General features: G+C 56.5%; 50 protein-coding genes and 1 pseudogene (1 of these 51 only partly in view). 27 read left to right on the top strand and 24 right to left on the bottom strand.

Features of this window, described 5'->3' with window-relative positions; genetic code table 11:
- The first annotated feature begins 758 nt into the window (after positions 1 to 758).
- Positions 759 to 1760, top strand: a complete 1002-nt coding sequence (gene trpS, locus ABJM03_RS11420; RefSeq protein WP_348417570.1) for a tryptophan--tRNA ligase — start codon at positions 759 to 761, stop codon at positions 1758 to 1760.
- Between the two features lie 244 nt (positions 1761 to 2004).
- Here trpS and ABJM03_RS11415 read toward each other — a convergent pair whose 3' ends face one another.
- From ABJM03_RS11415 to ABJM03_RS11405, 3 genes are all read right to left on the bottom strand, one after another.
- Positions 2005 to 2991 (bottom strand): formylglycine-generating enzyme family protein, encoded by a 987-nt coding sequence (locus tag ABJM03_RS11415; RefSeq protein WP_348417568.1) that lies wholly within the window; start codon positions 2989 to 2991, stop codon positions 2005 to 2007.
- 1252 nt (positions 2992 to 4243) lie between these two features.
- On the bottom strand, positions 4244 to 4975 hold the full coding sequence (locus tag ABJM03_RS11410) for an SDR family oxidoreductase (protein WP_348417567.1): 732 nt from the start codon (positions 4973 to 4975) through the stop codon (positions 4244 to 4246).
- A 727-nt stretch (positions 4976 to 5702) separates the two neighbouring features.
- Positions 5703 to 6626 carry a DMT family transporter gene (locus ABJM03_RS11405; protein WP_348417565.1) on the bottom strand — a complete coding sequence of 308 codons (924 nt, stop codon included), beginning with the start codon at positions 6624 to 6626 and terminating at the stop codon, positions 5703 to 5705.
- Positions 6627 to 7264: 638 nt separating this feature from the next.
- Between ABJM03_RS11405 and ABJM03_RS11400 the strand changes: the two are divergent.
- The 5 genes and pseudogenes from ABJM03_RS11400 to ABJM03_RS11380 form a co-directional block, all read left to right on the top strand.
- Positions 7265 to 7960: pseudogene (locus tag ABJM03_RS11400) on the top strand (phosphatidylserine decarboxylase); the annotation flags it as partial.
- On the top strand, positions 7957 to 8712 hold the full coding sequence (locus tag ABJM03_RS11395; RefSeq protein WP_348417563.1) for a phosphatidylcholine/phosphatidylserine synthase: 756 nt from the start codon (positions 7957 to 7959) through the stop codon (positions 8710 to 8712). The pseudogene ABJM03_RS11400 and the gene ABJM03_RS11395, both read left to right, overlap by 4 nt.
- A gap of 107 nt (positions 8713 to 8819) precedes the next feature.
- A complete protein-coding gene (locus tag ABJM03_RS11390) occupies positions 8820 to 10208 on the top strand; it encodes a DUF1800 domain-containing protein (RefSeq protein ID WP_348417561.1) in 1389 nt (462 codons plus the stop codon).
- 4 nt (positions 10209 to 10212) lie between these two features.
- A complete protein-coding gene (locus ABJM03_RS11385; protein ID WP_348417559.1) occupies positions 10213 to 11448 on the top strand; it encodes a DUF1501 domain-containing protein in 1236 nt (411 codons plus the stop codon).
- A 307-nt stretch (positions 11449 to 11755) separates the two neighbouring features.
- Positions 11756 to 12394 (top strand): glutathione S-transferase family protein, encoded by a 639-nt coding sequence (locus tag ABJM03_RS11380; RefSeq protein WP_348417557.1) that lies wholly within the window; start codon positions 11756 to 11758, stop codon positions 12392 to 12394.
- Between the two features lie 234 nt (positions 12395 to 12628).
- On the opposite strand, the gene ndk is transcribed toward ABJM03_RS11380, so the two are convergent.
- A complete protein-coding gene (gene ndk / locus ABJM03_RS11375) occupies positions 12629 to 13051 on the bottom strand; it encodes a nucleoside-diphosphate kinase (RefSeq protein ID WP_348417555.1) in 423 nt (140 codons plus the stop codon).
- A gap of 104 nt (positions 13052 to 13155) precedes the next feature.
- Here ndk and ABJM03_RS11370 point away from each other — a divergent pair, with 104 nt between their 5' ends.
- The 3 genes from ABJM03_RS11370 to ABJM03_RS11360 are packed head-to-tail and all read left to right on the top strand — an operon-like array spanning position 13156 to position 16283.
- Positions 13156 to 15018 carry an ABC-F family ATP-binding cassette domain-containing protein gene (locus tag ABJM03_RS11370; protein ID WP_348417553.1) on the top strand — a complete coding sequence of 621 codons (1863 nt, stop codon included), beginning with the start codon at positions 13156 to 13158 and terminating at the stop codon, positions 15016 to 15018.
- Entirely contained in the window at positions 15018 to 15656 is a 639-nt protein-coding gene (locus tag ABJM03_RS11365) for a MarC family protein (protein ID WP_348417599.1), read from the top strand. Before ABJM03_RS11370 ends, ABJM03_RS11365 begins: the two co-directional genes overlap by 1 nt.
- Before the next feature lie 45 nt (positions 15657 to 15701).
- Positions 15702 to 16283 (top strand): TIGR02281 family clan AA aspartic protease, encoded by a 582-nt coding sequence (locus tag ABJM03_RS11360; protein ID WP_348417551.1) that lies wholly within the window; start codon positions 15702 to 15704, stop codon positions 16281 to 16283.
- A gap of 2 nt (positions 16284 to 16285) precedes the next feature.
- Here the strand turns inward: ABJM03_RS11360 and ABJM03_RS11355 are convergent, their stop codons facing one another.
- The 7 genes from ABJM03_RS11355 to ABJM03_RS11325 all read right to left on the bottom strand — a co-directional run bounded on the left by ABJM03_RS11355 (position 16286) and on the right by ABJM03_RS11325 (position 22944).
- Entirely contained in the window at positions 16286 to 16636 is a 351-nt protein-coding gene (locus ABJM03_RS11355) for a DUF6614 family protein (RefSeq protein WP_348417549.1), read from the bottom strand.
- A gap of 71 nt (positions 16637 to 16707) precedes the next feature.
- Entirely contained in the window at positions 16708 to 17550 is an 843-nt protein-coding gene (locus tag ABJM03_RS11350; protein ID WP_348417547.1) for a glycosyltransferase, read from the bottom strand.
- 111 nt (positions 17551 to 17661) lie between these two features.
- Positions 17662 to 19902, bottom strand: coding sequence for a phosphoenolpyruvate--protein phosphotransferase (ptsP, locus tag ABJM03_RS11345; protein WP_348417546.1), 2241 nt, complete (start codon positions 19900 to 19902; stop codon positions 17662 to 17664).
- A gap of 107 nt (positions 19903 to 20009) precedes the next feature.
- The gene (locus ABJM03_RS11340; protein WP_348417545.1) at positions 20010 to 21248 is read right to left on the bottom strand and encodes an aspartate kinase; all 1239 of its coding nucleotides are present in this window, start codon (positions 21246 to 21248) and stop codon (positions 20010 to 20012) included.
- 100 nt (positions 21249 to 21348) lie between these two features.
- Entirely contained in the window at positions 21349 to 21993 is a 645-nt protein-coding gene (locus ABJM03_RS11335; RefSeq protein WP_348417543.1) for an SDR family oxidoreductase, read from the bottom strand.
- A 20-nt stretch (positions 21994 to 22013) separates the two neighbouring features.
- Positions 22014 to 22418 (bottom strand): DUF1178 family protein, encoded by a 405-nt coding sequence (locus tag ABJM03_RS11330; RefSeq protein WP_348417541.1) that lies wholly within the window; start codon positions 22416 to 22418, stop codon positions 22014 to 22016.
- 55 nt (positions 22419 to 22473) lie between these two features.
- Positions 22474 to 22944, bottom strand: a complete 471-nt coding sequence (locus ABJM03_RS11325; protein WP_348417540.1) for an NUDIX hydrolase — start codon at positions 22942 to 22944, stop codon at positions 22474 to 22476.
- Between the two features lie 209 nt (positions 22945 to 23153).
- Here ABJM03_RS11325 and modA point away from each other — a divergent pair, with 209 nt between their 5' ends.
- The 3 genes from modA to modC are packed head-to-tail and all read left to right on the top strand — an operon-like array spanning position 23154 to position 25590.
- On the top strand, positions 23154 to 23810 hold the full coding sequence (modA, locus tag ABJM03_RS11320; protein WP_348417539.1) for a molybdate ABC transporter substrate-binding protein: 657 nt from the start codon (positions 23154 to 23156) through the stop codon (positions 23808 to 23810).
- On the top strand, positions 23807 to 24514 hold the full coding sequence (modB, locus tag ABJM03_RS11315; RefSeq protein ID WP_348417537.1) for a molybdate ABC transporter permease subunit: 708 nt from the start codon (positions 23807 to 23809) through the stop codon (positions 24512 to 24514). The genes modA and modB overlap by 4 nt, the downstream gene beginning before the upstream one ends.
- The gene (modC, locus tag ABJM03_RS11310) at positions 24511 to 25590 is read left to right on the top strand and encodes a molybdenum ABC transporter ATP-binding protein (RefSeq protein ID WP_348417535.1); all 1080 of its coding nucleotides are present in this window, start codon (positions 24511 to 24513) and stop codon (positions 25588 to 25590) included. The genes modB and modC overlap by 4 nt, the downstream gene beginning before the upstream one ends.
- A gap of 6 nt (positions 25591 to 25596) precedes the next feature.
- On the opposite strand, the gene ABJM03_RS11305 is transcribed toward modC, so the two are convergent.
- Together ABJM03_RS11305 and ABJM03_RS11300 are read right to left on the bottom strand one after the other, a co-directional pair.
- Positions 25597 to 26358, bottom strand: coding sequence for an EcsC family protein (locus tag ABJM03_RS11305; RefSeq protein WP_348417534.1), 762 nt, complete (start codon positions 26356 to 26358; stop codon positions 25597 to 25599).
- Between the two features lie 44 nt (positions 26359 to 26402).
- Positions 26403 to 26888, bottom strand: coding sequence for an N-acetyltransferase (locus ABJM03_RS11300; RefSeq protein WP_348417532.1), 486 nt, complete (start codon positions 26886 to 26888; stop codon positions 26403 to 26405).
- Between the two features lie 87 nt (positions 26889 to 26975).
- On the opposite strand from ABJM03_RS11300, the gene ABJM03_RS11295 reads away from it, so the two are divergent.
- The gene (locus ABJM03_RS11295) at positions 26976 to 27581 is read left to right on the top strand and encodes a flavin reductase family protein (RefSeq protein WP_348417530.1); all 606 of its coding nucleotides are present in this window, start codon (positions 26976 to 26978) and stop codon (positions 27579 to 27581) included.
- A 21-nt stretch (positions 27582 to 27602) separates the two neighbouring features.
- Here ABJM03_RS11295 and ABJM03_RS11290 read toward each other — a convergent pair whose 3' ends face one another.
- Together ABJM03_RS11290 and ABJM03_RS11285 are read right to left on the bottom strand one after the other, a co-directional pair.
- Positions 27603 to 28061 carry a DNA polymerase III subunit chi gene (locus ABJM03_RS11290; protein ID WP_348417529.1) on the bottom strand — a complete coding sequence of 153 codons (459 nt, stop codon included), beginning with the start codon at positions 28059 to 28061 and terminating at the stop codon, positions 27603 to 27605.
- Positions 28062 to 28066: 5 nt separating this feature from the next.
- Positions 28067 to 29542 carry a leucyl aminopeptidase gene (locus ABJM03_RS11285; RefSeq protein ID WP_348417527.1) on the bottom strand — a complete coding sequence of 492 codons (1476 nt, stop codon included), beginning with the start codon at positions 29540 to 29542 and terminating at the stop codon, positions 28067 to 28069.
- 139 nt (positions 29543 to 29681) lie between these two features.
- Here ABJM03_RS11285 and lptF point away from each other — a divergent pair, with 139 nt between their 5' ends.
- The 6 genes from lptF to rsmA are packed head-to-tail and all read left to right on the top strand — an operon-like array spanning position 29682 to position 37060.
- Entirely contained in the window at positions 29682 to 30824 is a 1143-nt protein-coding gene (lptF, locus tag ABJM03_RS11280; protein ID WP_348417525.1) for an LPS export ABC transporter permease LptF, read from the top strand.
- On the top strand, positions 30821 to 31918 hold the full coding sequence (lptG, locus tag ABJM03_RS11275; RefSeq protein ID WP_348417523.1) for an LPS export ABC transporter permease LptG: 1098 nt from the start codon (positions 30821 to 30823) through the stop codon (positions 31916 to 31918). Before lptF ends, lptG begins: the two co-directional genes overlap by 4 nt.
- Positions 31919 to 34060 carry an LPS assembly protein LptD gene (gene lptD, locus ABJM03_RS11270; RefSeq protein WP_348417521.1) on the top strand — a complete coding sequence of 714 codons (2142 nt, stop codon included), beginning with the start codon at positions 31919 to 31921 and terminating at the stop codon, positions 34058 to 34060. It abuts the gene before it with no gap.
- Positions 34048 to 35265, top strand: coding sequence for a peptidylprolyl isomerase (locus ABJM03_RS11265; protein WP_348417519.1), 1218 nt, complete (start codon positions 34048 to 34050; stop codon positions 35263 to 35265). The genes lptD and ABJM03_RS11265 overlap by 13 nt, the downstream gene beginning before the upstream one ends.
- Entirely contained in the window at positions 35262 to 36221 is a 960-nt protein-coding gene (gene pdxA, locus ABJM03_RS11260) for a 4-hydroxythreonine-4-phosphate dehydrogenase PdxA (RefSeq protein ID WP_348417518.1), read from the top strand. The genes ABJM03_RS11265 and pdxA overlap by 4 nt, the downstream gene beginning before the upstream one ends.
- Positions 36218 to 37060: a 16S rRNA (adenine(1518)-N(6)/adenine(1519)-N(6))-dimethyltransferase RsmA gene (gene rsmA, locus ABJM03_RS11255; protein ID WP_348417516.1), complete on the top strand. Its 843-nt coding sequence runs from the start codon at positions 36218 to 36220 to the stop codon at positions 37058 to 37060. Before pdxA ends, rsmA begins: the two co-directional genes overlap by 4 nt.
- Positions 37061 to 37190: 130 nt before the next feature.
- Here the strand turns inward: rsmA and ABJM03_RS11250 are convergent, their stop codons facing one another.
- The 3 genes from ABJM03_RS11250 to prfA form a co-directional block, all read right to left on the bottom strand.
- The gene (locus ABJM03_RS11250) at positions 37191 to 37754 is read right to left on the bottom strand and encodes a DUF4167 domain-containing protein (protein ID WP_348417515.1); all 564 of its coding nucleotides are present in this window, start codon (positions 37752 to 37754) and stop codon (positions 37191 to 37193) included.
- Between the two features lie 191 nt (positions 37755 to 37945).
- Positions 37946 to 38782: a peptide chain release factor N(5)-glutamine methyltransferase gene (gene prmC / locus ABJM03_RS11245; protein WP_348417513.1), complete on the bottom strand. Its 837-nt coding sequence runs from the start codon at positions 38780 to 38782 to the stop codon at positions 37946 to 37948.
- On the bottom strand, positions 38779 to 39828 hold the full coding sequence (gene prfA, locus ABJM03_RS11240; protein WP_348417511.1) for a peptide chain release factor 1: 1050 nt from the start codon (positions 39826 to 39828) through the stop codon (positions 38779 to 38781). The genes prmC and prfA overlap by 4 nt, the downstream gene beginning before the upstream one ends.
- Before the next feature lie 62 nt (positions 39829 to 39890).
- Here prfA and ABJM03_RS11235 point away from each other — a divergent pair, with 62 nt between their 5' ends.
- Entirely contained in the window at positions 39891 to 40205 is a 315-nt protein-coding gene (locus ABJM03_RS11235) for a hypothetical protein (RefSeq protein ID WP_348417509.1), read from the top strand.
- Here the strand turns inward: ABJM03_RS11235 and ABJM03_RS11230 are convergent.
- From ABJM03_RS11230 to ABJM03_RS11215, 4 genes are read right to left on the bottom strand one after another with little or no spacing between them, the layout of a single operon-like run.
- On the bottom strand, positions 40119 to 40541 hold the full coding sequence (locus tag ABJM03_RS11230; protein ID WP_348417507.1) for a DUF1499 domain-containing protein: 423 nt from the start codon (positions 40539 to 40541) through the stop codon (positions 40119 to 40121). The two genes, ABJM03_RS11235 and ABJM03_RS11230, sit on opposite strands and share 87 nt — an antisense overlap.
- Before the next feature lie 44 nt (positions 40542 to 40585).
- Positions 40586 to 41533, bottom strand: a complete 948-nt coding sequence (gene speB / locus ABJM03_RS11225) for an agmatinase (RefSeq protein ID WP_348417506.1) — start codon at positions 41531 to 41533, stop codon at positions 40586 to 40588.
- Complete coding sequence (gene speB, locus ABJM03_RS11220; RefSeq protein WP_348417504.1) at positions 41530 to 42498, bottom strand: agmatinase; 969 nt, start codon at positions 42496 to 42498, stop codon at positions 41530 to 41532. The genes speB (ABJM03_RS11225) and speB (ABJM03_RS11220) overlap by 4 nt, the downstream gene beginning before the upstream one ends.
- A complete protein-coding gene (locus ABJM03_RS11215; protein WP_348417502.1) occupies positions 42498 to 43670 on the bottom strand; it encodes a M20 aminoacylase family protein in 1173 nt (390 codons plus the stop codon). The genes speB (ABJM03_RS11220) and ABJM03_RS11215 overlap by 1 nt, the downstream gene beginning before the upstream one ends.
- A 56-nt stretch (positions 43671 to 43726) precedes the next feature.
- On the opposite strand from ABJM03_RS11215, the gene mazG reads away from it, so the two are divergent.
- Positions 43727 to 44548, top strand: a complete 822-nt coding sequence (mazG, locus tag ABJM03_RS11210; RefSeq protein ID WP_348417500.1) for a nucleoside triphosphate pyrophosphohydrolase — start codon at positions 43727 to 43729, stop codon at positions 44546 to 44548.
- Here the strand turns inward: mazG and ABJM03_RS11205 are convergent.
- The gene (locus ABJM03_RS11205; protein WP_348417498.1) at positions 44545 to 45432 is read right to left on the bottom strand and encodes a hypothetical protein; all 888 of its coding nucleotides are present in this window, start codon (positions 45430 to 45432) and stop codon (positions 44545 to 44547) included. The genes mazG and ABJM03_RS11205 overlap by 4 nt on opposite strands.
- A 110-nt stretch (positions 45433 to 45542) precedes the next feature.
- Between ABJM03_RS11205 and ABJM03_RS11200 the strand changes: the two genes are divergently transcribed.
- The 4 genes from ABJM03_RS11200 to ABJM03_RS11185 all read left to right on the top strand — a co-directional run bounded on the left by ABJM03_RS11200 (position 45543) and on the right by ABJM03_RS11185 (position 49336).
- Positions 45543 to 46484 (top strand): nucleoside hydrolase, encoded by a 942-nt coding sequence (locus ABJM03_RS11200; protein ID WP_348417496.1) that lies wholly within the window; start codon positions 45543 to 45545, stop codon positions 46482 to 46484.
- A complete protein-coding gene (locus tag ABJM03_RS11195; protein WP_348417495.1) occupies positions 46481 to 46930 on the top strand; it encodes a GNAT family N-acetyltransferase in 450 nt (149 codons plus the stop codon). The genes ABJM03_RS11200 and ABJM03_RS11195 overlap by 4 nt, the downstream gene beginning before the upstream one ends.
- Positions 46931 to 46941: 11 nt before the next feature.
- Positions 46942 to 48351, top strand: a complete 1410-nt coding sequence (locus ABJM03_RS11190) for a protein adenylyltransferase SelO (RefSeq protein ID WP_348417493.1) — start codon at positions 46942 to 46944, stop codon at positions 48349 to 48351.
- A 130-nt stretch (positions 48352 to 48481) separates the two neighbouring features.
- On the top strand, positions 48482 to 49336 hold the full coding sequence (locus ABJM03_RS11185) for a tellurite resistance TerB family protein (protein ID WP_348417491.1): 855 nt from the start codon (positions 48482 to 48484) through the stop codon (positions 49334 to 49336).
- A gap of 78 nt (positions 49337 to 49414) precedes the next feature.
- Here the strand turns inward: ABJM03_RS11185 and ABJM03_RS11180 are convergent, their stop codons facing one another.
- Positions 49415 to 50731 (bottom strand): DEAD/DEAH box helicase, encoded by a 1317-nt coding sequence (locus ABJM03_RS11180; RefSeq protein ID WP_348417489.1) that lies wholly within the window; start codon positions 50729 to 50731, stop codon positions 49415 to 49417.
- Between the two features lie 344 nt (positions 50732 to 51075).
- Between ABJM03_RS11180 and ABJM03_RS11175 the strand changes: the two genes are divergently transcribed.
- Together ABJM03_RS11175 and eno are read left to right on the top strand one after the other, a co-directional pair.
- Entirely contained in the window at positions 51076 to 51966 is an 891-nt protein-coding gene (locus tag ABJM03_RS11175; RefSeq protein ID WP_348417487.1) for a DMT family transporter, read from the top strand.
- 50 nt (positions 51967 to 52016) lie between these two features.
- A protein-coding gene (gene eno / locus ABJM03_RS11170) for a phosphopyruvate hydratase (protein WP_348417486.1) crosses the window boundary here: on the top strand, positions 52017 to 52887 show its 5' portion. 404 nt of this gene lie beyond the right edge of the window; the window shows 871 of its 1275 coding nt (coding positions 1-871); the start codon lies at positions 52017 to 52019; the stop codon falls past the right edge of the window.

The following is a 52887-nucleotide window of genomic DNA, read 5'->3' as shown; positions in this document are numbered from 1 at the left end:
CCGTTCTCAAACGTGAGAGGCGATCTGCGTACTCTTGCGGTGCGAAGGGAAGGGTTTTCTCACCCTGATGAAAACGGTAAAATTCTGGACGATCCATTTCTGGCTCCTTCATCATCATGCCAAAGCACAATCCGAAGAAGGTGACCTTCCCCGACTGCGCAGCAGCAAAGAAAAATCCCGGCGTTCAGGAAGGGGAATGGGCTCGCATGTATATGCTGGCGACGCCATCGCCTACCCATGCTTTTTTCATCGCTGAAACAACAGCCAAAAGCAAGCACTTTGGAAGAGCTAACATTTGCCCGCCGCGCAGCATGCGTCACGAAGGGCTCCTAGCGGCCATTCTCCGCATCGCGGCGTCAGATGTCTGGCCATTCCTAAGTAGCGTCACTCACGGCCCTTAGCCGACCTTGACCTAAAGAGCGGAACCCGCATCGCAGCGTCACCGAAGCTGACATTCATGGATGGCGCAGCATTTTGAGAGATCAGGCGTCCGCTATGCGGACTCTACTGCCGTTCGCTGCGATTGTACAAGTGTCCGCTTCAGGCGCATTAAACTATACGAGAGAGATGCGGGATTGACCAAGTTTAGTATGAGGATTACACGCCAACCCATGGAAAGCAAAATTATCATCTCTAATTTTTGGTGGCTGGTCTCCTCATAAGGCGACTGGACAGTAATATATTCCGAGGTCGCCGTTTGGGCGGCCTTTTTTGTTTCCATGCGTCCTGCGGCACCTCTTCTAAACGAGGACATGCTCATGACTAAACCAATCATTCTTACTGGAGATCGCACGACAGGACCGCTCCATATCGGCCACTACGCAGGCTCGCTTGCAAACCGTTTGAAGTACCAAGACAGTCATGAGCAATTTTTGCTTTTGGCAGACACCCAAGCCCTAACCGACAATGCTCATGATCCTGAAAAGGTGCGACGCAGCGTGATGGAAGTAGCTCTTGATTATCTTGCCGTCGGAATCGACCCAACACGCACCACGATCTGCCTGCAATCACATTTACCTGCGCTTGCCGAACTGTCGATGCTATATCTGAATTTTGTTACTGTTTCCCGCTTAGAGCGCAACCCAACGATCAAAGATGAAATCCGGACGCGTGGGTTTGGTCGCGACATACCTGCGGGTTTCCTATGCTATCCAGCGGCGCAAGCCGCTGATATCACAGCTTTTAAAGCAACTGTTGTGCCTGTTGGCGAAGACCAGGAGCCACTTATAGAACAAACCAATGAGATTGTGCGCCGGATCAACACAACCGCTAATCAAAAGGTGCTACCCGAAGCAGTCGCTGTCATTCCAAAAGCCGGACGACTCCCTGGCATTGATGGTAAAGCCAAGATGTCAAAATCTGGTGGCAACGGAATTCCACTTTCGGCATCACCGGATGCAATTAGTGCCGCCGTCAAAGCGATGTTTACCGATCCCAATCACTTACGTGTGGAAGACCCCGGACAGATCGAAGGCAACGTCGTCTTCGCATATCTCGACGCATTTGACCAAGACAAGACCGTCGTTGGGGAGATGAAGGTACAATACCAACAAGGTGGGCTTGGTGACGGTACAGTCAAAAAGCGCTTGGACGAAATACTGCAAGCGCTTCTCGCTCCTATTCGCACACGACGCGCACAGTTGTCGAAAGACCCCGCTTATGTCCTAGACGTAATTCGCAAAGGTACTGAGATCGCACGAGGTCGCACAGATACTACCAAACGAGAAGTTGTCGAAAGCCTCGGGTTGTTCAGGCTGTGATCTGAGGAATTTGGTACTGGAGCCGCCATTCATACATCTTGCAGCATTGGTGAGTCTGGGCTCACAGCAGCCGTTCTCCGCTTTGCAGCATCGCGTTGAGGCACCACACATTAGTTAGTCGCTCACGGCCCAAAGCCGTCATTCGTGAGCAAGTCCAACGCTGCGCTGCAGCTTCCCCGAAGCGGACGTTGATCGATCGCGCAGCATTTTGATGTGGCCGAGGTCTGCCTGTCACAATTCTCTTCTACATTTCCCTTAGAATTCGAAAGCCGGTTCTCGGTGAGCGCCGGTTCTCTCTACCGTGACCGCGATTAGCGGGGCGGGCGTAGTCAGCACCGCTACCTAGACTGCCGCCCTTCGCCACTCGACGGCAAGCAGCATGCTTCTGCGCATCGGCAAGATAAGATGAAGACGTTGCAAGCGCCAAATGTACATCCGTCCAACAGGACATCGTGCGTTCGAGGATGTTCCCAGCAATATGTCGAAAGCCCCAAGGATTGGCTGCGTCAAGTTCATCTACCGTGACCGGCATCTTTCGGTTGTTTGGATCGGCCACGCTTCTGTTTCCCTGCCGATGGAACACACCGATATTAGCCTGTTCCGGCGAAAGCGTGTCGCCTTGTGCAAACCGGGTTTGCGTTCCTGCGCGGGCGGCGTACTCCCACTCGGCTTCAGTCGGTAAGCGGTAGACATCCGCGCCAACTTTACCGTTCAGCCAATCGACATATTGGAGCATATCCAGATACGAGACATCCATCACTGGGTGTCGTGGATCATCTGCGTAATAATACCCACCCCCGAACTTCAAGATCCTTGGGTCTGGCGTATGAGAGCAGCCACCCTCAGACACGCACGCCACCCACTCTTCGCGAGTGATCTCGTTGCGCCCCATCGCTATCGGGATATCTATCTCAACCTCATGCACGGGTCCTTCATGCGGATATCCGGGTTCAACCCCCGGCTTTGGTTTAGCCCAGAGCGAATAGAGAAAAGCAGATTCTTCCAAAGGTGCGCCCATCATAAAGCTGCCAAGCGGTAGCATGATCATCTCGGGGCAGGCATCGCAGTCACGAAACGTTTCAAGAGGGGCAATGGATTGGCCGCCGGTGGTCAAATAGAGTTCATTTGCTGCAACAGCTACGGTTCCGGACAGCGAGAAAAATATGGCAAGATAAAGCAAAAAGGTGGAGTAAAAAGGTCGCGATTTTCTAGAGTGACTAAACGCTGCCATGTATTAGTGCTCGGAGAATAACCAAAGTTTGAAACGGAAAATATTGCCAGAACGGTGGCATGAAACCTGTAGCACTACAACTCGCTTATTGCGATAAATGCGTCGTCCTGTATTTTACGCTCATTCCAGCATGCAAAAGCACAATATTGCCAAAGCTTAACCGTTTCTGACACAGGTTAAAACGAACGTTTCCGCCGCTTGTGCTGACGAAGCGAACGGCCCAAACCGGCCATTTACCGTCTCTTCGAGATTCTGCAGCGCAGCTCGTCATTGTAGACATTCGTACATCGCGCAGTATTTGCTCTGCCAACATGGTCAGTCTGAGGGCGCAGCCGACGCTCAACGCTATCACGTAGACGGCAGCAGTACCTAAAACTGCAAGCTTGTTGTGAAAGCGATATGCCTCAGGCGGTCTCAAACCAACTTTCATGAGGCCGCCTCAGGTTGAGTGCTTAGGGCATCCGTCCTAAGCACTCAACTTTTCAACAAGCTGTATTGTGGCGGTGACGATGTCAGCTCAAACAATAGGGCGATCAACTTCCCAAACTTGGCCCAGCACGATAGGCTGGTCATACAGACGTCAACCGGTCGCAAACGAGAGTGATATCTATGAAAACAGCCATATGGATAGCTGCAGGCATCGTCGTTTTGGGTGGCGCGATGGCCTCTTGCTCCATTAGCGAACGACCCCCGTGCTTTAACCCAACCGGTTATTGTGGCGGAAGCAGCACGCCGGACCCAGATCGCATCGGGGGACCAGCTTGGTTCCTTTGGCGATCGAGCGCTGAGGAAAGACTGGCTTATTATAGTAGAGAGTGCTCCACTGGCAGCCTGCCGATGCCTTCCAATGATGTGACGACATGCGCGATTGAACGCATCAAGAGTCAGGCCCATTCGAATTGCGTTCAGTACTATCTGCCGCCGACCAGACCTAAGGACGCGGCAGAGGAAGCACAGCGAAATAAGTCTTTTGAAAGCTGCAAGCGTGATATTCTCGGGCATCATGGATTGTAAAAATCGGTCGGCAGCATAGCCATCCTGGTCTGGTCCGGCCACGCGGATTCACAAAACTGGCAAGACATTACACAAACAACTTTTTAAAAGGTTCTGGAGGTCAGCTGGGCGGACGAAGTTAGCTTTCGCTGCGATTGAACCAATGTCCCCCTTTTACCGGTTCACCTGAACGGTCCTAACCGCAACGACAAAACAAACATGCCTTCATTTCTAAAATTCGATAGAAGAACCGGTCGGTCTAAACATGTTGTCCGCCATTAATCTCGATCTCTGTACCGGTGACGTAAGAAGATGCATCCGAACATAAAAAGAATATCACGTCTGCAACTTCGTTGGTGTTTCCCAGCCGTTGCAAAGGCAATTTTTCTGCAATTTTTTCGGTGCCGGAGGACAAAATAGACGTTTCAATCTCACCGGGTGCAATTGCGTTAACACGGACACCAAATGGTCCGAAATCATGCGCCATTTCCCGTGTCAGGGCCGCAAGTGCTGCTTTTGATGTTGCATAGGCGGCACCGGCAAAAGGATGCACGCGTGACCCTGCAATCGAAGTCACATTTACGATGGACCCTTTAGCCTTGATAAGTTCTGTCTTTAACCCCCGGGACAGGACAACAGGCGCAAAGAAATTAACATGGAAAACCTTTCCCCAGTCCATGAGATCGGTATTCATTGTATTCAATCGCGTATTATCAGGACCCTTGGGCGACACACCCGCGTTGTTGATCAAGCCATGCAGCTCATCACCGTCCAGACGGTCTCGGATGATCTCGACTGCGTTAATGGTATCTGCGGGATCAGACAAATCAATCTGGATATGATTTTCTTGCCCACCCGGCCAAGGACAATTGTCATCGAATGCTTGACGCGAGCAGGTTAAGACGCGCCACCCTTCTTGCGTGAACTTCTTTACCGTTGCATGGCCGATGCCGCGGCTCGCACCGGTTAGCAGTATAGTTTTTGTCATCATGTTCCCCATTCGGAGTGGCGTACATTGCGAAAGCCGGTGGATCACACGGTCTAACTAAACTAATCAGCCCTGCTTCTTAGTGTTCGTCTAACTCATGATTTTTGCCATAGCTAACGTAAAATAACCCGAACCACCAAAGAAGATATCGGTACAGCGCTCAGTATTTAATACATCGTGCACATATCTGCTGTTCGCCGCTGTCTGCACGAAGGCCCTGTGTCGGGAAGCGACACAAACTTTGCAAAGGTCGCTATCTGCGCATAGCTGACCTTAATGGCTAGCGCAGCATGATTGGTAAGGCTTTCGGAGTTCCGAATGGCCGCTTTCACCGCTCTGCAAAAAATGTTTGCAGGTGCAGCTAAGGTCCGGTCTCCGCCAACTTTGCAAAATTTTACCCTACTCATACGGCAGGTCAAAGGTGAAAAAAGTAGAGCCGCGCTTTTGTAGTAAGGCGGTGATGAGGTTCAATATGTGGTACAGAATATAATTCTGTAATTTTAATACAATTTCTTCATATAGTTATTAAATTTGTTATACGGCCTGTCTCTCCGCCACTTACTTCCAAATCAATGACTTAAGACTCCAGATCGCAAGCGCAACACAAAGCGGAGCACATGCCCATGAAGAAATCGCGGCGATGGGTTAGAACCACAGGGACAAAGCTACCCGTGGTTTGCAATGCGCCTAGGTCCGCTTTCGTCAAAATGCCGGTCGCGCACGGGTTCGCCTAACGTCGCAAAACCAATAGCCCCGCCACGACGATCAAGATCATACCTGTGATCGACGCGAGGGTCGGGGCGATACCAAAAAACAAGATATCCCACACGGCAACAAAGACGAGATAGCTGTATTCAAATGTAGCAACGGTGGATGGGGGCGCTGCTTGATATGCTCCCGCCAGCATTATGCCAACAGCTATGGCAAATCCTGCCAGCAACAAAAGGACGAGCCAATCCTTTGCAGCAACGGCTGACCATTCCCCAAAGATATACGGATAGGTCGCAGCCATCTCGCCATGCGGCTTTAGAAAAATCAGAAGAAGACTGACCCCGATACCGGCCAGCAACATCATAGCATTCTGCGATAGCGAAAGGGCTGCGAGAGGAACGCCCTGACATCGTGTACGCGTCGTGATATGGGTCAGTGCATAGAAGGCCGCGCCCATGACCGGCAGCAGGGCCCAGGGTGAGAACGCATCCGAGCCGGGCTGCAACAAAATGACAACCCCCACAAAACCAAGCAACACGCCGATCCAACCCAAAGGTCCGATGGCCTCTTTGATGACATAGGCGGAAAGTAGTGTCACAAAGATCGGAGCGATGTAGTTTGCAGCGCCGACCGTGGACAGGCTTATGAACGGGATGGCCGCATAGAACGCCAGAAATGTTGTCGTGATAAACAGCGCGCGTAACAAAGGCCATTTTCCAAAGGCGGCGCGCAGGATGCCCTTATGTGCACCGCGCATCCAACTCACTGATAGAAGCAGCGGTACGGCCAGGACGCCACGCAACGCAAATATTTGCCAAAGTGTCAGATTGCTGCTGAACAGCTTGAAGATGACATCCTGAACCGAAATCGTAAGTGCTGCCAAGACAATCAGCACGACCCCACGGGTGATGTTTTGGGGCCGGTGTTCTACCGTAACGTTCAAGACTATATCTCCGTTAGCACCTGCGCAATTTGCATCGCAAAGGCAATTGATGATCGCGAAGTTGACGTCTGCTGCACGCTTATCATCTTAGTGACCTTGGTAAAGCGGACCTTCGTACCCCCTGCGGCATTTGTCAAAGTGGGCTTGGACCGGACTTTGGCTTCGCAACCCCCATGATACCCGCATCTCTTTTTTCCCGCAGGCCGCTTCCAGCAGAACACTCCAAAGCAAGCAAGCAAGGAAGTCTGCGTCGCGCTGGCCTGCCCCATTTGCAAACCAGCAAAACCCGCCATCACTATGAACGCAAGTTTAATGATGAAAAACTTCGGATTTCCAAGACGCCATGGACCAGAATTGCTTGAACGGAAGCTCAAGCTCGACAACATGTCGCCACCCACCCCTCGACCATTTACAAATCTGCTGACATCTATCTTTCCATACCTCGCCCTTGCAAATCCCGTCGAATACACCGGCTAATCATATCAGTGGCACATTTACCCAAGCAAAAGCAGCGTTGACCATTTGCAGCGCAAGTGACAGGACATTATGATAGCCGTTGATGCGGGTGAAACCCCGCACAGGGTCAGACCCTTGATGGACGGCTTTGCCTTTATTGCCCCGAACAGACTGAAAGATACGCCATGAATATGCTCAAAATCGTTGCGGTGCCCATGCATAAGGAAGGGCGCAAATTTGTCGCTACCTTTGCGGGCATCTCTATCCTGCTTGGCCTGCTGTGGATGCCACTGTTCTGGCTGGGTGCCGGATTGACCGTTTGGTGTTATTATTTCTTCCGCGATCCTGTGCGCATGATCCCGCAACAAGAGGGGCTTGTGATCTCGCCTGCCGATGGTGTGGTGTCACTGATTGAAAAAATTACGCCGCCTGAGGATATGGGGCTGGGGGGTGAGCCGCTAACGCGGGTATCGGTTTTCATGAACGTCTTTAACTGCCACGTGAACCGCGCGCCTGTGGCTGGCAAAGTGGTCGAGGTGGCCTATCACCACGGGAAATTCCTCAATGCCTCGCTGGACAAGGCAAGCATTCACAACGAGCGCAACAATGTCACGATCGAAACCGCCGAAGGTGTCCGCATCGGTGTGGTCCAGATCGCAGGCCTGGTCGCGCGCCGCATCGTTTGTTTTGTCAGCACCGGCAACACATTGGCAGCGGGTGGTCGTTTCGGGCTGATCCGCTTTGGCAGCCGCCTTGATATCTATCTGCCCGAAGGCATCGCACCGCTGGTGACAGTCGGCCAGACAGCCGTCGCAGGCGAGACAATCCTTGCTGACCTCAAAGGCCCCCAAACGGCCCGTACAGGCCTGCCCGAATGAGCAGCAACGGTCAGGTCAAGCTGCGCCATATCGTGCCCAGCGTTGTCACCGTTTTTGCCATCTGCGCCGGCATGACCGCCGTCAGGATGAGCCTTGATGGTCATATCGAAACGGCCTTGTATTTCATCCTGCTGGCTGTGTTTCTGGATGCAGCTGATGGCAAGCTGGCGCGTTTTCTGGATACTGCCAGCCCCTTTGGCGCAGAGCTGGATACTTTGGCAGATTTCTTTAACTTCGGCATTGTACCGGGCATGTTGCTGTATAACACGCTGTATATCGGCACCGAATATTCCAGCCTTGGCTGGCTCGCGACACTGGTGCTGGCTGTTTGCTGTGCGCTGCGGCTTGCGCGGTTCAACCTCAGCCTGCGCGGCGTTGATGCGCCAACGCCGCAACATGACTATTTCACAGGTGTGCCCGCCCCCGCGCTCGCATGTTTGGCGCTTATGCCCATATTCATGCATCTCAACGGCTGGGAGAACACCGATTGGCCCATTTTACGCGCGATCTATATCATCGGTGTAGGATTGCTCGCCGTGAGCACGATCCCCACATTCTCGATCAAACACGCAAGCATCAAGCGAAGCTATCTGCCAATCGCATTGATTAGCGCTGTTGTGCTGGTTGTTTGCCTTATGGTGTACCCTTGGGCCGCGCTGATTACGGTCAATGTGCTTTATCTGGCCTCCCTGCCATTGTCCTATCGCGCCGCACAAAAAGCGATCGCCAAGTCGGAAAAAAACCAAGCCTGACACCTTCCGGCGGTTTATTGCTACTGGAAGGTCCACCGCTATAACGCAGCTGTTCTTTTTCCGGCGGCAGCGGCTTATATATGAAGGGACGGTAAGGGGGCGCGATCATGCCATTTGATTCAAAAATTGCGGAGTTACGATTTGGCTGTGGCCTATCGCCTGTGGTCTCTGGCCCCACCGACACAAATCAGATGATCGCGGCGGCAACAGGCCCCGACACGGCGGCCACCCGATTCCCCATCGAGACATTTGACACCTTCACCCGGCGTGTATCCCACGTGGTCGAACAAGTTAAACTCAGGAAAAAAAATCGCGGCTCACCCGAGGCAATGGCCGCGAAAAAATCTATCCGCGTAACCAATAAAGAAGCCCGCATTGCACAGGCACAATGGCTGGGCCAGCATATCAATCGCTGGGTCTGGACGGACAGCCCCCTGCGGGAGCGGCTGACCCTTTTCTGGGCTGATCATTTCACGGCTACAGGAAAGGCCGGTGTGATCCGGCGCGCGGCCTCTCCCTATGTCGAAGAAGCCATCCGCCCCCGTATTCTGGGCCGTTTCGAAGACCTGCTTCTGGCCTCGGTCCTGCATCCCTTGATGATCCATTACCTTGATCAGGACCGCTCGGTCGGGGAGAATTCGGTTCAGGCAGCCAAGGGTGGACGCCTTAAAGGGCTTAACGAAAACCTTGCACGCGAGGTGTTGGAGCTACACACGCTCGGGGTCAGCGCAGCTTATGATCAGGTCGATGTGCGCGAATTGGCTGAGCTGTTTACCGGTCTGAGCCATTCGCGGGAAATGGAATTGAAATTCCGCAAACAATTCGCCGAGCCCGGATCAGAAACCGTTATGGGAACGGCGTATGGCGGCACCAAAAACCCGCATATCCGTGACGTAGAAACCGTGCTGCGTGATCTGGCCCGTCATCCGGCGACCGCGCGCCATATTGCATCAAAGCTGGCGGTGCATTTCATCTCTGACACGCCCGACCCCGATCTGGTAGCTGCGCTCGAAAATCGTTTTCTGGAAACAGACGGCGATCTGGCCGCGGTGACCCAAGCCCTGCTGGATCATCCTGCGGCATGGTCACCTGCACCGGCCAATGTAAAACCCGCCTTCAACTTCGTCGCATCCGCTCTGCGGGCACTTGCCCTGCCTCCCGACGCGCTTGGCGCGCTCGATGAACGTAAAATGCGCCGCCTGTTCGTTCAGCCCATGGTCCAGATGGGCCATGTGTGGGAAAAACCGAACGGCCCCGACGGCCTTCCCGAAGAGGATGCGGCATGGATCATCCCGCAAGGTATTGCCGCGCGGTTGCAGTGGGCCGTGACCATGCCACAACAGCTAATGGCCGTCCCCCCTGATCCGCGTGCTTTTGTGACCACAGCCCTCGGACCTTTCACCACACCAGCTACCGAATTTGCGGCCAAGGCTGCCGAAAGCCGCTGGGACGGGGTCGGGCTCGTACTTGCGTCTCCGGCCTTTCAGAGGACTTGATGATATGATCGAACAGCTCAACCGCCGTGCGTTTCTGGGTCGCTCAGCCCTTCTGGGCTGTTCATTGGCAGCAAGCCCCCTGCTCACACCGCTTAGTCTTGCGGCAACCCCGGGCGATAACCGTTTGGTGGTTATCCTGCTGCGCGGAGGCATGGATGGATTGGACGTGGTGCGGCCTTACGGTGATCCTGCTTACGCTGCCCTGCGCGGGGACGCAGGGTTAAAGGATGATGGCGGTGCCGTAGATCTTGACGGCTATTTTGCTTTGCATCCGGCCTTACGCCCCTTGCTGCCCCTTTGGGACCAGGGCCAGCTTGGCTTTGCCCATGCCGTATCCACCCCCTACCGCGATAAACGCAGCCATTTCGACGGTCAGGATCTGCTCGAGGCAGGGATTACAGACAGCGCAGGCGGGCTGCCCCGTGACGGTTGGCTCAACCGCGTTCTGCAACACCTGCCCAACAGCTCGGCCCAATCCGCCTATGGGATCGGACAGGAACAACTCGCGGTGCTGACCGGCCCTGCCCCTGTGCAGCGCTGGTCTCCTACCAGCGACCTTGTCCTCAGCCCGCAAGCCATCCGGTTGGCCGAGCTGATCATGAAAGAAGACCCCGCCTTTGACACCGCCTTCCGCCAAGCTCTGAGCATTGCAGACGGCGATGGTGATCCGGTTGCCGTGACCGCCAGTGACAAAAAGAAAGCCGCATTGGTGAATGCCAACAGGGCCACCAAAAAAGATGGCAACCTCGAACAGCAGATCGCCCGCTTTGCCGGTAAACGCCTGCGCGAGGACACACGCATCGCTTCTTTCTCGATCAACGGCTGGGACACACATCAACGCCAGGATGTCAGCCTCGCGAAAGCGCTTGAGCGTTTGGCACAGACGATCCTGACCCTTCAGGCGACAGTCGGCGGGCCGGTCTGGAACAAGACCACCGTCGTTGCGGTGACCGAATTTGGCCGCACAGCAAAAATCAACGGCACCAACGGGACCGACCACGGCACAGGCGGGCTGATGGTAATGGCAGGCGGCGGCCTGCGCGGGGGGCGTGTAATAGGCGATTGGCCCGGTCTGGAAGAGGCCCAACTCTATGATCGGCGCGATCTGATGCCCACCCGCGACGTGCGTAGCGTGTTGGGATGGTTGCTACACAGCCAATACGGCCTGCCCGCCTCAACGCTGGAAACATCAATCTTCCCCGGAATGGAAATGGGCAGCGATATGGGATTGTTGCGGTAGATCTGGCGGAACAGGTGCTTTGTTGATGCTTATGTCAGTTGTGCGGACTTTTCTGACATTCACCAGCCCCGCTCCGAAGGCCGCTTTTGGGCGTTACCACAAAAAACTCTGCCTTAAGAATTCTGCACAGAGCCCTTTGTTTTGAATACAAATTCTTGGCAATGAACTTGCGCTGAGGTAGGCAGATTTCGAAGGCCAGCGTTAATGTTTTACCGGCGCTCGTAAACTCGTTGATAAAGAAGGTTTTTCTTGTGGTATCTGCACGAACAACTAGACAAGTAGCCTAAATGCTTCGGGAAGACTTGTCGTGTATAAACTATTCTACTCTTCAAAAAGTGCCTCAATGGGCATACGAGTTTTGTTGGAAGAAATTGGTGTGCCCTATGAGCTTATTCAAACTTCAGTAGACAAGGTTACGTCGCGACCGCCAGAGCAGCTTGCAGTGAATCCCAATGGCTGGGTTCCGGTTCTGCTTTGGGAAAATGGTGCGATGTACGAAGCTGCAGCCATTACGATGTTTCTGGGCGATCGTCATCCCGAGGCACGGTTGGCACCCGCAATAGACGATCCAGCGCGCGCGGTATTTCTGCAAACGTTGGTCTACTTTTCCAACTCGGTGCAAAACGCCTTTCAGCTCACGTATTACCCTGATCGGTTTGTTGATGCACCCGAGGATGAACCAAGTGCGCAACAGCGCGGCAACCGAAGGCTGCGGGAGACTTGGGCAGTTATCGACACACAAATCGGCGACAAGGAATGGCTTCTTGGGGATCAGTTCAGTGCAGTCGATATCTACCTCTTCATGCTCACCACCTGGCTGCGTCCTGCAAAGGGACATCCAGCAATAGTCGAATTCCCAAATGTAAAACGGATCGCCGATAAAGTTTTGCAAAGGCCAAGCATACAGCAGGTCTATCGACTATGGATAGAGAACCCCGAAGATTAGAGGTGAGAGAAGGAATTATGCAAGTCGCAGCAAATAGAACATGCGGCAACGAAGAAACTGATCTACGTAGCCGTTCGAAGATCGGCTTAGCGACTATCCACACATAGTGCAGCATCGGTTAGCTTGGGTTTGTTGCGGACTTTAGTGCACCGACATCGCGACCCAACCACAGCCTCCCCATAAAAAAAGGCCGCCCAGAGGCGACCCTTAACTGTCTCTCAATTGTTGAGAAACTTAGCCAACCAGCTCGAGGCCGGAGAAGAAATATGCGATTTCTTCGGCTGCTGTTTCTGGTGCGTCGGAACCGTGTACCGAGTTTTCGCCAACTGATTCAGCGAATTCTGCGCGGATGGTGCCGGCTTCTGCGTCTGCAGGGTTGGTTGCGCCCATAACTTCGCGGTTTTTCGCGATGGCGTTTTCGCCTTCCAGAACCTGTGCAACGATTGGCGCGGAGGCCATGAATTCGCACAGTTCGTCATAGAATGGACGCTCGGCGTGTACTTTGTAGAACTCGCCCGCCTGCGCTTTGGACAGGTGGATGCGCTTGGATGCGACAACGCGCAGGCCTGCGTCTTCGAATTTCTTAACAATCGCACCGGTCAGGTTGCGTTTTGTTGCGTCTGGTTTGATGATCGAGAATGTGCGCTCAAGAGCCATGGGTCGTCTCCAATATGGTGTTAATTTGGGCGCTCCCTAGCATGGGTCCATGCACATGAAAAGCGGCGATTGACGCGCAGCCCTACATCAGTCACACCCCGCCTATGCTACGTATATCAGAGATCAACTATTCCGTCGAAGGCCGCCCCTTGTTTGTAGAGGCCAGCGCCGTCATTCCCGAAGGTCATAAAGTGGGCGTTGTCGGCCACAACGGGGCGGGCAAAACCACCCTGTTCCGCATCATCCGCGGAGAATTGGGGCTCGACGGTGGTGAGATCATCCTGCCTTCGCGCGCCAAAATCGGCGGCATCGCCCAAGAGGTCCCCTCGAACGAGACCTCTTTGATCGACACCGTGCTTGAGGCCGATGTCGAACGCCACGCTCTGATGCAGGAAGCGGAGACCGCCAAAGATCCGGGCCGGATTGCAGAAATCCAGTCGCGACTGGCCGATATTGACGCATGGTCAGCCGAGGGCCGCGCCGCGAGCATCCTCAAAGGTCTCGGGTTTGACGATCACGACCAACAACAGCCCTGTTCGGCCTATTCTGGTGGCTGGCGTATGCGTGTGGCTTTGGCGGGCGTGCTCTTCGCACAGCCTGACGTCTTGCTGCTCGATGAGCCGACCAACTATCTGGACCTTGAAGGCGCGCTGTGGCTGGAAAACTATCTGGCCAAATATCCGCATACCGTCATCATCATCAGCCACGATCGCGGCCTGCTGAACCGCGCTGTGGGCGGCATCCTGCATCTTGAGGATAAAAAACTCACCTATTACCAAGGCAACTATGATCAGTTTGCCAAAATGCGCGCGGAAAAACGCGCGCAACTGACTGCGGCCTCGAAAAAGCAACAAGCGGCCAAAGCGCATATGCAGGCCTTTGTGGACCGCTTTAAGGCCAAGGCGTCCAAAGCGAAACAAGCCCAATCGCGTATGAAAGCCATTGAGAAAATGGTGACAATCACGCCGCCGGAAGAAGCAGCGCGCAAGGTTTTCACCTTCCCGCAGCCTGATGAGCTGTCCCCGCCGATCATCAGCATCGAGGGCGGCTCAACCGGATATGACGCAGGCAATCCCGTGTTGTCCAAGCTGAACCTGCGCATCGATCAGGACGACCGGATCGCCCTGCTGGGCAAAAACGGTCAGGGTAAATCAACGCTGTCCAAGCTGCTGTCAAACCGTCTGGTGCTGTTTGATGGCAAGGTCACCAATTCCAGCAAGTTGCGCATCGGCTTTTTCGCCCAGCACCAAGTGGACGAATTGGTGGTCGAGGAAACGCCACTGCAACACATGATCACTGCCCGCCCCGGCGTGATGCAATCCAAGCTGCGCGCGCAGCTGGCGGGTTTTGGCCTTGGGCCAGATCAGGCTGACACCGCTGTGGGCCGCCTGTCCGGCGGACAAAAGGCGCGTCTGTCGCTGCTGTTGGCAACATTGGATGCGCCGCATCTGCTGATCCTCGATGAGCCGACAAACCACCTTGATATCGAAAGTCGCGAGGCGCTGGTGGAGGCCCTCACGCGCTATTCCGGTGCGGTCATTCTGGTGAGCCACGACATGCACCTTTTGTCGATGGTGGCGGATCGTTTGTGGCTTGTCTCAAACGGCACCGTGACCCCCTATGAGGACGATCTTGAAGCCTACCGCAAGATGCTGCTGACCGTAGAGAAACCGGTTAGCAAAAACGCGCGCCCCAAGGTTGAAGCCCCCAAACCCAAGCGCGCCAGCCGCGAAGACATCATTGCGCTACGCTCTGAAGTGCGCACCGCCGAAGCAAGGGTAGCAAAAATTAACGATATGCGCGATAAACTCGCCAAGAAACTTGCCGATCCGGCGCTTTACGAAAAAGAAAAAGTCGGCGAACTGGAAGTGTGGAACAAGAAATACGCCGAGGTGATGGCCGCATTGGAGCGGGCTGAAACCATCTGGATGGATGCGGCGTCGAAACTAGAGAAAGCGCAAGCATGATGATTGATACTGCCTATATGGTCGCAGCTTTTGTGACGATGTTTGTGGTCATTGACCCTATTGCTATTGCCCCTATTTTCCTTGCCCTGACACCGGATATGACCGCAAAACAGCGCAGTCAGATTGCCTTGCGCGCAATCCTGGTTGCCGGTTTCCTTCTTGTGTTGTTCACCTTCTTTGGCAAAGCGGTGCTGAACTTTGCCGGAATCTCCATGGCCGCCTTCCGCGTGGCGGGGGGAATCTTGTTGTTTCTGACCGCGATGGACATGCTGTTTGAACGCCGCACCAAACGGCGTGAGGACAGCTCGGAAACACCTGAGGTGCTGGAACAGGACGACCCTTCCGTATTTCCGCTGGCCATCCCGTTGATTGCCGGACCGGGGGCGATTGCCTCGGTTATTCTGCTTGTCGGGCAAAAGCCCGGCGGTGAAGGGTTGATTACAGTTCTGGGCACCACGGCGGTGGTTTTGCTGATCATGTATGTCATGTTGCGCTTGTCGACCTTGCTCGAGGATGCACTTAGCAAAGTGGCGATCAACGTGATTACCCGTGTGTTGGGTATGCTACTTGCCGCGCTCTCTGTACAATTCGTGCTCGACGGTCTGGCCGAATTCGGTTTTGTAACCTCGCTTGGATAAAGCAGCTGCCGATCCTATATGAGTGGTTACTGAACGGAGTAGCCAATGACCTCTGACAATATCGCAAGCCTGATATATCTTGTACTGCTCGGCTGTGCTGTGGGCAGCTGGTTTTTGGCATCAGGCCGAAACAACATGGGCAAAACATTGCAAATGGCCGCTGTTTGGGGGTTCATTTTTGTAGGCGCCATTGCCGCCTACGGGCTTTGGAATGATGTGCAACGCCAAACCTTGAACAGTCAGATGCTTCAACTGGGCGATGGGCAGATCGTTACCCCCCGCCAGCCCGATGGCCACTATTACCTCACTCTCACGCTTAACGGCGCCCGCATTCCATTTGTGGTGGATACCGGCGCGACCGATATGGTTCTAACCCGTTCGGATGCACGGCGGGCTGGCTTGGATCCGGACACGCTGCGTTTCATTGGCATCGCCAATACCGCTAACGGACAGGTACGCACAGCGCCCGTACGCATAGACACTGTAAGTTTGGGGAACATCACGGACACGAACGTCCGCGCCTCTGTCAATGATGGCGACATGACCCAATCGCTACTCGGGATGGGGTATCTCGAAAAATGGGGCCATATCTCAATTTCTGGTGGAGAGCTGCGCCTGACACGTTAACCCTAGATAAGCGCCATGCGTTCCGCCCGTTCCGGATCAGGAAAAGGCCGGTACAACGCCACATCCACCTCGCCCACCATTTGATGCACAGTCGTATATAACCGCTCCACCCCCGCCTCGCTTGAGCCGGTAAAGCGGAATGCATCATCCAGCTGGGACATATCCCGAACCTCGATTTCAAGCAGGAAGTCCCGCGATTGCGGCGCGCCAAATCCCAGCTTTCGCCGGCACAATCGCCACGACTCAATCATCCCGTTCGTCTTTAGATGCTCCATCCAACCCTCTACAGCCCCTGCAAAGGCAAGCGCCTTGGATGTGTCACGTAGATCAATCGCACAGTGATACAGGTTCATTCCGGCCCCTTCAAAATATGATTTCCATATCTTTGCAAAGGATCGCTACCAAAGCGTTAAGTCAGACAAGCTCAGTTCAGATCGGCTAGAACATCTAGAACCTGTTTTACCTCCAGAAACGGGAAGAACCGCTCTGTAATCTGGGAAAATTCATCAAAACCGATCTTTTCATGGTCACGCCCGCCTTGTTCTGACGCGTCAATCCTAAGGGAATCCTGATCGACCAATTTTGTGGAAAAATGACCATAACCATCGTTGAAAAGATATGAATTGAACCGTTTCATCAGGGCAAAATGACCGAAATTAAACAGGCTCATCCCTCGCTGCCCCGGTCTCACGGCGGCACCGGCGCTGTGAAACGGTTGGTTTATCTTGTAGTGTCGGGGCGCTTGGTCTTCGTAAAACGATGTCACCACGCCTTTCGGGAAAGAAAACGCAAATCCGCCCATGCCGGAAAACCGGTTGGTTATGTCATGCAAAGTCTCGACATAGGTGTGGGTCAGACAATCGTCATCATCAATCCGGAATTGAACCAACCGTTCTCCATGGGCGTCTGTCAGCTTGTTCAGCTCGGGAACGATTGCTGCATCCACATCATCAGCCGAAGAATAGATCACTCTGATTTTCGGTTCGGCCAATGTCAGCAAACGCAGCCGCATCCGGTAGGTCTCTGGCATCAAATCCGAGGTCAGAATGAAAAGGATGAAATTATCTTCGGTTTGCGCATGGATGGATTTGATTAACAAATGCTCCAACGTAGCAAAGCGGCGTTCCATTCGTTCCGGCGCATAAAGCAATTCCGCACGGGCCTGCCGAAAGGTCGCATCCGTATGGTCAACCGCACCATCGCGGAACGCGACCCAATCTCCACGCCCAACAAATGAAAACCGACAAATTCCCACAATAGGAGGCATCATTTCCCTTCTTGACCTGTGCGAAAGCCCAGTCTCAGAACTCACCTAAAGGCGAACTATCCACATCAAGAATCACCCACAAACTGTTGAAAATATGATTACTTTCAAAACTCAGTAATTCTTCCGAAGGTAATCCATTACCGCACCACGCACCGACATTTCACCGCACTCCCTTGCGGTGTTAATAACGTCGTAAACATCATCCAGATTTGCACGGCGCAGGACGCTTTTGACCGGCCCGATTGACGCAGGGCGCATAGACATCGAACGTAGGCCAATCGCAGCAAGACACAGCGCCTCAACAGGGCGCCCAGCATCCTCGCCGCAGAACGACAGCGGTGTCGAAGTCGCCTCGCAACGCTTTACAATTCCTTCGATGAAAGTCAGAAAACTGACGTTGAGCGTATCATACCGGCGGCGCACCCGCTCGTTCTCGCGGTCGGCTGCAAAAAAGAACTGCTTAAGATCGTTGCCCCCGATCGAAAGGAAATCCACCTCTTCGAAAAATTTCTCAGGCGCAAAGGCAAGGCTCGGGGTTTCGAGCATGGCGCCAACCTCAATTGATGACGGCAATTTATGGCCCAGACGAGCCTCTCGGACGAGGGTTTTGTCGATCTCGGCACGGGCGGCGCGGTATTCTTCGAATTGCGCGACAAAGGGAAACATGATCGTGAGTGGCCCACCATCAGCGGCGCGCATCAGCGCCTGCAATTGCATCCGCATGATACCCGGCTTGTCCAGACCCACACGGATCGCGCGCCAGCCCAATGCGGGGTTCGGCTCGTCGTTGGGTTTCATATAGGGCAGCACCTTGTCCGACCCGATATCAAGCGTGCGGAACACCACACGTTTGCCATTGGCCGCATCCAAGACGCGTTTGTACAACCCGCTCAGCTCTGACCGGCGCGGCATCTGGTTCCGGACAAGGAATTGAAGCTCGGTCCGGAACAGCCCGACACCCTCAGCGCCGGAATTCACCAACGAGGGCAAATCCGCCATCAGGCCCGCATTCATATGCATCCCGATAACGGCACCACATTTCGTCTCGGCAGGTTTATCGCGGATCGAGCTATAGCGTTCCTGCGCGGCCGCTTGCATCGCGATCTTGTCACGGAAGGCCGAGGCCACATTTTCTGCAGGCCGCAGGTGAACAATCCCCTGCTCACCGTCCACCATCACGTGGTCACCATTCAGTGCATCATTGGTAATCCGCGCCGCATGTACAATCAAAGGAATGGCCAATGCGCGCGCCACAATCGCCGCATGGCTCCCGACGGAGCCTTGCTCGAGGATGATACCGCGCAGCGAGCGCCCATATTCCAAAAGCTCCGCCGGACCGATGTTGCGGGCAACGAGGATCGGATCGGCAGGCATCTCTGCCCCTGTATCGCTACCCTGCCCTGTCAAAATACGCAGCAGTCGGTTCGACAGATCGTCTAGATCACTTAATCGTTCACGCATGTAGCTGTCCGACGACTGCCCAATGCGCGACCGCGCAAGCGATTGCTCTTTTTCCACAGCAGCTTCGGCAGAAAGCCCCTGAACAATGTCCGCTTGCATCCGGCTCATCCAGCTTTTGGAGTTGGCGAACATGCGGTAGGTCTGAATGACCTCTTGCTGGTCCTTATCGCCGCCAGACATGGTGAGCATCTGGTCCACACTCAGGCGCAGCTTATCCACTGCCTCGCTCAAACGCTGGGCCTCGACCTCTGGGTCATCGGCTACCAGATTCGAAACAACCACCCGCGGCTCATGGAGCCAGATATGGCCCTCGGCAACGCCATCCTGCGCGACTGTACCGCGCAAAAGCACCGGCTGGCTATGGCGCGCCGTCATAGCAGCGCCGTCGCCAACAAACGCACCCAGCTCGGCCATTTCGGCCAGAACCATGGCGACAACTTCCAATGCGTAAATCTCGTCTGTAACGAATTCGCGCGCGACCTTGGATTGCACAACCAGAACGCCCAGCGTGTCCCCCAGCCGCTGGATCGGCACACCAACAAAGCTTGAGTAAATCTCTTCGCCGGTCTCGGGCATATAGCGGAAACCGCGCGCTTGCGGGGCGTTGGCAGTGTTGATCACATGCTTGCGCTTGGCCACACGGCCAACAAGCCCCTCACCCATTTTCATGCGGGTCTGGTGGACAGCGTCTTTGTTCAGACCCTCGGTCGCACACAGCTCAAGCGTGTCCTCATCACGGAAAAGGTAGATCGAACAGACCTCGCTCTCCATAGAAGTCGCGATGAGATGCGTGATCTTGTCAAGACGGGCCTGGCCGGCTGTTTCTCCGGCCATGGTGTCACGCAGACGCCCAAGCAGCGCACGGCTATCGCTTTGTGTCCGTTCTGGCATCCTGATCCTAGCTTTTGCTTCGGCTTACTATAGCCCCTTGGCGCGCTGATGGGGAGAGCCAATTGCACGGCAAACGCGAAGCTTTAGCGCACTCCCTTACAAAGGCTTCAGGCTGCCTTGTCCAGCTCGAACGCATCATGAAGCGCCTGCACGGCCAGCTCCATGTATTTGCGGTCGATCAGCACGCTGATCTTGATCTCGGAAGTGGTGATGACCTTGATGTTGACGCCCTCATCCGACAGCACTTTGAACATCTTGGCGGCCACACCTGTGTGGCTGCGCATACCGATGCCTACAACCGACACTTTGGCCACGCCTTCATCTACAATCAACTCGTCATAGTTGATCACACCAGATTCAGCAGCCTTTTTCATCGCGGCATCCGCACGGGCAACCTGATCCACAGGGCATGACCATGTCATATCCGTGCGGCCTTCTTCGGCGATATTCTGCACGATCATGTCGACGTTCACGCCACCGTCGCTCAACGCGCCAAAGATCGTGGCCGCAATACCGGGGCGGTCCGCAACCGATACCAGCGTCATTTTCGCCTCATCGCGGCTGAACGCCACGCCTGCTACAACATTGCTTTCCATGATTTCCTCCTCGTCGCAAACGAGCGTTCCGGCTTCGTCGCTTTGTTCTTCAAAACTGCTCAGCACGCGCAGTTTGACCTTATAGCGCATCGCAAGCTCGACCGAGCGTGTCTGCAAGACTTTCGCACCAAGGCTGGCCAGCTCGAGCATCTCTTCAAAAGAGATCTTATCGAGCTTGCGTGCCTTGCTTTCGACCCGTGGGTCCGTGGTGTAGACGCCATCAACGTCAGTATAAATATCGCAGCGTTCTGCGCCAAAGGCCGCCGCAAAGGCCACGGCGGTCGTGTCCGATCCACCACGCCCCAGCGTGGTGATGCGTCCCTCGGGGCTCACCCCCTGAAAACCGGCGACCACGGCAACTTTCATACCATCAGCAAATTTTGCCATGATATTCTCGGGTGGAATATCCTCAATCCGCGCGGCGGAATGGGCAGAAGTCGTCTGCACCGGTACTTGCCAACCCTGCCAGCTGCGCGCAGGCACGTCCATTTCCTGCAGGGTCAGCGCCATCAGACCGGCGGTCACATTCTCACCCGAAGAGACAACGGCATCATATTCGCGCGCATCATATAGCGAACCTGTCTCATTGACCCAGCCAACAAGTTCGTTGGTTTTGCCGGACATAGCCGAGACAATGACAATCACGTCATAACCTTTGGCAACCTCGACGCCCACACGTTTGGCCGCGCGGCGTATCCGGTCCAGTGTGGCCACAGATGTGCCACCAAATTTCATTACCAATACCGGCATCAGACCCTCGCACTTATTGCGTTTCGCGCAGCGTTTACGCCACAGCGCGAAACTGTGCAAGGATCACAGCACCTTTGCGCGGTTTTGGGCAGTTAAAATATCAAAAAGGATGCGCACGCCCGTCCCATGTTTCGAAACAGCCGGTGGTCTCAAGGCTCAGCGCCGCAAAACGCTCGACCAGCCCTGCCGCCGATTCCTCAACCGTAAGTGCGCCGTTCTCGCCGCCAAGATCGGTTTTCACATGGCCCGGATGATAGATGCCCACAGCAATGCCTTCTGATTTCAGATCCGTCGCCAGATTACGCCCCAGATTGGTCACTGCCGCTTTGGAAGCGCGGTAGATATAGCTGCCTCCGGGGGCTTTTTCGCTTGAACCCATCTGGGACGAGATGATGGCAATCCGCGGAACAGAGGCCAGTCGCAGGTTCGGCAACAACGCCTGAATGGTCAGGAACACACCTGTGACATTCGTTGCAAAGGTCTGTGCCCAGACATCCGCGCCAAAGCCCTCCTCCAGATCGTCACCGCGATCCAGAAATACACCCGCATTGCACACCAACAGATCAACCGGCGTATCACCAAGCCCCTCTGCCATTTCCTTGTGGTTTGAAGGGTGGGTGACATCCAGCGTAATATCGGCTGTGGGTGAACGGCTGGTGCCGAGCACCTGTTGCCCGTCCTCGCGGTAATGATTTGTTAAAGCCGCGCCAATGCCCCGGCTTGCGCCTGTAATGATAATCGTCATGGAATTCCTCTTTTCGCAGCTTATTGCATTTTTCGCTTCGGCTTGAACGGTAGTGGCAGGACCGGCACGCCATCCTCGATCAACGCACGCGCCTCGGATACGTTGGCCTCGCCCCATATAGATGTCTCGGGCGCGGTGCCTTCATGCATCTCGCGGGCTTTCTTAGCGAATGAGCCCCCCACATAGGTGGCATTTTCCTCGACCTCGCGGCGTAGTTCTGCCAAAGGATTTTCTTCCGCCTTCTCTTCGGTTCGGCTTGCTCCGGTGGCAACTTCTGGTGCCATGAGCGTTTTCTCCACCTGCTGGGATCCGCAAATGGCGCAACTGACATGACCATCGGCCACCAGACCATCAAAGGCGGTGGCAGATTGGAACCAGCTGTCAAAGACATGCCCGTCAGAGCATCTAAGCGTATAACGGATCATCCGTTCAATCCTGAAATCTTACGTACAAGACCATGTGGCCCGATCGCACAAAGCGTCAAGCGGTGGGAAGGTTCTTTGGCGGAGAAAACCCTGTAATCAGTTTCCCCAACTCGCGGTGTTTTACCAATTTCGCGGCTTTTTTCGGGCTGACCCACTTGCGTTTGCGGTCGCGCCATTCGGGGAATTTATCACGCAGCAACTTGACCTTGATGGGGTAAAGCATCGCCAGACAGGGAATATCTTCCTCTCCCTCACGCATACGCATATACGAATAGACACCGATACAGGCATCACTTGCACGCCCCTTTACGCCGGCCTCTTCCCAGGCTTCGATCAGCGCGCACTCCGCAGGAGTTTTGCCATCCATTGGCCAGCCTTTGGGCACGATCCAACGCTTGCGCCGCCGCGAGGTAACAAGCAATACCTGTACGTCAGCCCCCTTGCGCCGCCAACAAAGCGCCGCAAATTGGGTCCGTGCGCTGCCTTTGGCACCGCCATTCAGAGAAATCGGCAATTGTTTTGCCATAGTCTGCTTTTAGGCCTCAACACCTTTTAATACGTCTAATATACAAAGACATCCCGCCATTGGCCAGTCTTCGCGCGCGCCCTCTTGTAGGCCCGCCCTGCTTAGCCGATACTCTATGCAATATGCACCGGATTTTTGCTCTTTTTTTGATCAGTATTTGCTTTGTTTTCCCCGCGCAAGCGGAGGTTACGGGGTCGCAACAACCTCCTGTGACGGTCTTTGCCGCTGCCTCACTGCGCGGCGCGCTGGATGAGATCGCCCAAAGCTACGGGGCTCCGGTCACTTTATCCTATGCAGGCTCGGGCACGTTGGCGCGCCAAATCGCGGCGGGTGCGCCGGCCGATGTTATTGTGCTGGCCCATAGCGATTGGGCTATGTGGTTGCAGGCACGCGGGCTTTTGCTTGACGATACGCTTGCAGATGTCGCAGGGGGACAATTGGTACTGATTGGGCCAGCTGGCGCAGAGCCGTTTGAGGTTTCCGATGCTGCCGCCTTGCGGGAGGCCCTGAAAGGCGGTCGGCTGGCCATCGGGCAACGTGACGGCGTTCCCGCAGGAACCTACGCACGCGACTGGTTGCAGCATTTGGGTGCTTGGGACGATCTTCAGCCACATCTGGCCGAAACCGATAATGTGCGCGCGGCCCTCGCGCTTGTTGCTGTTGGTGCTGCGCCGCTGGGGGTCGTCTATGCCTCTGACGCGCAGGCCGAACCACGGGTCGCATCGCTGTACGCCATACCGCCACAGACCCATGCGCCCATACGCTATCCGGCAGCTGCCCTCACCGAGGCCGGACGCGATTTTGTGTCCCTGTTGCAAAGCCCGCAAGCGGCCAAGACCTTTGCACGTCATGGGTTTGCGCCATGAATGCAGATGCTTTGGCGCTTGATATGGTTGCGTGGCAGGCCCTGCGCCTGTCGCTTTGGGTTGCGGTTTGGACCACGCTGATTGCCGTGCCCTTGGCGCTCTGGATGGCATGGCTGCTGGCGCGGCGAGACTTCTGGGGCAAGTCGATCCTGAACGCGTTTGTGCACCTGCCACTGGTTCTACCGCCTGTGGTCACGGGGTATATTCTGCTCTCTCTATTTTCGCCTGCGGCCCCCATCGGTGCCACACTCAGTGCGATTGGTCTCACGCTTGCGTTCAAATGGACCGGTGCTGTGCTGGCCGCGGTTGTTATGGGATTTCCCCTGATGGTGCGGGCCATGCGGCTTGCCATTGAAGCTGTAGATCCCAAATTGGAAGAGGCCGCCGCCACGCTGGGTGCCCCGCGTTGGAGCGTCTTTGCGCGCGTAACCCTGCCGCTCATTGCACCCGGTATCCTTGCCGGTGCGGTGATGGGATTTGCCAAAGCCATGGGTGAATTCGGGTCCACAATCACATTCGTCGCCAATATTCCAGGCCAGACGCAAACCCTGCCTTTGGCCATTTACACCGCGCTTCAAATCCCTGGTGGTGAAGGCCGCGCGGCAGCCATGGCGCTGCTGTCATGCGCTGTGGCGCTTGGGGCGGTTTTCCTCTCCGAAGCCCTCGCCCGCCGCGTGGCCACCCGCATCGGGGCCTCCAAATGAAGCTGAAGCTCACCCATAATTTCGGTGAATTCAGCCTTGATCTGGGCTTTGAGGCCCAAGGGGGCATTACCGCTCTGTTTGGTCCCTCTGGGGCGGGGAAAAGCACGATCGTGAATGCTGTTGCGGGGCTGCTGCGGCCTGACGCGGGTTTTCTTGAGGTTGATGGCACCGTTTTGATGGACACCGCGCGTGGCCTGCATGTGGCACCGCACAAGCGCCGTTTTGGCGCAGTATTTCAGGACGCACGGCTGTTTCCTCATATGAACGTAGGTCAAAACCTTGATTTCGGCACACGCTATGCGCCGCGCGGGGCAAATGTGTCGCGGGATGACGTGATCGAATTGCTTGGCTTGGGCGCGCTGCTGGACCGCGCAGCTCCCACATTGTCCGGAGGGGAAAAGCAACGTGTTGCCCTTGGCCGTGCCCTGCTCAGCGCGCCGCGCATGTTGTTGATGGATGAACCTTTGGCCAGCCTTGATGCCAACCGCAAAAATGAAATCCTGCCCTATCTGGAACAGTTGCGCGATGGGCCGCTGGGCCTGCCGATCCTCTATGTCAGCCACGCGGTGAGCGAGATTGCCCGCCTTGCCGACACGCTTGTGGTGCTGAAAGAGGGGCGCATTGCCGCCCAAGGGCCACTGCGCGAGGTCCTGTCTGACCCTGCCACCGTGCCGCTGCTGGGCGTGCGCGAAGCCGGTGCCGTGATTGAGGCCAAAGTGATCGCCCATGCCGAGGATGGGCTGACGCAATTGGCCATCAGCGCAGGCACGATAGAGTTGCCCGGCGTGAAAGCCCCGATCGGCGCAAAAGTCCGCCTGCGGATCATGGCGCAAGATGTGATGCTCGCCCGCAAGCGCCCGCAAGAGCTCAGCGCGCTGAATATCCTGCCGGTGACCATTCAAAACATCCGCCAAGGCGATGGGCCCGGTGCGGCAATTGCCCTGAGCGCAGGGGACGACACACTGCTGGCCCGCGTGACCCGCCGTGCTGTCAGCGCGCTTTCACTTTCTGAGGGCGACCAGATATTTGCCATTCTCAAAGCCACAACCGTGGCCCCCGACAGTATCGGCCGCTAGCCGCATCTAAGCCGAGGTCAGCTCTTTCATCCTGATGGCCAACCTGTGCGTCAGCTCCTCCGAGGGGACATCCCCTTCAATCGCCAGACGGCGCAGGCCGAAATGCACATGGGCCATATCCTGATAATAGCTGGTATAGGCATAGTTGGTCGCAGCCCCTGTCACAGCCCCCAAAACCGGCACGGTTTGCGCCGCAAGCTTTTGCCCCATGACCACCGCGAGCTTTGGCGCGACCTTATGGATGATGGCCTGCACAGCTTTGCCCGATAAGGCCAGCCGTACCGTCAGAAACGCCAGATCAGACCCGTCATCCTCTGCCAAAGGCCCCGCCGAGGCAAAGACCTGCACGCAGTCAAAGCGCACTGATTCAAGTTCGGAATCAAATCCGTATTCTACGGCTACCCCTTCAATCACCCGCAACAACAGCGTAGTTGTCACCGGCAATTCCGCCAACGCTGTGGGCAGCCCCCCTCCTCCGCCAATTGCGCCCATGGCCGCCGAAGTCGCAGAATTCAGCCATGAGGCTTGATCCGGCACATGGCCCCGACTTTTATGCGCCGCTGTCATCGCGTGATCCAGCGCACGCACCGTGGCGGTCTCAAGCTGGCTGCGCACTGATGTGGGAAGACGGTCCAACAGGCTTTCCGCCTGACCACCGATCATGTTGAGTATATTGATCCCGACGCCGCCTGCTTGCCGGTAGCGCTGTGCGATTTTCTCAAGCTCGGTTTCAACATCAAGCGGGACAGGCAGGGTCGTTTGGGTCATCAAAGGCTCCTTTGCCTTCAATGTGGGGGGCTGAAGCGTATAAATCAACGCACAGCTGTGACTTCGCCCGTGACACCATCCCATGCGCCCTCTCGTAAGGCACGGCCCAACACGCGCTCGGGGTTAGTGGGTGGCGGCATCACCACGCCTTCCAGCCGCGAAAAGCCGAACCGCCCGTAATATGGTGCATCCCCCACCAGCATCACACGGTCCCACCCCTGCGGGCCGGCCAGCTCCAGCGAAGTCTGGATCAATAGCGCGCCCAATCCCTCGCCCTGACGCGTGGGATGGGCAGCAACCGGTCCCAGCAACAAGGACACATGCCCGCCGACATTCACCGGCCAAAACCGGATCGCGCCCGCAAGAATGCCCAGATCATCCCGCGCCACAAGGCTCAGCCCCTTAACCGGTGGCACGCCTTCGCGCAGGCGGTAAGACGACAGCGCCGTGCGCCCGGGCGCAAAGCAGGTGTCATACAGCGCTTCGACCTCCCAAAGGTCATCAGGCGTTTCAGGGGAAAGCACGTACAAGGCCTTGGCACTCCGGCGGGATTTCTACTGGTCAGCGCCCTATCACGGCGCTAGCTGTAGGTTCAATCACAACCATAAGGCATTCCCATGTTCTATCGCCCTCAAGACGGCCACGGCCTGCCACATAACCCCTTCAACGCCATCGTCACCCCGCGCCCCATCGGCTGGATCTCGACCCGTGATGCGCAGGGCCATGACAACATCGCGCCCTATTCGTTTTTCAACGGCGTGGCCTATACGCCACCGCAGGTGATGTTCGCCTCCACCGGTGTCAAAGAAGACGCGGACGGAACCAAAGACAGCATGGCAAATATCCGCGAAACTGGCGTGTTTTGCGTGAATGTGGTGGAATATGCCGCACGCGACGCGATGAATGCGAGCTCGGCCATGTTGCCCCACGGGACTGATGAATTCACCCATGCCGGGATTGAAAAAGCCGAATGTGAGGCCATCAACGCCCCCCGCGTTGCCAATGCGCCCGCATCGCTGGAATGCCGGATGACGCAAATCGTGCAAATCGAGGGCGAGACAAATTTTGTCTGCTTTGGCGAGGTGATTGGCGTGCATATGCGCGATGATTGTCTGGTTGACGGGCGTTTTGATGTGACGCGCTACACACCGCTTAGCCGTCTGGGGTACCGCGACTATACCGCCGTGCGCGAGGTATTCGAACTGATCCGCCCAGACGATTAAATGAAACGGCAGAGACCACGATCAGGTCTCTGCCTTTTTCACCCAGCTGCCATCCTCTTCGGCCCAATATTGCGCCTTGGCTCCCGCTGCTTTTAAGGCGCTCCACTGGCTGCGGGCGTGGGCCAGTTCTTCTTCGTCATAGCCATCAAACAGAATACAAACCCGCTCCATGCCCGCGACATCTTGCGCACTGACGGCGGCGGAATGCACTGCCATCATACATTGTGGCGCATTGGCGGGGCTGTCACCGGTGCCCAACAGCACAGGTTGCAAGGCGTCGCTTTCGCCCCCCTCCAACCCATGCGGCAAAAAGCTGTCCTCAGGCCCCAGCCAAAGGGCGGCATCCAGCGCCTGCAACCCCGGCATATTGGTGCCGCGCACAGAGACGCGCCACCCTGCCGCCAAGGATTTGCCCAGCAACATGCGCAGCGTGTCCACAAGCGTCTTTTCTCGGAGCTGATAGAACATCGCCACGCTCATTGGATTTACTCCGCCTCGTAATTGTCTGCAATCAAACGATTAAGGGATGCAACACCCCAGCCTGTCGCCCCGACCGGTGCCAATGCCGTCTCGGATTTAACCGAAGCCACACCGGCAATATCGAGATGGATCCACGGGCAGTCCTCTTTGACGAAACGGCCAAGGAACTGTGCGGCTGTGATCGACCCTGCGGCACGACCTCCGACGTTCTTCATATCGGCAATCCGGCTTTTGAGCAGCTTGTCATAACCATCGCCCATCGGCATGCGCCATGCGCCCTCGCCCTCGGTTTCAGCGGCTTTCAGGAAGTCGTTACAGAACGAGGTGTTATTCGAGAAAACGCCAGCATTCTCATGGCCCAAACCAATGATGATCGCCCCTGTGAGCGTGGCCAGATCAATCATTGCCGCAGGTTTGTATTTCTCCTGCGCGTACCACATCACGTCACACAACACCAAACGCCCTTCGGCATCTGTGTTGATGTTTTCGACTGTATCGCCCTTCATGGTGGTCACCACATCCCCCGGGCGCGACGCCTTACCCGATGGCATGTTTTCCACAATCCCTACCAGCCCGACGACATTGGCCTTGGCCCCGCGCAGCGCCAGCGTGCGCATCACGCCCGCCACCACAGCCGAGCCGCCCATATCCATGGTCATATCTTCCATGCCTGCGCCGGGTTTCAGCGAAATGCCGCCCGTGTCAAACACAACACCCTTACCAACCAAGGCCAGCGGTGCCTCGTCCTTCTTGCTGCCGTCCCAACGCATCGCAACCACATAAGACGGGCTGTCAGATCCCTGCCCCACAGACAAAAGCGTGCGCATTCCGAGCTTTGCCAGCGCTTTCTCATCCAGAATCTCAACCTTGAGCCCGAGGCTTTCCATCTCTTTGAGACGTTCTGCGTAATTTGTGGTGGTCAGCACGTTGGCCGGTTCATTCGTCAGGTCGCGGCACATATGCGCGCCCTCGGCCACAGCCAGCAGCGGCGCGCAGGCATCTTTGAGCGCTTCCGGCTTGCCCGTCATAACCACAACGGCACCTGTGCGGGTGCTTTCGGCTGATTTATGCTGCTCGAACGCATAATCACGCATCGCCAAACCATAGACGACTTCATGTGCGTGGCGCAGCGGCGCGCAAAGCAACAGAAGATCAGCACTGCCCCCGCGTGTTTTGGCCAACGCAGCACCTGCCTTGCGCGCGGCCATGCCTTTGGCGTTCCGCTCAATCCGGATCACATCCACCGCATCTGCTGCCATACCGGCAGGATAGGCAAGGCTCAGGCTGTCGCCGTCTTTCAACTTGCTCCAACGCTCGCTCTCGATCAGCCGTGCAATGGCCCCTTTGGTCAACCGGTTCACGCGCCGCGCACCCGGGTCCAGCTTTCCCTCTGCGTCGATAAAGACCGCAACACGGCCTAGATGGCCGGCAATGGCCTCAAGATCAGTTTCGGCAAAAGAGATAGGAGTAAGATTGCTCATGGGATGCGCCTTTTTGCTAGAAGTTCCCCAAGACCTAGCCTGCACAAGCCGCCAAGACCAGATATGAGTTTTACGACAGCCCTGTTTGGGGTAAGCATATTCAAATCGCCGTAAGAGCATCGAAACAGGAGGGAATCGAGTGGCCAAGTTCGACCGCTATGTGCTGTCGCAGCTGCTGGTTCTGTTCGGCTTTTTTGCGCTTGTTCTGGTGGCGCTGTTCTGGATCAACCGCGCAGTTGTATTGTTTGATAAACTGATCGGTGACGGACAGACGGCAATCGTTTTCCTTGAATTTGCAGCGCTCAGCATGCCCAAGCTGGTGTCGACCGTCCTGCCCATCGCAGCCTTTGCGGCTGCTGTTTATGTTACAAACCGTCTGAATGCGGACAGTGAGCTGACAATCATGCAGGCCACCGGATCAAGCGCATGGCGGCTGACCCGTCCGGTGCTGGTCTTCGGGATCATTGTGACAGTTGGCATGGCGACCCTGACCAATCTTCTGGTTCCGATGGCACAATCACAGCTTCAAGACCGCGAAGCCGAGATTTCGCGCAATGTCAGTGCGCGCCTGTTGACCGAAGGGACATTTCTGCATCCGACCAAAGGCGTGACGTTCTACGCCAGAATTATTCAACCCGATGGCGTTTTGCGCGACGTGTTCATGTCCGATAGGCGTAGTGAAAAGCGCGGCACGATCTATACGGCCTCCGAAGCCTATCTGGTCCGCAATGGAGCTGCGACAACGCTGATAATGGTGAACGGGCTGGCCCAACGGCTCGAACGGGACGACCTTCGGCTGAGTACCGCGCGCTTCACGGATTTCTCGTTTGATATTACCTCATTGATGAACAACGATACCGCAGCCGATATCAAATTATCCAATCTTACGACCCATGCGATGCTCTCGGATTGGGCCTCTATTTCAACCCAGCCCACTGTCACAGCAGGTGCCATGGCCGAAGAGCTTCACACAAGGATCGCACAACCGCTGTTTTGCCTCATTGCTGCGATGATCGGCTTCTCGGCTTTGCTGATCGGTGGGTATTCGCGGTTTGGCGTCTGGCGCGAGATTATTTTTGCTTTCGGGCTTTTGATCTTGCTGGATGCAACACGCGGCAGCCTGTCTACGGAGGTATTATCAAATGCTGCACTATGGCCTGTGCTATACCTACCGACTGCCATCGGCGCGGTGATCGCGCTTGCAATGCTATTCCACGCAGCCCGCCCACATTGGCGTGACGCCCTGCCTTGGCGCGCGCATAAACGACAGGCGGCACCATGATACTGCATCTTTACTTTGCGCGTCGCTTTGCGATGAGTTTTCTGCTCATCACAGCGATCTTGTTCACATTGATCGCACTGACCGGCCTGATTGAACAAACCCAGCGGTCCTTTGCCGATAGTTTGAGCTTTGGGGATTTACTACACCTGACGCTGCTCGATACCCCGTCCACATTAAATCTGATCCTGCCGCTCAACATGCTGTTGGCCACGGTGGTGCTGTTCTTCAGCATGTCCAGGTCTTACGAACTTGTTATCACCCGTGCCTCTGGCCGGTCTGCATTGAAAACACTAATGTCGCCCCTGATCGTAGCACTTGTGATTGGTGCGCTGGCGGTGGGCATGTTCAACCCCATCGTCGCCGCCACGTCAAAACGGTACGAGCAGCTTTCAGACAGCTTTCGCGGGAGCGGTGCATCGGCCTTGTCGATATCCGAGGAAGGGCTTTGGCTACGTCAGGGCAGTGAAAACGGCCAAACCGTCATCCGCGCATGGCAATCCAACAATGATGGTTCGGTGCTTTATGATGTGACATTTGTCTCATATCTGCCCGACGGTGGCCCCATCCGCCGTATCGAGGCAAAATCAGCTGCGCTTGGTGCCGAAGGTTGGCGCCTTGAGGATGCCAAATCATGGCCGTTAGAGGATGGGCTGAACTCCGAGGGCAATGCGCAAACCTATGATTTCCTTACCCTGCCCTCGACGCTGACGGTGGAAGGCATCCGCGACAGTTTTGGCAAACCGGGGGCGATTTCGATCTACCAGCTGCCTGCATTCATCGACCAGCTAGAATATTCCGGCTTCTCCCCAAGACGTCACAAGGTGTGGCTGCAAAGCGAACTTGCCCGCCCGGTTTTCCTGATGGCGATGGTTCTGGTTGCGAGCGCGTTCACCATGCGGCATACGAGATCCGGAGGAACAGGCTTGGCCGTTCTATCGGCTGTCTTGTTGGGGTTCGGTTTGTATTTTATCCGTAGTTTTTCGCAGATTCTTGGTGAAAATGGCCAAATCCCCGTGCTGCTTGCAGCTTGGGCACCTCCCTTTGCCGCGATATTGCTGGCTCTTGGTCTTTTGCTGCATCGTGAGGATGGCTGAATGTTGCGCGCCCTGATCCTTTTAGCCCTGATCACGCTGACCCCGCAACGGACTGCAGCGCAGACCAGCGATCCCGCGCTTTTGGTGGCAGATACGTTGTTCATTACCCGCGACCGCGAACTGGTCGCGTCCGGAAATGTCGAAGCATTCCAGAACGGCGTCCGCCTACAGGCCTCCTCTATCCGCTACAATGAAAGCACTGGCGCGATGATCATTGAGGGGCCGATCCTGCTCAATGATGGTGAGGGCACGGTTATTCTGGCAGATGCGGCCGAGCTGGATGCAGATTTCCGCGAAGGCATCCTCAAAGGTGCGCGACTGGTTTTAAACCAGCAACTGCAATTGGCGGCCGTTCAAATCGACCGCGTCGATGACCGTTACAACCAGCTTTATAAAACCGCTGTGACCTCCTGCAAAGTTTGCGACGATGGCACCCCGCCCCTGTGGCAGATCCGTGCAAAGCGGGTTGTGCATGATGAAGTCGAAGAACAGCTTTATTTTGATCAGGCCCAATTTCTGATTGGCGATGTTCCTGTTTTCTGGTTGCCGCGTTTGCGCCTGCCCGGCCCGGGCGTTGACCGCACCACGGGCTTTCTTGTTCCCTCCATCCGCTCAAGCTCGGAATTGGGCACAGGGCTGAAAATTCCCTATTTCATCGAATTGGGCGATACACGCGACCTGACGCTCACGCCCTATCTGTCCAGCCAGACACGCACGCTCGAGTTCCGCTACCGCCAAGCATTCAAGAACGGCCGCGTCGAATTCGAAGGGGCATATAGCGACGATGATCTGATCGACGACGATCGCGCCTATCTGTTCGGTAAGGGCATCTTTTCATTGCCCCGCGATTTTACGCTGAATTTCACCATCGAAGCGGTAACAGATGACGGATATCTGGACACCTATGACTTCTCGGATGCGGATCGCCTGCGCTCGGAGCTGACCATCAGCCGTGCGCGCCGTGACGAATATATCCGCGCCAGTTTTTACCACATCAAATCCCTGCGCGATGATGAAGACAATGACACTATTCCAACACTTGTGTTGGATGGTGAATACGAACGCCGTTTCTTCCCGCGCCGGCTGGGCGGAGAAATCCGCACCCGTTTCGAAGCACATGGCCACCGCCGTACATCCGATCTTGCTACGGATAGCGATGATGAAGATGACATTGTCGACGGACGAGATGTTATACGTTTGAGCGCCGAAGCCGATTGGTTGCGCAGCTTTGTTTTGCGCAGTGGTTTGCGGATCGACACAACCGCCGGCATCGCCGTCGATACCTTTCGCATCTATCAAGACGACACATTCCCTGATCAAGTCACGGATTTGACGCCCTCAGCGGCGCTGACCCTGCGCTATCCTCTGGCCAAGACAACCAAAACCGGCGCGCGCCATGTGTTGGAGCCTGTGGCCCAACTTGGCTGGACCGGTGGCAGCCGCGCCGATGTTCCTAACGACGAAAGCAACCGTGTCGAATTTGATCAAGGCAACCTGCTCAGCCTGTCCCGCTTTCCACGGCCCGACGCCCGTGAACGCAGCACCGTAGGTGCCGTCGGGCTGGGTTGGTCACGCTTCGGGCCAAAGGGCTGGGATACGTTGCTGACCTTTGGTCAGGTCTTCCGCACCCGAGATGACAGCTCATTCACCACGACATCCGGCCTTAACGGGCTTTCTTCCGATCTGTTGGTCGCCGGTCAGGTGGCCAATAACAGCGGTCTGATCCTTACCGGCCGTGGCTTGTTTGAATCCGACTTCGGTCTGTCCAAGGCAGAAGTCCGCGGTGACTATGCCTTTAAACGCGGGCGCGTCGGCGGCACGTTTGTATGGCTGGAAGAAGACGAAGAAGAAGACCGCGATAGCGATATTGCGGAAATCGGCATCGACGGCAGCTTTGCCATCACCCCGCTCTGGACCGCATCCGCCGACTGGAGCTATGATGTGGGCTCTGACGAGCCTGCCGAGGCCGAATTCGGCCTGCGCTATGAAAACGAATGCGTGTCGGTTCTTTTGTCCGTCACGCGGCAATTCACTTCCTCATCAAGTGTTGAGGCTTCAACCGATTTCGGTTTTAACATCGGCTTGCGGGGATTTTCCGCAAACACCGGAACAGAAAGATACGTGCGCTCATGTTCAAACTAAAACCTCTTGTTGCCGCTGCTGGCCTTGTCGCGATTTTAGGTGGTCCGGCTATGGCGCAGAACCTTTTCGCGCCCATAGCCACGGTCAACGACAGCATTGTCACCGAATTTGAATTGCAGCAACGCATTCGCTTTTTGTCGTTGCTCAACGCCCCCGGGGCGACCCGGAAGGCCGCGCTCGAAAGTCTGATCAGCGAGCGGTTGCGCAACGAAGCAGTGCGCGATTCAGGGCTCGAGGTCACCGAGGAAGGCGTAAACAACGCGCTTGAGGAATTCGCATCGCGGGCCAACCTGTCGCTTCCGGAATTCATAGATGTTCTGTCACAGGCCGGCGTAGACAGGGAAACCTTCCGCGATTTCGTGGTCAATGCCGTGACATGGCGTGATCTGATCCGCGCACGCTATGGCGCACGAGTCAGTATCTCGGAGTCGGAAATTGACGGCCTATTGTCAACGCAGGGCAGCGGTGCGAGCAATCTACGTGTGCAGCTGTCTGAAATCATCATTGCTGCCCCCCCCGAAGAGGCCGCGCGCGTTGGCGCCATTGCCGAAAGAATTGCCGACAGCAAATCCACTCAGGAATTCTCAAGCTTTGCACGTGAATATTCCGCCACAGCCTCCCGCGATGCCGGTGGCCGCCTGCCCGCACAGGCGCTCAGCGATCTGCCCCCTTCGCTGCAACCCTTGATCCTCGCGCTATCACCGGGTGAAGTGACGCAACCGCTCAACATCCCCAATGCGGTCGCCCTTTTCCAACTTCGTGACATTCAGGAAACTGGCGTTTCCGCGCCTGTCTATTCTTCCATCGAATACGCCGCTTATTACCTCACTGGCGGTCGCTCTGCCGAAACACTGCAACAAGCGGCCAACCTCAGGGCCGAAATCGACGTCTGCGACGATCTATATGCCTTCGCCAAAGGCCAGCCCGAAGGCGTGCTTGACCGCGAAACAAAAGCCCCGGGTGAGCTGCCGCAAGATTTCGCAATCGAGCTTAGCAAACTTGACCCCGGTGAGGTATCAACTGCACTCACACGGTCGAATGGTCAGGCCTTGGTGTTCTTGATGTTGTGCAGCCGAACCGCCGAACAGAACGCGGAAATCAGCCGTGAGGAAGCGGCGAATACCATCCGCCAGCGCCGCCTGAGCGGGTTTGCCGATAGCTATCTCGAAGAACTACGCGCAGACGCTCGTATCAGCATCAAATGAAACCCGTCGTTGTAACCTGCGGTGAGCCCGCGGGTATCGGACCCGAAATTGCCGTTGGTGCATGGAAAGCCCTGCGCGACACTGTGCCGATGCTCTGGCTCGGCGATCCGCGGCACCTGCCCGACGGCACGCCCGTGACTTTGGTTGAAAACGCAGCACAGGCCGCAAAACCAAACACAGATGCCCTGCCCGTCCTTCCACACCGCTTTGACGGCAACGCACAGCGCGGCATCGCTGATCCGGCAAATGCAAAAGGCGTGGTGGCTGTCATCGCACGCGCTGTCGCTTTAGCACAAGCAGGACAGGCCAGCGCCGTCTGCACTGCACCGATCCACAAAAAAGCCCTCAAAGACGGGGCAAATTTTGCCTACCCCGGTCATACGGAATACCTCGCCGCACTTGGTGGCGACTGTGACGTTGTGATGATGCTTGCATCCGAACAGCTCCGTGTGGTCCCCGCAACCATCCATATCCCCCTAGCCGATGTCGCCGGGTCTCTTACCCCCGAACTGCTCCGCCGCACGATCGAAATCACCGACAGCGGCCTGCGAAAGCAATTCGGCCTACCATCCCCCCGTATCGCCATCAGCGGGCTAAACCCCCACGCAGGCGAAGGCGGCGCAATGGGGCAACAGGAGCTGGATTGGATCGCACCGCTCATTATTCAGATGCAAACCGAAGGCTTTGATCTGCTTGGACCACTGCCGGCCGATACGATGTTTCACGCCGCCGCCCGCGCAGGCTATGACGCTGCAATTGCCATGTATCACGATCAGGCCTTGATCCCGATCAAAACACTGGATTTCGACCGCGGCGTCAATGTGACGCTGGGCCTGCCTTTTATCCGCACCTCGCCTGATCATGGCACCGCCTTCGACATCGCCGGTCAAGGTATCGCCAATCCGACCAGCATGATCGAGGCCATAAAAATGGCCCACCGCATGGGACAATCATGAGCACCATCGACAATCTCCCGCCGCTCCGGCAAGTGATCACCGATCACGACCTGCAAGCACGCAAATCACTTGGTCAAAACTTTCTGCTCGACCTGAATTTGACCGCCAAAATTGCACGTCAGGCAGGGGATTTAACCGAATGTGACGTGCTGGAAATCGGCCCTGGCCCAGGCGGCTTGACCCGTGGATTGCTTTCCGAAGGGGCGCGCCGTGTGTTGGCCATCGAAAAAGACCGCCGATGCCTGCCCGCACTGGAGCAAATCGCACAGGCCTATCCCGATCGCCTCCAGATCATCGAAGGCGACGCGCTCGAGATCAACCCGCTGGCTCATCTCACACCGCCCATCCGCGTGGCTGCCAACCTGCCCTATAACATCGGCACCGAGCTGCTGGTCCGCTGGCTCACGCCGCCCGAATGGCCGCCTTTCTGGGAAAGCCTCACACTGATGTTCCAGCGCGAAGTCGCCGAACGCATCGTCGCACAGCCAGGCTCCAAAGCTTACGGACGCCTCGCACTGCTTGCACAATGGCGTGCTGACGCAAAAATCGTGGTCAACCTCCCTCCCGAGGCCTTTACACCACCACCCAAAGTCTCCAGCGCCGTTGTGCATCTCACAGCCCTGCCCAAGCCGCGCTTTCCCGCAGATGCCGCCATTTTGTCCCGCACAGTGGCCGCCGCCTTCAACCAACGCCGCAAAATGCTCCGCGCCGCCCTCAAAGGCACAGCACCAGATATGGAAGACCGCCTGATTGCTGCAGGCCTCAAACCCACAGATCGCGCTGAACAGGTACCGCTTGAGGGCTTCTGCGCACTGGCGCGTGAAATCGCCAAGACCTAAGCCCTATTTTCTCTAGCTTTAAATACTCCGGGGGAGCCTTGCCAAAGGCAAGGACGGGGGCTGGCCCCCTCTAACACCGGAATCGAAAAAGCCCCGCAATCTGCAGGGCTTTTCTCAACTATGACGCAAATTATTCCGCCGCTTCGGGCTGGTCGCCGCCGCCAGTTTTTGGGGCCTCGCCAATATCTTCCTTGGGCTTGGGCTTGCGACGGGGTGCACGGCGGGTTTTGGGCTTGCTTTCCGGTGTCTCAACCAGCGTGCTCGCTTCATCGTCCGCCTCTGCTGCAGGTTCGGCCGCTTGGGCTTTTTCGGGCTGCTGTGGGGCTGCTTCGGCCTGTTGAGCCGCTTCGCGTTCCTGGCGCTCGGTGCGCTCGCGGTCCCGCTCGGCCTGGCGCTCGCGATTGATGCGCTCTTGCTCTTCGCGCTTTGCGTCTGCTTCTTTTTGCGCCTCGGACAGCAAACGAAGATAATGTTCGGCGTGTTGCTGGAAATTTTCCATTGCAACGCGGTCATTACTCAGCTGCGCATCACGTGCCAACTGGTTATATTTTTCGATCACCTGACTTGGGGTGCCGCGCACTTTGCCTTCGGGGCCGGAGCTGTCGAAGACACGGTTGACGACATTGCCACCCTGATTGCTGCCGCTACGGTTGCGGTTCTTGTTGTTACGCGAACGCGATCTTTGAGGTTTCATAGAGGGTGTCAGCCTTTGATGCTGTTATCGTGTAGACCGCAGCGCGCAACGCGCATGGTGTCGGGTCGGGGTGATGTTGGGCATAATGCCGCGCGGGATGTCAAAACAATCTCCGCTGCAACATCCCTGTCATACCCTTTTCGCCCCTGTAGGGGCAAGAGAGAATGCGCCCATATCCGTTAAAATACGGCCTATGCGGGGTTTTGTGCGCATAGAACACGGTCCCGACCATCCAAATCCGGTAGAATCACCACATCGGCCCATCCCGCATCAGCAAAGATCGTGCGGACTGCCGGCCCCTGCTGCCAACCGATCTCGGCCAATACGCGCCCTTGGGCCGTCAGATACCCTTGGGCCTGTTGCGCCAACAGCCGGTAAACGCTCAGCCCGTCTGCGCCGTCGGTCAGCGCCATGGCAGGCTCGTGCAACGAAAGTTCGGGGGCGATATCATCCATCTCTTCGCGGGCCAGATACGGCGGGTTGCTGACGATCAGGTCATAACGACCCGCAACCGACGCAAACCAGTCGGATTGGATAATCTGCGCGCGTGACTGTACCCCGTGCAACACCGCATTGGCGCTGGCTTGCAAGCAGGCGTTCTCTGACAGGTCCACCCCTACGCCCTTTGCCTCGGCGCGCTCGGCCAGAAGCGTCACAAGGATACAGCCCGATCCGGTGCCCAAATCCAATACATGATCATACGGGGCCGCCAATGCAGCCTCGATCAGGCTTTCGGTTTCGGGGCGCGGGTCCAACACCTCGCGGCTGATCTTGAAACGGCGCCCATAAAACGCCCGTTCTCCGATCAGATGAGACACCGGCACGCGCACCGCCCGCAGCGAGATCAGGTGATCATAGCGTTCCGAGATTTCCGGTGCGATTTCTTCAGGGGCAATCAATGTGATCCGCGCCGCATCGACTTTTGCCGCATGGGCCAACAACAGCCGCGCATCGCGCGCGGGATCCGGCACACCAGCCGCACGCAGCTTTGCAGTGGCTGCGGCCATAGCCACAGCAGCCGTGGTCATTGCCCCATTTCGGCAAGCATCTTGGCTTGCGCGTCCGCGGTCAAAGCATCGACAATCTCGTCCAGATCGCCCTGCATGACCGCATCCAGCTTGTACAATGTCAGATTGATCCGGTGATCCGTCATGCGCCCTTGGGGGAAATTATAGGTTCTGATCCGCTCGGACCGGTCGCCACTGCCCACCTGAGACGCGCGGCTGTCAGAACGTTCGGTATCAATGCGCTGCCGTTCCGCATCATAAAGCCGCGTCTTGAGCACCTGCATCGCGATCTCGCGGTTGCGGTGTTGGGATTTCTCCGAAGATGTCACCACAATCCCTGTCGGAATATGGGTGATGCGCACGGCGGAATCGGTGGTGTTCACGTGCTGACCACCTGCCCCGCTGCTGCGGTAGGTATCAATGCGGATGTCTGTTGTGGCAATCTGGATGTCCACGTCTTCTGCTTCGGGCAGAACAGCCACAGTAGCAGCAGAGGTATGCACGCGGCCCTGGCTTTCCGTGCTGGGCACACGTTGCACACGGTGCACGCCGCTCTCGTATTTCAGACGGGCAAAAACGTTCTCGCCCTTTACATGGGCCACGACTTCTTTGATTCCGCCCAGTTCGGTTGTCTGTTCTTCGATAATATCAAGCGTCCAGCCCCGCGCTTCGGCATAGCGGTGGTACATGCGCAGCAAGTCTGCCCCGAACAGCGCCGCCTCATCGCCCCCCGTCCCGGGCCGGATTTCCAGCATCGCCGGGCGCGCATCAGCGGCGTCCTTTGGTAAAAGCGCCAATTGCAAAGAGGCTTCGGCAGCGGGCAAAGCGCGCTCGATCTCGGCAATTTCCTCACTGGCAAGCGCAGCCATATCAGGATCCTCCAGCATCTCGCGCGCGCCTGCAAGGTTCTCTTGCATGCTGCGGTACTGGGCGATTTCCTCCACCACGGGGCGAAGATCGCTATATTCTTTCGCCAGTTTGGCGATATCGCCCTCGCCCGAGGACATGGCCGCTTCGAGGTACTCAAAGCGGGCGGTGATCTGTGCAAGGCGGTCCATTGGTATCATATCCGAGGGAGTGACGGATCAATACGTTTTGGTCAAGAGGCTCGGTATGGTAAGATAGCAGAATGGAAAAGTTGATTTCAGTCCTCATTTTCACACCGGCCCTTGTTTTCGCCCAAACTCCTGAGGCCAAAACAAAAACCATCGACTGCTACTGCACCGATAGCACAGGTGGCCGCATGGAGCTGGGCGAATCGCTTTGCCTGAAAGTCGGCGGGCGCATGTTTACCGCCCAATGCCAGATGTCTTTGAACGTGCCGATGTGGCGTGAATTATTCGAAGGCTGCCTTAGCTCAGGCCTTGGGCTCGGGGGTGGCCGTCTTTACTCCGACACGCCGCAACAATCCGTCCAGCCGCTTGCCATTTACCCCCATATCTGAGCTGCCGAACCGCAGCCGTGCATAAAGTTTGACCTGCCCGCCGTCCCGCTCGATTGTCGTGTAATCGGGAAAGCCCATCACTTTGGATCGTGTGATATAGGTCAGCCGCCCTTCGCCCACACTGCCCGCGATCAATTGCGTGCGCGGCAGGTCCAGCGTGGCCTGATGCAGGTCGGACAACAGCCCCTTGGCATCGGGCACGACCCGCGCGGACCAGCCATTGCCATCCACGGTTTCAGCCGCGCCAATGGGGGTATGCCACTGCGCAGGGTCAGTCGGCGCAAGGCGTACGTATGCCGCAAACCCCACAATCGCCAATATCGCAATTCCAATCATTACTTTTTCCATCAACTAGCCGTTTCTGTCCAATGAAGGAGCGTTTATCTGTAGGCGACGCCGGGCAATATGCACAGCATCTCGTAAAGCAGATTCGCTGCCGTGAGCGCCGTGTTCCCGCTGGGATCATAGGGCGGTGAAACTTCGACCAGATCACAACCCGCGATGTTCAGCCCTTTGAGCCCTCGAATAAGCTGCAAGGCCTGCGGCGTCGTCAACCCACCGATCTCGGGCGTGCCCGTGCCCGGGGCATAGGCCGGATCAAGACTGTCGATATCGTAGGATATATAGGTCGGGACATCACCGATATCACGGCGGATTTCCCCCGCAAGCTGAGATAGGTTGCGCTGCCACAGTTCCTCTGCCGGCCATTGCTGGAAGCCCCAACCCACCGCTTCGGAAAAATCTGTGGCGGCATAGCCCGTGCCACGGATGCCGATCTGATAGGTCTTTTCGGGACGGATCAGCCCTTCTTCGTAGGCCCGACGGAAAACGGTGCCATGGGCCTCTTTTTCGCCGAACATCTCATCGTTGACGTCTGCATGAGCATCCACATGAACAAGCGCGACAGGTCCATGGCGTTTGGCCATTGCCCGCAAAATGGGCAATGTCATCGAATGATCCCCCCCCATCGCCACAGGCATGGCATCCGACATCAGGATTTGATCATAGCTTTCTTTAATGATCGCCAAACTCTTCTCCAAAGAGAACGTATTGATCGCCAGATCACCGATATCGGCGACCTGTAGACTGTCAAAGGGTGCCGCCCCCGTGGCGAGGTTATAGGGGCGCAACATCGCGCTTTCCGCGCGGATCTGTTTGGGCCCAAAGCGGGTGCCAGAGCGCCACGATGTCCCGATATCAAGCGGCACGCCAAGAACCGCAACATCGAGGCCTTTCAGATCATTAACCGCTGGCAACCGCATGAAGGTATTCGGCCCCGAAAAACGGGCCAGTTCGTTACCACCAATGGGTTGGTTTTTTTCACTCATTTACCTGCTCTCATCCGCGCGCCCAAAAGGCAGCATATTTCTGTGGCTACATGTGCCCCCGCAATTGCAGTAGCCCCTGTGGTGTCAAAAGGCGGAGAAACCTCGACGATATCCCCACCGCGAATATTGATGCCCGCCAGATCCCGCAGCATGGCTGCCGCCTGCCAACTGGCCAGACCGCCCCAAACGGGTGTCCCCGTTCCCGGCGCAAATGCGGGATCAAGCGCATCTATATCAAATGTGAGGTATGTGGGTTTATTCCCTAAGACTTTCCTAATTTTCTCAACGGCCGCCGTGGTCCCGCGTTCGTGCACTTCGCGCGCGTCAATCGTGGTGACGCCCATCGTGTCCTCGTTAAAGGTGCGAATACCCACCTGCACCGAGGTCGCAGGGTCCACATACCCCAGCTTGATCGCCTTATAAAACATGGTGCCATGGTCAATGCGCGTCATGTCATCATCTGCCCAAGTATCGCTATGGGCATCAAAGTGCAGCAGGCTCATGGGGCCATATTTTTCGGCGTAGGCTTTGAGGATCGGAAAACTGATGTAGTGATCCCCCCCGAGCGCCACACTGGCCGCGCCCGCGTCCAGAATACCATTTATATGTCGGGTCAACGCCGCAGGAAATTCGGACACATGCGCATAGTCGAACGCCAGATCACCGTAATCCGCGATGGCAAATTCGGACATCACATCAAAATCCCAGCCATAGGGCGGATCATAGGGCTGCAGCGCGCTGGCCTCGCGGATGGCACGAGGCCCAAGCCGGGTGCCGGTGCGGTTGGTCACCGCCTGATCGAACGGCACACCGGTAATGGCAATATCCACGCCAGTAAGGTCCTTGGTGTATTTGCGGCGCAAAAAGGACGTCGCCCCGCCAAACGCGTTCTCAAAGCTCTCGCCCTTTAGATCATCACGTGTAAACGCCTGATCTACTTGTGTTTTAGCGTCTTCTAGTCCCATTATTTTACCCCCGGTAACATCTGCTCGACGAGCTGTGCAAAAAAGGATGCACCCACAGGTGCGATATCATCATTGAAGTTGAATTTCGGGTGATGCAATCCCGCGCCCTCACCTGCGCTGAGAAACAAATAAGCCCCCGGACGTTCCTCAAGCATATAAGAGAAATCCTCCGAGCCCGCGAATTTGGGGAAATTGCCATCAACCTTGCTGTCGCCCACCACGCTGCGCGCGATATTGGCGGCAAATGCCGCCTGCTCCGGCGCGTTTACCGTAGCGGGATAGCCTTCTTCATAGTCCAGATCAGCCTGCACGCCATAGCTTGCCGCCTGCCCTGCAACTATCTCTTTCATGCGCTTCATAATCAGTGCTTTGGTCTCGATATCAAAGGTGCGCACGGTGCCGTTGATCATTGCGGTATCAGGCACGATATTGCTGGCAGTGCCAGTGTGGATTTGCGTGACCGAGATCACCTTTTCCTGCGCCGAATGGGTATTGCGACTGATAATTGTCTGGATTGCCTGAACCATGCCGCAGGCCGCGACAATCGGATCGGCGGTTTCATGCGGCATCGCCCCATGCCCGCCGCGCCCGTTGATTACGATGGTAAATGTATCCACCGCCGCCATAATCGGGCCAGCGGTTGTGTAGAACTCGCCCACTTCTCTGCCAGCCATGGGGAAGTTATGGATGCCGTAAACTTCGGCCACGTCGAAACGGTCCATAATACCTTCTTGGCACATGACCTGCGCGCCGCCGCCATCTTCTTCTGCGGGTTGGAAAATCAGCGCAACACGGCCTGCAAAATTGCGCGTCTCGGCAAGGTATTTCGCAGCGCCCAACAACATCGACGTATGCCCGTCGTGGCCACAGGCATGCATCACCCCCGGATGGGTCGAGGCATAATCAACGCCTGTCTCTTCTTCGATCGGCAGCGCATCGAAATCGGCCCGCAATCCTACTGTCCGCCCTTTGCCCGCCCCGTTTATGATCGCGACAATACCGCTTTGCGCGATGCCGGTATGTATTTCATCTACGCCGAACTCCTCTAGCCGCGCCTTGATAAACGCCGCCGTTTTGGGGCAATCAAAGCCAAGTTCGGGGATCGTATGCAGGTGCCGACGCCACACTGTCATATCATCGGCAAAATCTGCGATCCGGTTGATCACGGGCATGGGTGGACTCCTTAGTCTGGTTGTCCTTATTTGACACCACAGCGAGAGGACGTACAATGGCCCAAGACCTGATAAACGATGAAAATGCCGGCATCGAGCGCTTGCTTGAAATTATGCGCCGCCTGCGTGATCCCGACACCGGTTGCCCGTGGGACATCGAGCAGGATTTTGACACCATCGCCCCCTATACCATTGAGGAAGCTTATGAAGTAGCTGATGCCATTGCGCGCCGCGACTGGCCCGAGCTGGAGGGCGAGCTGGGTGATCTGTTGCTGCAATCGGTCTATCACACCGCCATGGGCGAGGAAGCGGGCCACTTCACGTTTCAATCAGTGGTTCGCAATATTTCCAACAAAATGGTCGCACGGCACCCGCATGTTTTTGGAGACGAGAGCCGCAAAAAATCCGCCGAACAGCAAACCGCCGATTGGGAAGCCATCAAGGCAACCGAGCGTGCAGGCAAAGCACAAAAAGGCGCGCTGGACGGTGTAGCCGTAGGCCTGCCCGCACTGCTGCGCGCATATAAGCTGCAAAAGCGCGCTGCCCGCGTTGGCTTTGACTGGCCTGACACGGGTGACGTGATTGCAAAAATCCAAGAGGAAGCCGCCGAGCTTGTCGAGGCACGCGATGAGCTGAGCGCCGAAGAACAGTTTGAGGAATTTGGCGATCTGATGTTTGTCATGGCCAATCTTGGCCGCCATCTGGGGATTGAACCCGAGGCTGCCCTACGCGCTGCCAATGCGAAATTCATTCGCCGCTTTGAAGGGGTCGAGGACCGGCTCCGCGCCCTCGGCAAAACCCCAAGCGACAGCGATTTGGCAGAAATGGACGCCCTATGGGACGCCGTCAAACGCGGCGAGAAAGCCGCCAAAACCTAGCGCAGCATCAACACTTCGGGCATTTTGGAAATCTCATCAAGGTCCTCCGCATAGCGCCCTTCAAGGATGCGGGTCTGGCGATTGGTAAACTCAGATACGCCGCGCGGCTCTGTGTCGTCGCGATGCTCCGCGATGATTTGCTGCCAATCGGTCCGCGCCAGTGTTTCCCCCCTTTGATAGCGCGCCTGAAGCTCGATCAGGGCAGCGTCTGTGGCCGAGTGGTTCATCCGGCGGGTAGGCTCACGCAGAGGCAAGCCGGCCAGATCAGGCACCAAAATTCCGGCCATATCAACGCTGCGCCCGCGCTGCGCGTAGTCAATCACCACCAATTCCTGCACCTTGAGGTGTTTCAGCACCAACCGCACCAGATCAGGCCAACCGCGGTCCATCCGCAGCATGTTCTGGCGACCTTTCTCGAAGGGCGGGGATAAATTGTCTTCGGCCCGTTTGCGGTAGGCCGAAATATAAAGCCCGATATAATCGCGCACCACCAAAACGGCACGCGCCACAGGCGCGCGCGCCGCCGCAGCCAGCGTTTGCATCCGCACCTCTGCCGCGGGGTAGAATTGGCCCGCTTGAAAATGGATCATCCGCCCCGGGATGTTTTCTTCGGACAGGATCATCCCGTGGCTATCAGGCGTGGCAAAGCGTTGCAGCTCTTTCGTGGCCATGGGTAAAAAGTCGCTTTCCCATTTATCCAGATTGCGTGGGTGCGGCAGTCGCAGCCTAAGCTTTCCCTGCGGAATATCATCGCGCCCCGGATAGGCCAGATCATAACCCGCCTGCTCGATCAGATCACGATTTTCGGCCAGCATCATCTGAAAGGACGACGTTCCTGTCCGGTGGGCACCCAAATGCACATAAAGAGGTTTGCCATGTATCATCCGACATGACTTAACGGTTGAGCGCCCCCATACGCAAGCCATGCTGAGCGCTGGACAAGCTCGGCGCGGCTTGCAAGGGTGCGCAGATGAACTCATCTCGGGATAACTCTATGCAACCGCGCAAAATAATCATTGATACCGACCCAGGCCAGGACGACGCTGTCGCGATCCTGCTTGCTCTGGCCAGCCCCGAAGACATCGAGGTCCTAGGTCTCACTTGTGTCGCCGGTAACGTGCCGCTGCCACTCACCACTCGCAATGCACGCATCGTGAGTGAGCTCGCAGGCCGTCCTGATATGGCCATCTATGCTGGCTGTGACCGCCCGCTGGGCCGCGATTTGGTCACGGCCGAGCATGTTCATGGCAAAACCGGTCTGGACGGGCCAACCCTGCCGGAACCCACCATGCCCTTACAGGACGGCCATGCGGTTGATTTTATCATCGACGAATTGCGCAAGCATCCTGCAGGATCGGTCACGCTTTGCCCGCTGGGGCCGCTTACCAATATTGCGACCGCCCTGCAAAAAGCGCCAGATATTGCCGAACGTATCGCTGAGATTGTGCTGATGGGTGGCGGGTATTTCGAGGGTGGAAACATCACGCCAACGGCAGAGTTCAACATTTACGTCGACCCCGAAGCTGCTGATATTGTTTTTAAATGCGGCGCGCCTATTGTTGTTATGCCCCTTGATGTGACACATAAGGCGCTGGTCACAAAACCGCGCAATGATGCCTTCCGCGCGCTGGGCACAACAGCAGGTGTTGCTGTGGCGCAAATGACCGATTTCTTCGAACGCTTTGACAAAGAAAAATACGGATCCACCGGCGCACCGCTCCATGATCCCTGTGTGACGGCCTACCTGATCCAGCCCGATCTGTTCACCGGTCGCCATATCAATGTCGAAATCGAAACCTCCTCCGAGCTGACCATGGGCATGACCGTTGCCGACTGGTGGCGCGTGACAGACCGTGCGCCCAACGCCACCTTCATGGGGGATATTGACGCAGACGGATTTTTTGCTCTGCTGACTGAGCGGCTGGCCCGCCTGTGAGCGCGGTTCTCACCCTTGGCGGTCCGGACCATCTGGACCGCCTCATGCCGCTGGTTGCCGCTTTTCACGAAGAAGCAGGCATCAAGTCGACGCAAGAACAACGCCATGCAGGGATTGCACCGCTGCTTGATGGTGTTCCCCATGGCTGCGCCTATTTGATCGGCCCGCCACGTGCCCCCATTGGCTATATCGTGATCACCTTTGGCTGGTCGGTTGAGTTCGGCGGCCTGGATGGCATCATCGACGAGCTTTATATCCGCCCCGGCGTGCGGGGCCGCGGCATCGCATCAGAGGCTTTGATTGCCTTGCCACGCGCATTGGCAGGCGGCGGGCTACGCGCGATCCACCTAGAAGTGGATAAAACCAACGCCAAAGCATTGAAACTTTATCAACGCGCTGGGTTTGCGACGCGCGACAACTATCTGTTCATGTCCAAACGTTTATAGTCAGGACCGCCATGCACATCCCCTTTGACAATAGTTATGCTGCCCTGCCCGGGGCATTCTATACGCGTCAGAAACCCACTCCAACAAAATCCCCCAAGATGTTATGTTTTAACGAGGGTTTATCAAAGGATCTGGGAATTTCGGATGCCTCCGAAGCGGAAGCTCTAGCTGTGTTTAGCGGTAATGAGATACCCCCAAACGCAGCATCATTGGCGCAATTATATGCAGGGCATCAATTCGGGAACTACAGCCCCCAATTGGGTGACGGACGTGCAATCCTTTTAGGGGAAGTTATTGATAGCAATAACTTACGGAGAGATATTCAACTGAAAGGTTCGGGTCGCACCCCCTATTCGCGCGGTGGTGATGGGCGTGCGTGGTTAGGTCCTGTGCTGCGTGAATACGTCGTATCCGAAGCAATGCATGCGCTGGGCATCCCGACGACACGGGCCTTGGCTGCTGCAAGCACGGGCGAAGATATCATGCGCGAACAAGGGCTTCTGCCCGGTGCTGTGCTAACCCGCGTTGCCTCCAGCCACTTGCGGGTGGGGACATTTCAGGTGTTCGCCCATCGCGGCCAAGTGGAAGAGCTAAAAACCCTCACGGATTATGCCATCGCCCGTCATTACCCCGATGCCCAAGGCCCCATGGGGCTGCTGGAAGCCGTCTGCACGCGTCAGGCCGAACTGATCGCAGCATGGATGTCCGTCGGGTTTATTCACGGCGTTATGAATACCGATAATTGTTCCATTGCAGGCGAAACGATCGACTATGGCCCCTGTGCATTTATGGACGATTTCCACATGGGGCGTGTGTTTTCCTCCATTGATCAGCAAGGGCGCTATGCCTTTGGTAACCAGCCAAATATTGCGATTTGGAACATGGCGCAGTTTGCCACTGCTTTGCTGCAACTCGCCGAGAATAAAGACGCAATGCTCGAAGAGGCAACCGCGATCATTCATGCGATGCCCGAACAGATCGAGGCGGCATGGCTTAGACGGTTTGCGGCCAAAATCGGGATTTCGCACCCAAAGGCAGAAGATACCGCATTGGCACAGGACCTATTGGATCTGATGCAAAAAAGCGGGGCCGACTTTACCAACAGCTTCAGAGCCTTGAGCGGCGATGCGGCACGGGACCAATTCACCGACCGCGATGCATTTGATGCATGGGCTGTGCGGCACAAGGCCCGCATCGCCCATGAGCCGACCCCCACAGCGACAATGGATGCCGCAAACCCTGCGGTGATCCCTCGCAATCATCGCATAGAACAGATGATTGCCGCTGCCGTGGCCGGTGACATGGCGCCATTTGCCCGGTTGATGACGGCCTGCGCCACCCCTTACCAGCTTGAGGATACAGCGCTTGCAAAGCCTCCGTCGCCCGAAGAAATCGTGCCTGCAACATTTTGCGGCACCTGACCGCTTATTCAGGTCGTTCTTACGTGGTTCTATCGCCAATGCAGCCAACACGCCGCATTTTCCCCCAAGCATTTGGAACCATGCTATGCAACACTGGGTTGGAATTAATGAATAGCAGGAGAGTCAAAACATGAGCCTTATGAAAGCACTGGCAAAAGTTGCCATCGGTGTCGCAGTCGCAAAAGGGGCCAGCGCCATGATGAAGGGCGGCCAAAGCGACGGCACAGCCCAAGCAGGCGGCTTGGGCGGGCTGCTTGGCGGTCTGACAGGTGGCGACACATCTGGTGGCGGTCTTGGCGGTATGCTTGGCGGTTTGACCGGCGGCAGCGCCGGCGGCGGTGGGCTGCAGGACATGCTTGGCGGGATGCTAGGCGGTGGGTCCACCGAGGGCGGCGTATCAACCGGCGGTTTGGGTGGTATGCTCGAAAGTCTTGGCGGCACACAGGGCGCTGGCGGCGGTCTAGGTGGATTGCTGGGCGGTATGGCCGGTGCTGCGGGTGCTGGCGGATTACTCGGCGGTTTGGCCGGTAAAATGCAAAGCGCCCCTGCCGAAAATGACCAGAGCTTTGGCGCGGTGTTGAACTCTCAATTCGACCAGACACCCGAACCCGCGATTGAACCCTCACAGGATCAGGAAGCGGCCGCAGGTCTGATGTTGGCTGCCATGATCCAAGCAGCTAAATCCGATGGTACTTTTGATGATGCGGAAAAGGAAAAGCTGCTCAGCCATCTGGGCGATGTGGACGCTGAAGAAGCCGCCTTTGTTCAGGCACAGATGCAAGCCCCCATCGACATTGACGGTCTGGTTGCCAACACACCTGCCGGTTTGGGCCAACAGGTTTACGCCATGAGCGTAATGGCGATCGATCTGGATACTGGCGATGAGGCGCAATATCTGCACAAGCTGGCAACCGCTTATGGTATGGAGCCTGCGCAGGTAAACGCAATCCACGAACAAATGGGCGTGCCATCGCTTTATACCTGAGACGGTTAACTGCTTTTAAACAGAAAAGGCGCCCCGCATCAGGGCGCCTTTTTTGCGTTTCTCTATTCGGTGCGCAATCTAGGCTGCGCCACGGGCAGAGCCGCCACCGCCGCCGCCACGCCGGCGTCCGCCACCGCCCGCAGGTTTGCCCGTACCAGATGGCTTGCCACCGCCCCCTTGTGAGCGTCTGCCACCACCACCACCACCGCCGCGACCACGGCCGCCGCGTCCTTGCTGTTTCGGCTTGGCGGGGATTTCATGGCTTTCCCACACACGGCCAGAAGCCACAGGGATACGAATGCCCATGACCTTCTGGATGTCGATCAGTTCAGCCATCTCGTCGGGTGCGCAGAACGCAATCGCTGCCCCGTCCTTGCCCGCGCGTGCCGTGCGGCCGATGCGGTGCACATAGTTGTCCGGCACATTCGGCAGCTCATAGTTATAGACGTGCTTTACGTCAGGGATGTCCAATCCGCGCGCCGCAACATCCGTCGCGACCAGCACGGTGATGTCGCCCTTTTTGAACCCCTCGATCGCGCGATCCCGCTGCCCTTGGGATTTATTGCCGTGGATCGAAGCCGCATCGAAACCCGCCTTAACGAGATCTTTCATCAGCTTTTCACAACCGTGTTTCGTGCGGCCAAACACCAATGCACGCTCACCTTTGTGATTTTCCAACAGCTCGATCAGCAGGTTTTTCTTTTCCGCTTTTGCGATAAAGTGCACTTCTTGTGTGACCTTGTCAGCTGCCTTGCCCGGAGGCGAGACTTCGATGCGGATAGGGCTTTGCAGATAGCTGTTGGCAATCTCGTTCATCAGCTTCGGCATCGTCGCCGAGAACAGAAATGTCTGACGCCCCTTGGGGAGCACTTGCGAGATTTTGCGCAAGTCATGGATAAAGCCCATATCGAGCATCTGATCCGCTTCATCCAGAACAAGGAACTGCGCCTCGTCCAGACGCACAGCGCGGCGGTCCATCAGGTCAAGCAGACGGCCCGGCGTCGCCACCAGAATATCAACGCCCGGATGCAGGCGCTTGATCTGGGTATTGATGTTCTGACCGCCCACAACCATGGCCACCTTGATCGCGGTGCCCTCGGCAAAACCGCGCAGGTTGACGCTGATCTGGGTGGCAAGTTCGCGGGTTGGTGCCAGCACAAGACCGCGCACGGATTTAGGGTTGGGGCGTCCTTCAAGCTCAAGCATCCGGGCAATCAGCGGAATACCAAATGCGGCGGTCTTGCCGGTGCCTGTCTGTGCAAGGCCCATCACATCGCGGCCGTTCAGCCCGTGCGGGATTGCCTGTTTCTGAATCGGAGTTGGATCCTTCAGACCCATCGCTGCCAGGCGCGTAACCAACGCCTTTGGCAGGTCCATCATGTCGAAATCGCTCATCTATATCTCATCTTCCGCGCAACAGGGGTTGCCCGCGCGCTTATCATCAGGGTGCGCAATGCCCGTCGCGAGAGAGGGCCAACTGCCCTGCCCTCGTCGGCATGCGTCTGCCCCACGCGTGATTTTGGGAACAACGGGGCGGCCTTGCATTGCGGATCACATCCGCAGCCTGCTCACGCGGCAGAAGCCTCGCCCTGCACATCACATGGGCCTTTGCCGCAGACATGTCAACGGCTGAGTGCCCATCGCATTCCCTTGCGCGGACATGTGCCGCGATGGCATCCCCTTGCACTGGCAGCAGCAAAAGCGCATCACTCTCGGAAACGACCGCAAGGATGCAAATAATGGAAAATTTCCGCGGCGCTGTCTTGATGGTGATTGCCATGCTCGGGTTTGCGATCGAGGACAGCTTTATCAAATTGATCGGCGATGCGATGCCCATCGGGCAGATCCTGATCATGCTTGGCTTGGGCGGTGCTTTTGTTTTTGCAATTATTGTGCGCCTGCAAGGTCATGCATTGGTTGCGCGTTCGATGTTGACAGCACCTGTGCTTGTCCGCGGCATCGGCGAGATGTTCGGGACAGTTTGTTTTGTCTCGGCGATCATCTACACACCACTTTCAACCGCATCCGCTATCCTGCAGGCCATGCCACTGGTTGTCACGCTTGGGGCCGCGCTGTTTCTGGGCGAGCCTGTCGGCTGGCGGCGCTGGGGGGCGGTAATCGTCGGATTTCTCGGCGTATTGCTCATCGTGCGCCCCGGCAGCGACAGCTTTACCCCTTTGTCACTTCTGGCGCTGGGTGCCGTGATCGGACTTGCCACCCGTGATGTCGCCACCCGCAAAATACCTAAAACCCTTTCAACTATGCAATTGAGCTACCTTGGTTTTCTCGCCCTTTTGCCTGCGGGCACTATGCTTATGGTGTTGACCGGCACGCCTGCCGTGACACTTGATCTGCGGGTCAGCCTGTTGATCATCGCCTCGATTGCCACAGCCGCATTTGCCTATTACGCTATTGTCGCGGCAATGCGGGTGGGTGAAATCAGCTTTGTCAGCCCGTTTCGCTATACCCGCCTTGTCTTTGCCCTGATCATCGGCACCGTGTTCTTCGCCGAACGCCCCGATCTTTTGACCCTGATCGGCGCGGCAATTATCGTCGCCTCGGGCGTGTATACCGTACTGCGCGAGCGTAAACTTCGCCTTAAACGCCCTCTTGTGCCTTCCAAAGTCTGAGCCCGCTCTGTAAGAAAGAGCCATCTTTAATCTACCCCAAGGAACATCTAATGAGCACCATCATCGATATCCATGCCCGTGAAATCCTAGATAGTCGCGGCAACCCGACGGTCGAAGTGGATGTTATCCTCGAAGACGGCACAATGGGCCGCGCCGCAGTCCCGTCAGGTGCCTCGACAGGTGCCCATGAGGCAGTCGAAAAACGCGACGGCGACAAAGCCCGCTATAAAGGCAAAGGCGTGCTGGAGGCCTGTGCCAACGTGAACGGCGAGATCGCCGAGGCGCTGGTTGGCATGGATGTGACCGAACAGGTCGACCTCGACATGGCTATGATCGAACTGGACGGCACCCCGAACAAGGCACGTCTGGGCGCAAACGCGATCCTTGGCGTTTCGCTGGCCTGTGCCAAAGCCGGTGCTGATTTCTGCACACAGCCGCTTTATCGCTATGTTGGCGGCACCTCGGCACGGGTGTTGCCCGTCCCGATGATGAACATCATCAATGGCGGTGAGCACGCCGATAACCCTATCGACATTCAGGAATTCATGATCATGCCCGTCGCGGCGGAAAACATCCGCGAAGCCGTGCGTATGGGTGCCGAAGTATTCCATACCCTTAAGGGTGAACTGTCGGCCGCTGGTCTGGCCACCGGTGTGGGCGATGAGGGCGGATTTGCCCCCAATATCGGATCAACTCGGGATGCGCTTGATTTCATTATGAAATCCATCGAAAAAGCCGGATACAAGCCTGGTGAGGAAATGTATCTTGCCCTCGATTGCGCCGCCTCAGAATACTACAAGGACGGCACCTATGTCCTTGATGGTGAAGGAAGAATGCTTTCCTCATCCGAAAACGTAGACTACCTGACCGGGCTGGTAAATGATTACCCCATCATCAGCATCGAAGACGGTATGCACGAAG

Origin of the sequence: Sulfitobacter sp. (assembly GCF_039977885.1) — a bacterium.
In the GTDB taxonomy this organism is placed as follows: Bacteria; Pseudomonadota; Alphaproteobacteria; order Rhodobacterales; family Rhodobacteraceae; genus Sulfitobacter.
Note: the sequence above shows the minus strand (reverse complement) of the source record. Positions and strands in the feature narration are given on the sequence as shown.

Excerpts from the sequence above, each read along its gene's own strand:
- ABJM03_RS11370 (WP_348417553.1), top strand. The coding sequence starts at position 13,156 with ATGCTACGTATATCAGAGATCAACTATTCCGTCGAAGGCCGCCCCTTG.
- ABJM03_RS11350 (WP_348417547.1), bottom strand. The coding sequence starts at position 17,550 with ATGCCTCCTATTGTGGGAATTTGTCGGTTTTCATTTGTTGGGCGTGGA.
- ABJM03_RS11395 (WP_348417563.1), top strand. The coding sequence starts at position 7,957 with ATGAGCAGCAACGGTCAGGTCAAGCTGCGCCATATCGTGCCCAGCGTT.
- ABJM03_RS11235 (WP_348417509.1), top strand. The coding sequence starts at position 39,891 with ATGGAAAAGTTGATTTCAGTCCTCATTTTCACACCGGCCCTTGTTTTC.
- prfA (WP_348417511.1), bottom strand. The coding sequence starts at position 39,828 with ATGATACCAATGGACCGCCTTGCACAGATCACCGCCCGCTTTGAGTAC.
- ABJM03_RS11305 (WP_348417534.1), bottom strand. The coding sequence starts at position 26,358 with ATGACCCAAACGACCCTGCCTGTCCCGCTTGATGTTGAAACCGAGCTT.
- ABJM03_RS11290 (WP_348417529.1), bottom strand. The coding sequence starts at position 28,061 with ATGAGCGTGGCGATGTTCTATCAGCTCCGAGAAAAGACGCTTGTGGAC.
- ABJM03_RS11205 (WP_348417498.1), bottom strand. The coding sequence starts at position 45,432 with ATGATACATGGCAAACCTCTTTATGTGCATTTGGGTGCCCACCGGACA.
- speB (WP_348417504.1), bottom strand. The coding sequence starts at position 42,498 with ATGGGACTAGAAGACGCTAAAACACAAGTAGATCAGGCGTTTACACGT.
- ABJM03_RS11385 (WP_348417559.1), top strand. The coding sequence starts at position 10,213 with ATGATCGAACAGCTCAACCGCCGTGCGTTTCTGGGTCGCTCAGCCCTT.
- ABJM03_RS11175 (WP_348417487.1), top strand. The coding sequence starts at position 51,076 with ATGGAAAATTTCCGCGGCGCTGTCTTGATGGTGATTGCCATGCTCGGG.
- prmC (WP_348417513.1), bottom strand. The coding sequence starts at position 38,782 with ATGACCACGGCTGCTGTGGCTATGGCCGCAGCCACTGCAAAGCTGCGT.
- ABJM03_RS11185 (WP_348417491.1), top strand. The coding sequence starts at position 48,482 with ATGAGCCTTATGAAAGCACTGGCAAAAGTTGCCATCGGTGTCGCAGTC.
- ptsP (WP_348417546.1), bottom strand. The coding sequence starts at position 19,902 with ATGCCAGAACGGACACAAAGCGATAGCCGTGCGCTGCTTGGGCGTCTG.
- ABJM03_RS11215 (WP_348417502.1), bottom strand. The coding sequence starts at position 43,670 with ATGCCCGTGATCAACCGGATCGCAGATTTTGCCGATGATATGACAGTG.
- rsmA (WP_348417516.1), top strand. The coding sequence starts at position 36,218 with ATGAGCACCATCGACAATCTCCCGCCGCTCCGGCAAGTGATCACCGAT.
- ABJM03_RS11295 (WP_348417530.1), top strand. The coding sequence starts at position 26,976 with ATGTTCTATCGCCCTCAAGACGGCCACGGCCTGCCACATAACCCCTTC.
- ABJM03_RS11330 (WP_348417541.1), bottom strand. The coding sequence starts at position 22,418 with ATGATCCGTTATACGCTTAGATGCTCTGACGGGCATGTCTTTGACAGC.
- trpS (WP_348417570.1), top strand. The coding sequence starts at position 759 with ATGACTAAACCAATCATTCTTACTGGAGATCGCACGACAGGACCGCTC.
- ABJM03_RS11360 (WP_348417551.1), top strand. The coding sequence starts at position 15,702 with ATGACCTCTGACAATATCGCAAGCCTGATATATCTTGTACTGCTCGGC.
- speB (WP_348417506.1), bottom strand. The coding sequence starts at position 41,533 with ATGAGTGAAAAAAACCAACCCATTGGTGGTAACGAACTGGCCCGTTTT.
- pdxA (WP_348417518.1), top strand. The coding sequence starts at position 35,262 with ATGAAACCCGTCGTTGTAACCTGCGGTGAGCCCGCGGGTATCGGACCC.
- ndk (WP_348417555.1), bottom strand. The coding sequence starts at position 13,051 with ATGGCTCTTGAGCGCACATTCTCGATCATCAAACCAGACGCAACAAAA.
- modC (WP_348417535.1), top strand. The coding sequence starts at position 24,511 with ATGAAGCTGAAGCTCACCCATAATTTCGGTGAATTCAGCCTTGATCTG.
- ABJM03_RS11200 (WP_348417496.1), top strand. The coding sequence starts at position 45,543 with ATGCAACCGCGCAAAATAATCATTGATACCGACCCAGGCCAGGACGAC.
- ABJM03_RS11230 (WP_348417507.1), bottom strand. The coding sequence starts at position 40,541 with ATGATTGGAATTGCGATATTGGCGATTGTGGGGTTTGCGGCATACGTA.
- ABJM03_RS11180 (WP_348417489.1), bottom strand. The coding sequence starts at position 50,731 with ATGAGCGATTTCGACATGATGGACCTGCCAAAGGCGTTGGTTACGCGC.
- ABJM03_RS11190 (WP_348417493.1), top strand. The coding sequence starts at position 46,942 with ATGCACATCCCCTTTGACAATAGTTATGCTGCCCTGCCCGGGGCATTC.
- ABJM03_RS11355 (WP_348417549.1), bottom strand. The coding sequence starts at position 16,636 with ATGAACCTGTATCACTGTGCGATTGATCTACGTGACACATCCAAGGCG.
- mazG (WP_348417500.1), top strand. The coding sequence starts at position 43,727 with ATGGCCCAAGACCTGATAAACGATGAAAATGCCGGCATCGAGCGCTTG.
- ABJM03_RS11285 (WP_348417527.1), bottom strand. The coding sequence starts at position 29,542 with ATGAGCAATCTTACTCCTATCTCTTTTGCCGAAACTGATCTTGAGGCC.
- ABJM03_RS11365 (WP_348417599.1), top strand. The coding sequence starts at position 15,018 with ATGATTGATACTGCCTATATGGTCGCAGCTTTTGTGACGATGTTTGTG.
- ABJM03_RS11415 (WP_348417568.1), bottom strand. The coding sequence starts at position 2,991 with ATGGCAGCGTTTAGTCACTCTAGAAAATCGCGACCTTTTTACTCCACC.
- ABJM03_RS11335 (WP_348417543.1), bottom strand. The coding sequence starts at position 21,993 with ATGACGATTATCATTACAGGCGCAAGCCGGGGCATTGGCGCGGCTTTA.
- ABJM03_RS11325 (WP_348417540.1), bottom strand. The coding sequence starts at position 22,944 with ATGGCAAAACAATTGCCGATTTCTCTGAATGGCGGTGCCAAAGGCAGC.
- lptG (WP_348417523.1), top strand. The coding sequence starts at position 30,821 with ATGATACTGCATCTTTACTTTGCGCGTCGCTTTGCGATGAGTTTTCTG.
- lptD (WP_348417521.1), top strand. The coding sequence starts at position 31,919 with ATGTTGCGCGCCCTGATCCTTTTAGCCCTGATCACGCTGACCCCGCAA.
- ABJM03_RS11390 (WP_348417561.1), top strand. The coding sequence starts at position 8,820 with ATGCCATTTGATTCAAAAATTGCGGAGTTACGATTTGGCTGTGGCCTA.
- ABJM03_RS11265 (WP_348417519.1), top strand. The coding sequence starts at position 34,048 with ATGTTCAAACTAAAACCTCTTGTTGCCGCTGCTGGCCTTGTCGCGATT.
- modB (WP_348417537.1), top strand. The coding sequence starts at position 23,807 with ATGAATGCAGATGCTTTGGCGCTTGATATGGTTGCGTGGCAGGCCCTG.
- ABJM03_RS11410 (WP_348417567.1), bottom strand. The coding sequence starts at position 4,975 with ATGATGACAAAAACTATACTGCTAACCGGTGCGAGCCGCGGCATCGGC.
- ABJM03_RS11340 (WP_348417545.1), bottom strand. The coding sequence starts at position 21,248 with ATGCCGGTATTGGTAATGAAATTTGGTGGCACATCTGTGGCCACACTG.
- ABJM03_RS11250 (WP_348417515.1), bottom strand. The coding sequence starts at position 37,754 with ATGAAACCTCAAAGATCGCGTTCGCGTAACAACAAGAACCGCAACCGT.